This window comes from Colwellia meonggei (assembly GCF_057537295.1).
This window is the reverse complement of sequence record NZ_BAAJLZ010000003.1, coordinates 1-57,671: the sequence shown is the minus strand read 5'-3', so window position 1 is coordinate 57,671 and position 57,671 is coordinate 1. Positions and strand designations below refer to the sequence as shown.

Sequence of the window (57,671 nt, the reverse complement as noted above, 5' to 3'; positions counted from 1 at the left end):
ACATTTGATAAGTTGTTCGCTTCTACTGTCATACTAAACATGGAGTAATTGTATCTCTGCCACTTTGGCTGTATATAGTCTTCTCTTTGAATATCGATGATACTATTTAGATAATCACTATAACTGCTAATACCTGGATAACCGGACGCTATAATATCCATTGTTATAGTATCTATTCTTGTGCTTAGTTCATCGTCAGAAATAAAGCTACTTAAGTCAAGGTTATCAAGGCTAGGGGCTTGTCCGGAAGTAGGCGCAAAAATAAACCAGTCAAGCATAAGCCCTCCATACCCAACCGCTCTCATACCTATGTTAATGTAATCAAAATCAGTGCTATTAGACAAAGAGTAACTGCCAGAGTCACTGGTAAGTATCTCAAATAATTCGTTGTAATCAACTACTGTTAGAGGTAAGTCGAATGTCTGGTTTATATCAGTTGTACGCTGACGAGATAATGTATAGGAGTATGCTTCGTTTACATCAGGAATGTCATTTAAAAAATCAAAATTAAAAGCGTCAATGACATGAAAATCTATTTGCTCGAACGGGTAATTATATACGTTTTGGTCACCTGAGGTGGCCAGACTTCTAAAGTAATACTCACCATCAATAAAAGCTGCAACTCGTCGACCCGAGCCATTGGTGTTAATACTAACAACTTGCCCCTGGCTCAAAGTATCAATAGATGAAACTTGCGTAAAATTCGGAATTAAGACCCCATACGATTCTTCTGGGGAAGAATATCGCATTTGCGCCGACATTAAATTTACATTTTCATTTATTTTCGTACATTCTCTAAGCCCTAATACCTGTGATGAACCAACTGAATTGTTAACAGTATTATAATAAAATATACTCGTAGTTAAGCTTCCTACATCTTGAGGGCGAGCTGGAGAGTTCACTATCAGATCACTTTCTTGACAGCTACATTGGCTTGTATCAAAAGTCCTTATTTTCAATGTTCCCATATTACCAACAGGATGATCTATATAACTAGTCAGTGTAACAGGGGTTTCTCCCTCGATATCTCTCACTCCTCGTGTAACAATTGATAATGTCTCAGTAGGACTAATTGAAGAGTAATTCATCTCGCCGCTGGCATTCGCTGAAATCACTTCCTTATTAGAGAAATCATTATTATGAATTAATAACTTAGCATCTGAGGCCCTAGTTTCATTTCCACATTCGTCGACATAAACAGCTTTAACGGTAATTATGCTTGGTGTAGGAGGGATAGGTGTTGGTTGTGTAGTGTCCGACGAACCACCCGAACCTCCACATGCAGATAAAATAGCAGCACAGGAAAGTGCGCCAATTGAGGCATTTAATTTCATTACAGCTTAATCCTTTAATTTATTGTTATTGTTAATTGACGTAACAACTTTATGAGTTCCATCATAACAATAAAAGAATAAAATCAAAACCTTATAAAAATACTATCTATGTTAAACGTGAATTAGGTGCCTGAAAGGTAATTATTCTTAACTCGCGATTTTATTTCGCTCTGAATTTTTTTGCTATATATTGCATTATCTGCATCTTAATAGAAGGGTTTAGCAAATACTGAGTATGTTTCATATGTACACAATTTTAAAAAATTTTCTATATAAGGGCTATTAATCAACAATAGCTTCATATATTTCACGAAACTTATCTTTTACCTTTTCAAAAGCCTGGCATATTTCAGGATCAAAATGACCACCAGCATTCTCTGCAATAAACTTACTTGCTTCATCAAACGACCAAGCTTTTTTATAAGCACGCTTGCATGTTAGTGCATCAAACACATCAGCCACCGCAACAATACGTCCAGATAGTGGTATATTTTCTCCTATTAAGCCTCCTGGGTAGCCACTGCCATCCCATTTCTCATGATGAGACAATGCCACTTCACGTGCTATTGATAAAACTTCAGATTTGTCAGTACCAAGAATTTGTGCCCCAATAATGGGGTGACTTTTCATTAACTCCCATTCATTTGCATCAAGTTTTCCAGGTTTTAGCAATACATCATCGGGAATACCTATTTTGCCAACATCATGCATAGGTGCAGCTAAATAAAGTAAATTAACCCAATGTTTATTATCAGTAATGTAATCAGCAAGAATACGAGAATATTCACTCATTCGCATTACGTGTTTACCCGTTTCATTATCTTTATACTCCGCAGCACGCCCTAAACACTGTAAAATTTCCAGCTGGGTTTCCTGCAGTTTTTTCGTGCGCTGTTCAACTAAGTGCTCTAAATGTTTTTGCTGATTTAATAGCAACATCTGTGTCTTAACACGCGCAATAACAATATCGGGCTGAATTGGTTTACCTATATAATCAACCGCACCTAGCTCTAGCCCTTGCTTTTCATCTGATATCGACGACTTAGCGGTAATAAAAATAATCGGTATATGTTGCGTTAAGACATCAGCTTTCAAAATATTGCAAACCTGATAACCATCCATTTCTGGCATCATTACATCAAGTAGGATCATAGATATATCATTATTCTTTCTTGCGATTTCAATAGCTTTAGGACCGTTTAATGCGACTTTTATCCGGTATTTGCCCTGTAAAACCCCTTTTAATACATCGATATTTGTCGGCGTATCATCAACAACCAGTATTGTAGGTTTATCCATAAAAAATTACTCCAATACGCATTATATAAGTTCTCTAATACAATTAATGATTTGCTGGGCATCGTCAAATTCATAAGCATTCACGTTGTCTATTAACTGCGTAAGTAATGCATTAACTTTACTACTGATATGAACACCTTTAATGCGCTCAGCTACTTCAAGAGCACTGGTATCATCTTCTAATACAAACGCTTCTAATTCATCTAATAGCGCTGAAAAACTCTCAAGTTCAATGCTTTTGCTAACCTGGTTTGAATTACGGTCCAGCCTTTTGACAGCAATGCTAATTTCACAAATATCTTTAGTAATTAACTGACAGACATTTTCAATATTTTCATACTGCAGCAACTCTTGCCTAAGTAATGTCTCCAATTCAACAGTCTGTCTTTGAATAGATTCTGCGCCAATATTCCCCGCAACTCCTTTTAAAGTATGAGCCTTTAATTTGCATTCAGAAATATTCCCTTCGTGTAATAGTGTCAATATAGACTGCGAAAAATTTGCTTCACTCGCGACAAACTTAGCTAATAGTTTCAAGTAAAGTGATTCATTGCCTTGACATATCGCTAACCCCTTTTCAGCATTTAATGTCGCTATATTTAACTTAGTTATCAATGGCGACACTCCATACATTCTGTCTAACGAATCTCCCTTTGGAGTTTTAACTAACTCGCTAGCATTTTGATTTACGACTATCCAATTAGCCATTTTCGCAAACATATCTTTGATATCGATTGGTTTAGCAATATGATCATCCATACCAACTGCTAACGCTTTTTCTTTGTCTCCTACCAGAACATTAGCTGTCATGGCAATAATTGGTGTAGTCGTGTTTTTTCCATGGACTCTAATTGTTTTTGTTGCTTGATAGCCATCCATAACAGGCATTTGACAGTCCATTAAAATACCATCAAAACTCTTATTTTCGGCCAAATCAACCGCTTCTTGGCCATTTACTGCAGTCGTAACACGTATATCTCGGCTTGTAAGTATTTCTTGCGCCAGCTCTAAGTTAATTTCATTGTCTTCAACCAGTAAAATATTTGCTCCGCGAAGTGGTTCAACGGTGTCGGCAATTATTTCATCAACGGTTTCGGGTGTTAAATTCAACTCACTGCGATAGCCTACGGCGAACTCAATACCTTTAATCAACGCCGAATAGGTAATAGGTTTGCTCAAGTATGCTTGTATTAGGTTTTTGTCATATGCGTCAGACTTTTCTTGAGCATCTTCCCAGCTAAAAGCGGTCACAAGCATAAATTTAGGAGTTACTTTTGTACTTAAGTGTTTCTGATAATGTTCTTTTGCTTGAATTATAAAGTCAACACCGTCAATGTTTGGCATACACCAATCACTAATAACAATATCAAAATGGTACTCATTATCCGCAATGATACTAAGCGCTTGCATTGCACTGCCTGCCTGAACAACTTCTAAACCTAATGCCTTCAGCATAGTAGACAGTATTGCTAATGCCGTTTTATTGTCATCAACAACTAACACTTTTTTTACATTAGAAGATACTAGTACCGCGAGATCATGCGATTTTTCTTCACCTTTTTTCAACGAAATTTTAAATGAAAACGTTGTGCCCTGACTTACCTCACTTTTTACCCAAATATCGCCATTCATTAGTGATACTAAGTTTTTACAAATCACAAGGCCTAAACCTGTACCGCCATATTGGCGTGTCGTAGAAGAATCAGCTTGACTAAACGACTGAAATAATTGGCCTAATTGCTGTTCGGTCATGCCTATACCTGTATCTGTAACATCAAACTGCAATTGCACATCCGTATCTGACTCGGTAATTGGCTTAACAGCAACCAATATTTCTCCTTGATGAGTAAACTTAACTGCATTGTTACATAAGTTCATCAATATTTGATTTAACCGCAAGGAATCACCAATAACGGTTAACGGTAACTCAGCTGCCAACGAGAAAATAATCTCCAAGCCTTTCTCTTCTGCCTTCATACCTATTGTACTGGCAAGCTCTGATAACATGTCATCTATTTTGAATTTACGCTCTTCCATCTTAAGCTTACCGGCTTCAATTTTAGAAAAATCAAGGATATCGTTAATAATGCCTAATAATGACTGTGCGGAATTACTCACTTTTTGAATGTAATTACGCTGTTTGTTATCTAGTGATGTTTGCAACGCCAAATGAGACATACCAATAATGGCATTCATCGGTGTTCTGATTTCATGACTCATGTTTGCCAAAAATTCACTTTTTGCATGTGAAGCTTGCTCAGCATCTAATTTTGCTTGTTTAAGTTCATTTTGCATCTTAAGGCGATTAGTTATATCACTGAAAACTACAACACAACCTTTAATAACACCATTGTTAACTATTGCGCGACTGGTATACTCCACAGGAATAATGTGCCCATCTTGATGGTAAAAATGTTCTTTGTCTGAGTTATAAACGCCACCAGAAGTAATGGTTTGATGAAATAAGTGATTTTCGTCAATGGCGCGATTAGAGTCTCCAGTAACAACCAGCGATAAGACATTTACCGCATTTAAATGCTGATCTTGGTAGCCCAAAATAGCCGATGTACTGTCATTTACAAACAGTAACCTCCCTTTAATATCAACACCAAACAATCCTTGCCCTACAGATGAAAGAATTGAGCGCCCTTGCTCTTCTAGCGAAACAAGCTTTTTAGTGCGCTCATTTACTAGATGTTCTAACTCTATTTTTGAGGTCTCTAAACTATCTTTTGCTTCGTGTAAGCTTTCATTAGCCTTTCGACCAAGCTTGAGGGTTAGCAAAATTGACGGAACGGCAAATGACATAACAATAAGCACTAACAAAACTATGCTTCGTCTTAACAATTGAAAAGATCTATATGCTTCATCTGCGTCAGTTTCAATCACTAAACCGTAATTATAATCTGTATTCCAGTAATGCAAAGATAGAACATAACGGCCATTAAGTCCTTTAGACTCAGATACTTGATTAGCATACCTTGTGTTTTCATGGTCATTGTTATCAACCATATCAATATAAGGTCGGTCTTGATAAAAACCATGCCCCAATTCATCGGCAAACGTAATATTTCCCTGAACTTTAATTGAATCAACAATTGCTTGGTTAACAAGGTAATTGCCTTGCCAATTGGTAGCAAATAGCTGCCCTGTTTTTCCATATGAAATGTTATAAACTTGTTCAAAAAATAAGTCTTCAGCACTAATTTCATCTAATAATATTGCAATAATATTATGCTGCTTATCAATAATAGGCTCTAACGCTAAAACACAACTATATAATGGTGCAACTTGCTGGCTATCAACACAAACATTGCTAGGGAAAAGTACACGATTACCTTTACTTACCTCGGAAAAATGTAAAGGGTATTGAGCCTTTAATTGCTCTGCAATTTCACTATTATTACCCAGTAACACATTCCCTGATTGGTCAACCAAACTACGTTTACTGGCACGGGTAAAGCGCGAATATTTCTCCCAAGATTTTCGTATTCGTTCAGCTGCATCTTGTTTTTCTACTTCGTTTTGTGCATTTACGAATAACTCAATATTATCAATAGCGGGCGTCTCATTTAACTCGTAATTTAAAGTGCCAATGTACAAGGCAAGGGTATCAGAAATTTTATCTTCGGCGAGCTCTAATGTTCTTTGCAGGCTTTGACGGGTATTGCTTTTAACCTCCTCTTTATATTGCTCCAATATCATCCAGCTGGCCATTATGACAAAGGTGGCAAACAGTGCGATAGCCAACAGCATAAATTTTTCAAAACCTTGAGAGCCAAAAATTAATATTGCTCGATCGGAATGTACAGCTTTGTTGAGAACATAAGCAATAATAAACAGCACGACTAACAAAGCAATTAGTAAGGTAATGGTCGAAGAGAATTGCTGAATGAAATCATCGGTTTTAAAGTCTTGCGATGTCTCTTTAGGTAGTAACAAATAATTAGCTACAATCGACTTTAAACTGATATCTTGATTGGTAGATTGTAGTTTAGTTAAAATTGAACTTAATTCAGGTAAGCTCTTATGAGTTAAAAAGTGAATATCTTGTGCCGGTAATTCATTGATTGGGATGCTTTTTAACCCAGTTATTGCATTTTTCTCTTGCACACGCGATACAAACAGTTGTGCATCCAGTAATGCGGAAACATCATTGTTCATTAGTAAGGTCATAGATTCCATCAAGTTATTTGTTGTCACTATGTTAACTTGCGGATATTGTTCTTTAATTAATTTTTCTGACAAGTAGCCTTTTACAATGGCTAGTTTCTTATCATTTAGATCTTCTAAACCACGCACATCGCTATTACTTTCGTTCACATAAAGAAAATCCCTAATTTTCATTATCGGTTCGCTATAGTAACCTAGTTGCTCACGACTGCGGTGATAATAGACTCCAGACACAACGTCAAGCTGTCCTGATTTAAATTTCTGTAATAATTCAGCAAAATTGCCAACAACATACTCTACTTCTATTGATGTAAGGGCAATCAGTTGTTGAAGATAATCAATGCTTATACCAGTAAGCTCCCCGTGCTCTCGAAACGATAATGGTTCGATATCTTCAACTCCAACCCTAATCACTCGTTGACTATCGAGAAGTTTGCGTTCCAGCGGATTAAAAAATACATCATTAGTACTGTTAAGCACTTCATTTGAATACAATTCAATGGTAGCGATACGCTGACCTTCATAAACAATATCTTGCTGGTACATCTTAAAATTAAGTAAAGGGGCAGGTATTGAACGGTTAAATACTCGTCTTTCGCTATCAAAATAATAACTAAAGATTATTTCACCTAATTCATGTTCTCTAATTTGTACTGCTTTAATCTGACTATTGTCAATAATGAGATGTTCAAGACTTCCTTTTAAGGCATGATTATCTAGTTTATATACGTGTACTTTGCTGATATTCGCTAATAATGATGTAAGTTCTGCCATAGAACGGCTTTCTGTTGAGTGACTATATAGAGATAACGTCATCAACATAATTACAGCGAACCTGATCCATTTTATAACGCTCAAATTAAACATAGTAAAATGCTCTTTTCATAATAAAGGGGGGAAATAAATATCTAAACGGCAATGACCTTACCCGTTATTTCGAATATCGTACTTTTTCAATAAACGTGATAACTCGCCACTCAACTTCATTTCAGTAATTGCACGATTAATTTGTGGCAATAGGTACTGACGCTTTTTACCAATACGAATACGGAGCTGATACTCTTTCTTAGCAGCAAGTGTTGTTAAATCACCATCGCTAAAGCTCTGATAATAATCGAGAATAGCGTTTGGAATTAAAGCAATATCACACCGTTTTCGTTTTAGCATCTCAAGCAGGTGTTGATCACTATTTCCTTGCACATCGTTGCCTGCTTTTTTCATGCTTTCTTCAATGTTGAATCCAAGTACAACACAGGGTACAGCCTCTTGTGGGACATCAATCCAATATTGCAGTTTATGCTTATTGTCGGAGGAAACAACCCAAGACTCACGCGACAACATAAACGGTTCGGAATAACTTGTAATATCAATTTCATTTTTTTCTTGCCGCCATAGTGGGTCAGTCCCCATCTCAATATCTAAGCGACCAGAAACCATCATTCTTCGAAGGCGAGCTTGAGGGTAGTAGCGGTAAATAAAATTAATATTTGTTTTACGTTCAATTGCCGACAAAATATCTCGATAGAGCCCTTGCTTCTTACTTTCTTTAGCAAAAAAATACGGCGCTCGCCCACCTTCAATTAAACCAACGACTAACTTTTCGGGTTTGCTTTCTAAAGAACTTGCAATAGCCTGCACTGAAAAAAGTAAATAAAGACTTAACCAATACGTTAATTTCAATTAATTTATTTCCTTACATCAATTACATTACTTAATATACATAGTAATGTAACCTAATTATCTTTTTAAATTTATATATCAGTAGTATAGCAACACTTCATTGTGACAATAATAAAGCTTTATTTTCAAAGCATACATAAATTACAGGCTTGATTTAACTGACTAACAAAAATTTCAATATATTTCAGGTTTTTAAACATCATTCTAATTTCAAGCTTTAAAGAAAGTGTGTTACTTTTTTTCTTTTATAGGCAATCAAACGCTTAACTATTCAATATGAAAATACCTGCTTATAGTGGCATTAAGGAAAGTTTCAACATCTGCGGGTTTTCACTAAATTTTAGCTACCTTTACTAAACCAAATAAACTTATAGTTCATAATGCATTGTAATTTATAGAATTTAATAAGTGGCACTCGCTTTGCTTTATAATTAGGTAATAATATACTTATAAATAAAATAAACATATCAGCAACGGAGTGACAAATGACGGTAATTTTAGAAGATCGCCCTATTGAACAAGTTCGTGAAGAAACTATAGATCAACTAATTTTTAACTATAGCCACGGCATCATTTCATCGGAAGCTTTTGAGCGCCGCTTAGACCAAGCAATGAATAGTGAATCACATCAAGAGATTGTCGACCTCGTTGCTGACTTAACACTAAAAACCGACACCCATTATAATGATAAAAAAGAGTATCAATTCACTCCTAATTACTCAAGCGCTGATAATGAGAATGAAACATTAAATTTAAAAAGTATATTAGGTAATGTCGAGCGTAGTGGTCAGTGGTACGTACCAAAAACAATTACACTACGTAACGTTTTGGGCGAATCAACTTTAGACTTTACTGATGCTGTATTTCAGCATCAAAATGTCACCATTAGAGTCAATTGTATCCTAGGTAATGCTACCGTTTACGTACCTGAAAACATCAACGTGATATGTAAAACCTATGGCATTGCTAGCAGTATTGAAAATAAAGCACCATCGTTAGCCCCCCGCCAAGCACCATGTATAACCATTGAAGGTAAAGTAGTGCTAGGCGCTCTAAATGTTTCGGTAAAAAGAACCATTAAAGAAAAATTTATAACTTTTGCTAACAATTTAAAAGCCGCATTTGATAGCAACAAGTAATAATATTAATACCAAACTTATAAACTCTCTAGAGGAGTGTTAGTTCTATAAACTAACGCTCCGAATTCTTTTTTGCAAAGGTAATTAAATTAAACCAAACGCAGATAACAAGCTACGAGCGCTCAACATACAGGCAATGAATATTACGCTAACAGCAATAGTATTTTGCCAAATATTATTACGAAACTGACCAAGCTTTTCTGTATTTACAATCCATAGCAAAAAAATGCTAATAATTGGCAAAAGCAGACCGTTAGCAACTTGTGCAAACCAAATTATTGCCACTGGCTTAAAACCAAGACAACTGACCGAAACACCAATAATTAAAATAACGCCCCAAGTCAATTTAAAGCCAAAACCATTTAGGCTTTTATCTAAATTTAAGACTCCACTTAAAGCGAATGCTGCCGCTAACGGCGCTGTAATAGCCGATGAAATACCAGCAAAGAAAAGCCCAAAACCTAAAAACACACTCGCCCAATCACCAAAAAGTGGTTGTAATGCAGGAGCTAAATCTGCAGCACTACGTAAACTCAACTGTTGACCAAAAAACGCAGAGGCCGCTGTTGATAATATAGCAACTGAAATTAACGCCCCTAAAGGCACAGAAATCAGTAAATCTTGCCTGGCCGAAGATAAGTCATCAGCCGATTGCCACTTTTTACTGGCGGTCGAGGCATGTAAAAATAAATTATATGGCACCACAGTTGTACCAATTAAGGCAATTACCGTCAACGTTGCGCCAGTAGGTACTTCAAACGCGATAAAGCTACGTCCTAATTCAAGCCAAGGTGGCTCAGTTAGAAAGAAGGTGGCAACAAAAGCAATACTCATCAAGCCTACAAGTAACACTAATGCTCGCTCAATAATTTTATAACTTCCCGTAGCAAGCAAGAAAAAGGCAACCAAGCCAATAACAATAGGGAAAATACTACTAGCGTGTTCGAGGGGCCAACCAAGTTGTGAGGATATGCTACCTAAACCTAAACTGGCACCGGATATATTGCCACTTTGATAGGCGCCATTACCGATAACAATTGCACTAACCACTAGGGCAATAACAACATTTTTAACCAATGGCTGAGTAATTGCGTTGCGTATATTTTCACCTAGGCCTTGTTGCGTAACAATTCCAAGACGCGCCGACATTTCTTGCAAAACAAGCGTTGCTATCATGGCAAATAACAGCGCCCAAACCAGACTTAAACCAAAATTTGCACCAGCCAATGAAGCCGTTATCACAGTACCTGGACCAATAAATGCCGCGGTTACTAAAAATGCAGGCCCAACCTGAGGTAATTTCATACGTACACCCTATTTTTTATTATTGTGGGAGAGAGTGTCATTACTTTATCATATCAAGTGCTATCGACAATTGCGGTATCGAAATATAATTTAGAGAAAACAAATTCTTAACTTATGTCAATTAGAAGCGAATAACGCTTTCTCGAAATAATTTATCTAGGCAGATTAAATAAACTTTATTAAACTAGCGGCACGTAAACCCATCAGTTAATCGTTATGGAAAAACATCAAGAATTATTAATTGCATTAAGAAAAGTGATCAGGGCAATTGATTTACATTCTAAACATTTAAGTAAAACCTCAGGTTTAACAAGTCCGCAATTACTTATCATGCTAGAAATAGAAAAAACCGCTGGTGTCAATTCAAGTCAAGTGGCAAAAAGTGTTAACTTAAGCCCTGCTACTGTTACTAACATAATAGATAGGCTTGAAAATAAAGCCCTTGTGTCAAGAGTAAGAGATACTCAAGACAAGCGCAAAATAGGATTATTTCTGACTAACGAGGGAAAAGCACTTTTACAAAATGCACCTCAAGCCTTGCAAGCACATTTCATTGAAAAGTTTTCTAATTTAGCGCCTTGGGAACAATCACAATTACTTTCATCAATGGAACGCCTATCTGAAATGATGAATGCCGATAAGATAGATGCCTCTCCGCTACTCGAGCTCAATGCGATGAGCGCCAGCAGTATAAACAAAACTGACGCTACATAGAGTTAACGTAGCAAATGTAAAAAGTGTAAATGCTTGTGGTATTGATCAATCACGTTATTGATCACCGCCGTTTTTGACCAACCCATAACGTCATAGTCTTGTCCACCTTCGCCTAAATGGACTTCTGCACGATAATAACTCTGCTCATCATCATCTTCACTTACAAAGTCCGGTTGAGAGTGTTTACCCGCCAATACTCGATAAACAAAAGGTTGCTCTTCACCATGGTCAACTGTTAGCGTTAATGCTTCCTCATTACTGATCTCAACACTAATTTGATTTTTTCGTAATTCTTCTGCAACTAATTCAAGTGCAGGTTCAACGGTTTGGCTTATAAAGCGATTCACGTTGTGCTTATTAGGAAAATCAACAATATTTTTTAAACGTGCCTGCCAGCTATCATTATTTTCGTTATTAGCATGAGGAATTGCAGCAATTAGCTGACTCTCTTGTTTTACCCCTTCTACTTTTAGCGCTTTAACCAAACCAACAATAGCAATTAATAAGACAATGGCAAATGGCAAGGCGCTGGCTATGGTCATGGTCTGTAACGCGTTAAGCCCTCCAACCAATAACAAAATAGCAGAAACAATACCAATGCCTACAGCCCAATATACGCGTTGCCATAACGGGGTATTATTGCTGCCATGAGAACATAGCATATCAACCACCATAGCCCCCGAATCGCACGAAGTTACGAAAAATATAACTATCATTAGAACACTGAAAAACGACAATACTGACGCCAGTGGGAAATTCTCAAGAAAAACAAACAGCGCTACAGACGAGTCTTTACTGACCATATCTCCAAGAGCTACAACACCTTGGTTATAGACCAAATCAATCGCACTATTTCCAAATATAGTCATCCACAATAATGTAAACACCGTAGGGATCAGCATAACTCCGAGAATAAACTCTCTAATGGTTCGTCCTCTGGAAATTCTAGCGATAAATAGGCCAACAAAAGGAGCCCATGCTAACCACCATCCCCAATAAAATATCGTCCAACCGCCTATCCAATTAGTCTTTTTATAGGCAAATAAATTAAAGGTGTTATGAACAATATCCGCTAAATAATCGCCAATATTTTGTAAATAAGCTTTAAGTAAAAATACCGTTGGCCCTAAAACAAAAATTAAGGTAAGTAAAATGACCGCTAAAATCATGTTTGCTTCAGATAACCTTCTGATTCCTTTATCTAATCCAGTGGCAACAGATATAACAGCAAGTGAAGTAATTCCCAACATAATGATAATTTGATTACTAACAGAAATATCGATATTAAATAAATAATTAAACCCAGAATTGACTTGTGATGCACCTAAACCAAGTGATGTAGCAACACCAAATACTGTACTAACCACAGCAAACACATCAACTAAATGACCAGGCCAACGATAAATGCGCTCACCAATAAGTGGAAACAATGCTGAACGTAAGGTTAAAGGAAGATTATGACGATAGCTAAAATAAGCCAACACTAGCGCAACAATGGCATAAATAGCCCATGCATGAAGCCCCCAATGGAAGAAGGTCATTTTCATTGCTTCTTGAACTGCGTCAACAGTGCCAACTTCAGCTGTTGGCGGTGACAAGTAGTGCATTAATGGTTCAGCAACACCAAAAAACATTAAACCAATGCCCATTCCAGCAGCAAATAACATTGAAAGCCAGGTAACTAACGAATAGTCGGGAGTTGCATGATCCGGTCCTAAGCGAATTTCACCATAACGAGACAACCCTAAAAACATAACAAAAAAGAAGATGAACGCCACCGTTAGCACGTAAAACCAACTGCCATTATCAACAATACTTGCTTGGATAAGTTCAAAAAAACTCTGTGCTTGTTTCGGCAGTACGGCAGTGAAAAGTAATAGCGCAATAATAATCGATGAAGCCGTAATAAAGACCTTGTTGTTTAACTGGCTCTTAGAAGCTAAAGACAAACCATTCCCCTAAATTTAATTCGAATTGATATTATATCTGGATAAGTTCCACTGTAAACAATCTTAAATAAAAGCGTAGAATTACCATAAGCATCCTCAGTTAAGTTTTTGAATAAAATACCATATGTTGCTAAACTTCAAACTAGGCTAAATATAGTTAGAACTCTAATAGTATTTAATCGACCATATAATAAAAATGCCAAGGGATAACCAATATGAAACTCACTAAGCTGCATTGTGCCGTATTAACGGCAATCGCGGCATCAAGCTCTCTGTATGCCGAAGAAATAAAAAAGCAAAATAAAGCAACAATTGAAGTTATTGAAGTTACCGCAACGAAACGCACCGAATCAATTCAAGAAGTTCCGGTTACGGTAAGTGCTTTGACAGGTGACAGTTTGGAAAAATTAGGTGTCGCGAATTTTGATCAATACGTGGAGTTTCTGCCAAATGTTGTTTTTCAGGGTACAGGTCCTGGCCAGAACGAAATCTACATTCGTGGCGCTGCAACTACACAAACCAGTATTGCAGTATCTTCAGTTCAGGCATTACAACCATCGGTGGCATTTTATTTAGATGAACAACCTGTTTCCATGCAAGGCCGTAATCTCGACATTTACGCGACAGATGTTGAACGTATAGAAGTATTACCAGGACCACAAGGCACACTATTTGGTGCTAGCTCACAGTCAGGTACGGTGCGTTTAATTACCAATAAGCCTAATCACGATGGTTTTTCCGCTGGTGTCGATACCAGCACAAGTTTTACTAAAGGCGGAGATATGAGTAACTCACTTGAAGCCTATTTTAATATGTCTTTAAGTGATTCATTAGCCGTGCGCGTTGCTGCTTACAATGATCATCAAGGTGGCTGGATTGACAACATACTCAATGTTCCAGGTGAAGGTGGTTACACTGGTAGTGCAGTTGTTATTAGTCGCGTTTCAGGTGGTGCTTTAACAAATCCTGAAAGTGTACCGGTTACACCACCTAAAAATGATACTTTGGTCGAAGATAACTTCAACACCGCAGACTATGCTGGAGCCCGATTCGGCTTATCTTATCTCATCAACGATGAATGGGAGCTTCTAGTTCAGCATACACAACAGTCCCTTGATACTGAAGGAGTTTTTGCTTACGACCCGAATTTGGAGGGAGAATCTTCAACTAATCGATTTGTTCCTGAAGATAACAATGATGATTTTGGCCTAACCACATGGACCCTTGAAGGTCGCCTTAAACACCTTGATATTGTTTATACGGGCGGTTATCTAGATAGAGATATTAACTCAACGGTTGATTACACCGGATACACTAACGGTGGTTCATTTGCAGCCTATTATGCCTGTAACTATGCTGGAACACCTGAAACTCAAGAATGTGTTGATCCAACTAAATTTTACAAAGAAGAAACCAGTACATCGCGTACAACTCACGAATTTCGTGTTAACACTTCATCTGAGAACCGCTGGCGTGTCACTGCTGGGGTATTTTACGACTCACAAGAGTTATCAACTGTAGGTCAATTTCAGTTAGGTAATACTGACCTACCATATTTTACTGACTTGCAAAGAACACTTGCTGGCAATGAGGGTATCAACAGCAATGGCGGTCCTTTCTCATCGGAAATAAGCTTTGTTAATGATATTACCCATACCATAGATCAAATAGCAGTATTTGGTCAGTTTGAATTTGATATTACCGACACAGTTACCGCAAGCCTTGGTGCTCGTTGGTATGAAATCGAAGATACCTTTAAAGGTGCAACAACAACGGTTGATGTTAGTGGCCGATTGCGAGCCTTCGGCGATGGCAGCGACGCAGCACTTACAGAGTTTTTTGGTGCCGAAGAAGCTGCCGCCATTCAGGCGGCTATTGCCAGCGGTCAACTAGACACAAGCTTACTCGATAGTGACGGAACATTAACCGTCGATGATACTATCATTAAAGCTTCACTTGATTGGAGAGTAACTGATAATCTAATGGTTTTCGCCTCATATTCTGAAGGCTTTAGACCTCCTGTAACTAATCGCGTTGGTGGTGGTTTAGCGAAAAATCAAGAAGGAGCCTTCGACGGTTTCCGTATTCCAGTATATTCAACGACCGATAGCTTAGACAACTTTGAATTAGGCTTTAAATCGACATTATTCGATCAAAGCTTACGTTTTAACGCGACCGCCTATTATTCAGAAATATCTGACTTACAAACATCACGATTTGATCCAACCAATATCAGTTTCTTAGTATTTACCGATAATGTTGGTGATGCTGAAATTAAAGGATTCGATGGTGACTTTACTTGGGTAGCTACCGACAATTTGGTTATCTCTGGTGCATTTAGTTTTATCGATACTGAATTGACTTCAATCAACCCAGAATTAGCAGGTATTGCCCCAGCAGTTGGCAGTCGCTTACCCTATTCAGCAGAGTTTTCAGGTAACCTGCAAGCAGAGTACTTTTACCCTATCGCCAAAGATATGACCGGCTATGTTAACGCCTCACTAAGCTATACCGGAGAAAGATTAGCCAGTATGACTATGGATGCATACGTATTAGAAGACGCGACAAATTTAGTTTATGGCACTGGCTCGGGGTTAAGTATAGAAAAGGAAGCTGAGGTATATTCTGGTGTTAATTATAAAGATAGCAATGGCAACACGTTTGCTGGTGGTCGTTATATACAAGACAGTTATGTGTTGGCAAACTTAAGTTTTGGTATTACTAACGATGAATGGAAAGCTGAACTATTTATTGATAATTTAACCGATAAAAGTGCAGTTTTATACATTGATACTCAGCAATTTACACCAAAAGTAGTCACCAATCGACCACGAACCATCGGCTTTAGGTTCTCATATGACTTTTATTAGCGTTAACTTGTAATCCGCTAAAAAGCCGTTTGATATCTGTATCAAACGGCTTTTTATTGATACAGTAACTTTGCTTTTACAATAATAATTATTCTCGGAGTTAATTCGTTGGAAAACCCAAGCCCTACTTCTATTGCGACACATTTAAAATCAATTCAACAATTAATTCAAACAGCAAAATTTGAACATGCAATTAGCCAAGCAAAACAATTACAAAGTCAGGTAACGCAAAGCCAACAACAAGTTGAGTTGTGGTATTTAATGGCCGTTGCACAACGCTATTTTGGCCAGTATTCCGAAGCTTTTGAAAGTATTCAAGCGTTGCTTACGCTAAATCCAAAACATAGTCGTGCATATCAAGAACAAGGCTACCTCAATCTTGCAGTTAAGAAAACTACGCAAGCAATATCGTCCTTTGAACAAGCAGTAAAGATGAATTCCAGTTTAGTCGCAAGTTGGCAGGAATTAATTAACCTATATCGAGACACAAGCCAAACTGAAAATGTACAAAAAGCAGCGAATCAATTAGCAAAGCTTAAAAATTTACCACCGGCATTGCTTGCTGTCACTGAGCTAATGCAAGAAGGACAATTACATAAAGCAGAACAAATATGTCGCCAGTTTTTGCAAAATAACAAGCGAAACATTGAGGGCATGTGCCTATTAGCGGAAATTGGTATCGAAATGAAAGTGTACGACGATGCCGAGTTTTTACTATCCAGTGCTTTAGAATTAGCACCTGAGCATGTTTATGCTCGTTCGCAATATTTAAATTTACTGATTCGTATCGGTAAATATAAAGCAGCGCAAACTCAAGTTGAAGCCTTATTGACCGAACAGCCCAATAACCTAAGTTATCAAGTTGCCAAAGCCACTATCTTACTTGGACTAGGTAACGTTGAACAAGCGGTGAGTATTTTTGGACAAGCAATTAAGAAAAGTAAAGCGGACGAACATCAAAGCGCTGCTTTTCATTTACAATTAGGCCATGCACTAAAAGCCAAAGGTGATATAAAAAAAGCAGTTGCCGCTTACCAACAAGCTTATCGCCTAAAACCAAGTTACGGAGATGCTTTTTGGAGTCTTGCCAATACCAAAACCTACCGTTTTAATGATGACGAAATTACCCATATACAAGCGCAAATAAGCCAATCATTACTAGCGCCAGCCGATAAAATTCAATTACATTTTGCTAATGGCAAAGCCCATGAAGACAGAAAAGACTACGACAAAGCGTTCCAAGCTTATCATCAAGGTAATAAATTGCAGCGTGACCACAATGGCTTTGACATCACAAAAATAGAACAGCAAGTAGCCGAACAAATACAATATTGTACACCAGAGCTTTTTGCTAACCGTGGGCAATTAGGCTTAAACACACCAGATCCTATTTTTATTGTTGGCTTACCACGTGCTGGCTCAACATTACTCGAACAAATACTGGCATCACACAGCCAAGTTGACGGCACTATGGAGTTGCATAATATTTTAGGTTTAGCTGCTAGATTGCGTGGTCGTCATCAAAACAGCAATACCAACCTTTACCCTAAAAATTTAAATGAAATAAAACCAGAACTATTCAAACGTTTTGGTCAGCAATTTATTGATGAAACCCAGGTATACCGAGAGCATGCGCCATTTTTTATCGACAAAATGCCAAATAACTTTCTCCATATTGGCTTAATTCGACTAATACTACCCAATGCTAAAATTATTGATGCCAGACGCGCGCCGATGGCGTGCTGTTTTAGCGGCTTTAAGCAGCTGTTTGCTGAAGGACAAGATTTTAGTTACGACTTAGAAGATATTGGTCGATATTACCAAGCATATCTAAAATTGATGACACATTGGCACTCAGTGCTCCCTGACTTTATATTAACAGTGAACCATGAAGACGTTGTTGATGATTTAGAAAAACAAGTGCGAAGAATACTGGACTTTTGTGGGTTGTCATTTGAGCAATCATGCGTTGATTTTCATAACACCAAGCGCACGATTAAAACACCTAGCTCAGAACAAGTGCGTCAACCTATTTATAAGAGTGCTACTGAACAATGGCGACACTTTGAGCATCACTTAACACCATTAAAAGCCGTATTAAATATCATGTAATTATTAAAATTTACTGTTGCTCTAGCCACTCTTTAGGTGACATATTGGTTTGCTTTCGAAATACTCGAGCAAGTGCAGATGCCGTTTCATAACCAACACTATTGGCTACAATGCTGACATTCTTACCTTGCTTTAATAGTGATTGCGCCACGCCAACTCGCCAGCTAATTAAGTAATCATTAGGCGTTTGACCAATAACATTTTTAAAAACTTCAGCAAACTTAGAGCGAGACATTAACGCCAACTCAGCCATTTTTGCTAATGACCATGACATTTCCGGATTGTTATGTAATTGCTGTAATACATTCTTTAATTGCGGGTGCATTAACCCAGCTAACATGCCTTGAGCAATGTCTCCGCTTGTAATCAATGAACGCATCATGTTGATGATAAAAATTTCCATCAACCTATTCATTACTGCTTGTCGGCCCTGCAATGTCTGCCCCGCTTCATCAATCATCCAATCAATATTTGTTTGCAAAAATGGCGACTGTGCTAGCGGTAAAATTAATAAATCAGGTAAAGCATCAGCCAATAGGTTCGAACGGTTGCCACCGTAGGTAACTGTTGCACAAATTAACTCAGCGTTATCAGTATCTCTTGCTTTTAAGCCATGTTTAACTGGCCGTGGTAGGAAAATAATTGAGGGTTTATCTAAAACAATCATCGATTTATCTAAGCCGAGAATTGACAGTGTGCCACTACGCAATAAGTGAATATGCCCTTCTAGGGCCTCCCCTTCATTAAAGTGGGATAAACCACAAAGCTTACCGGTGTAAAACACTCCTGCTTGTAAGCTAAATCGATCAATAATTTGAGAAAGATGGTCCATAAATAGCCAACTTGGACGATTTGGTTCAAAGTTCGGACGATTGTATCCCACTCATTAATCATTCGACACTATTATTTCTCCTGTCTTCAACAATTAAACAATTTAGGAAATAACATGTTTAAAACAACTTTAAAAACATTATTAGCCGGTTCAATTTTAGTAGCGAGCAGTCTTACATTTGCTGCAGATATAGATATGAATGCAGATGCTAACGACTTAGCTATCAAAGGCTATGACCCTGTAAGTTACTTCACTATGTCGACACCTAAAATGGGTAACGCAAGTTACACCGCAACCTATAAAGGTGGTATTTACCGCTTTAGCAATGAAGAAAATCGCGACATGTTTAAAGCTGACCCAGCTAAATATGCTCCACAATATGGCGGTTTTTGTGCATTCGGTGTAGCGATGGAGAAAAAATTTGATACCGACCCATTAGCGTGGAAAATTGTCGATAACAAATTGTATTTGAATCTAAATAAAGATGTACAAAAGAAATGGTTAACTGATGTTCCTGGCTACTTAAACCAGTCAAATGACAACTGGGGCGATATTAAAGGTGTTGCTGCGGACAAATTGTAACCCAGCACTTCTGTAATGAATTAATTAACCTATCAAGTTAAAAATAGAGTAAGAAAGGAAAAGCGATGAATGTAGAAGAAATCAGAAGTGAACAGCACTTTAGCGATGTAATATCCTCAAACAATGAAGTGCTGATTGACTTCTGGGCACCATGGTGTGGCCCTTGTAAGGCGATGACGCCAATATTTGAACAAGTTGCTGATGAACAAGTAAGCCGTGTTAAAGCTGTTAAAATCAATATTGATGATATGCCAGCACTCGCACAGAAATATGGAATTCGAAGCATTCCATCGCTAGTACTTTTAAAAGATAAATTAGTTGCATCTGAGCATGTTGGCGCGGCTCCCAAACTTGATGTACTAAACTGGTTAAACGAGCATTAATAAGAAGGAAAATCATATGAAACACAATATTGCATTAACAACAGCATTTGCTGCAGCTTTATCATTAGGTGCGATTGCAGATGCAGAAGCTGCTGAAAAGCGAGCTAAGAAGGAAAAGTGCTACGGCATCTCGTTAGCGGGTCAAAATGACTGTAGTAACATAGCCGGAACACACTCATGTGCGGGTCAATCAAAAGTTGATAACGATCCAGGTGAGTGGCGTTTAGTCACCAAAGGTTTATGTAAGAGCCAAGGCGGACTTACTCGTAAAGAAGCACGTGAAAAATTAAAGCAAAAAACGTAACGCAAATATAACGGCAATTTACGTTCACCCTTTTCGATGTTACTGGAGAAAATTATGTTTTCCTTGAACAAAAAAACACCTGTTAACTTACCTTTAATTGGTGTTGGTTTAAGACATGATCATTATGATGATGCCTTAAAATCTCCAGCTAACATCGACTTTATTGAAGTACACGCTGAAAATTTCTTTGCTAATGGTGGTGCAGCTCATGCACTAATGAGTGATATAAGTCAGCATTATGAAATTAGCCTGCACGCAACATCGTTAGGTTTAGGTTCAGCATTACCAGCACCACAAGTTCAGCTTGATAAATTCAGTAACTTAGTTGAGCGTTATCAACCGATATTAGTATCAGATCATGCTTGCTTTAGTTGGGCAGAAAGTAACGAAAATCACATACACGCAGGTGATTTATTACCGGTACCGTTTAACGATGAAAGCTTATCGACAATGGTAGCTAATGTTAAACGTGCACAAGCAGTTTTAGGTCGACAAATTTTAGTGGAGAATTTATCAGCTTACATAGCTTTATCTGGTTCAACGTATAGCGAAGCTGAGTTTCTAGTGAAACTATGTCAGCTATCAGGTTGTAGGCTATTAATTGATTTAAACAATATTATTGTCAATGCGATAAATTCACCTTTATTAGATAAACAGAGCGTGCATAGCACACAGGTAAAGATTAAACCGCTGACTCAGGCGAAGAAATGGTTAGAGAATATTCCGCCATCGCTTGTTGGAGAAATTCACTTAGCAGGCTGTACACCTGTAGGTGAAGATCAATTGATGATAGATGATCATAGCCAACCGGTCTCCGATGATGTTTGGCAGTTATATCGTTACACGATAGCGAAATTTGGCGCGATTCCAACATTAATTGAATGGGATAATGACTTGCCGTCATGGCAAGCATTGGTACAGGAAGCCGAAAAGGCGAAATCTATCGCATTCCAGGCTTTAACTACTGCCACTTTAGAGCCAAGTAATGAGCCAGACATAGAGTCAAAGCATAGAGTTAGTACCAATGAATATTAAACAGCAACAATCAGCTATGTTAGCCGCTATATTTTCATTGGAAGAAAATGCATCCACATCAACACTAGAAAGTGCTGGCTATAGTGAAAGATATAATGAAGGTTTAAAAATTTATCAACGAAGTTTACTGGCTAACGCTAACCAAGCTTTAGCGATCACTTTTGCCACTGTGCATTCTTTTATCGGCGAAGCAGAATTTACCTTATTGGTCAAAAAGTACTTACAAATACATTTTAAGCCTCAATATGATTGGGGGGAATTAGGTGATAGTTTTGCTGAGTTTATTTGCCAACATTTAAGCAAAAACAATCAGCTATTATCCGCTATTGCTGAATTGGACTTTGCTTGTCATCAAGCTGAAAGGGCCGAAGATAAAGTAATAGATTTAACAAGTTTATCTTATCTAACAGAACATGATGCTTATGAACTAAAAATTAACTTTAGCGCAGGCTTTAAACCCTTAGCACTCAATTATCCGGTGGATTTAATCATTGATAGCATTAAAGCTGCCGTTGAAAATAACGTGACATTAACCTTAATCGACATTCATAAACAATTGTCTGATTTTGAGTCTAGTCAACATTATTACCTAATTTGGCGACCAAATTTTCAAGCTCAATACCAGCAAATATCACAGCAGGAATATCAGTGGTTACAGCTTTGGCAGTCTCAGCAAACAACGAACGAACAATCGCTCAGTATAGGAACAACGTTAGATAAAGTATCATCTGAAGGCTTTTCCATTGTCGATTGGTTACCAAAAGCTATCGAACAACAACAGATCAGCTCCATTTCAAAGTTACCTGAAATCTAGTTTTCACTGTATCTCTGCTGTGGCAGTTTTTCCAAACTTTTAACCTAAAATAGCACATATTAACGAGGAACAATTATTATGACTTTGCAAAAAGTTAGAGCTTTACACAACCAAATTTTAGATTATGCCGATTACTTACGTATTCCAGCATTACTTATTGTTAGGCTATATGTCGCCAGTATATTTTTCAAATCAGGACTGACAAAGCTGCGTGACTGGGAGTCAACATTAATGTTATTCGAATATGAATATGAAGTGCCATTGCTTTCTCCTGTTGCTGCCGCTTGGGCGGGCACCATAGGTGAATTAGTACTGCCGGTTTTACTAGCAATAGGATTATTTAGCCGACTTTCAGCCGCAGGATTATTCGTTGTGAATATCGTGGCAGTACTTAGTTTAGTTGATATCAGTGCTGCAGCAATGAATGAGCATATTTTGTGGGGCAGTTTACTTCTGGCGGTAATGTTGCTTGGCGGTGAAAGACTATCTGTTGACCGCAAATTAAAGCTTTCATAAATCAGAAGTCGTTAACAAATAAATTAAAGCCCTTAGTTACATAGTAGCTAAGGGCTTTATTAATCGATTGCAGTAAATTGTGATGTAATATATTGACTTCAATTTACTCACTGCAATCATTGGTACCTAGGGTATAAAAAACTAGGTAAATTTTTTGTCGCGATCATGTGCTATTAACCAATTTTGTTGGTGCCCTATTGGTACTATACCATGCGGGTTTATTGATAAATGGCTAGCGTAATAATGACGTTTTATATGTGCATGGTTCACCGTTTCAGCAATACCCGTCATTTGGTATAGCTCAAGCATAAAGTGATAAAGATTTTCATACTGTACAAGTAAATTAACATTGCATTTAAAATGCGTATGGTAAACCGAGTCAAACCTCACTAGCGTTGTCCATAACCGCCAATCTGCTTCAGTAAGTTCATTGCCGGTTAAATAACGATTGTTAGCTAAAATATTGTCCACTTCAGCTAGCGCTGAAAAAAGCTTACGACAATTTTCTTCATAAGCACTTTGTATGGTGGCAAAGCCAGTTTTATAAACACCGTTATTAATATTGTGATATATCAGTTCATTTACTTCATCAATATATTGCTGCAAATGTTCAGGATAAAAGTCCAAGTCATTGCCTGTTATATGATTAAATTCCGAGTTAAACATTCGAATAATATCGGCAGACTCATTGCTAACAATCACTTGCTTCTGCTTATCCCAAAGTACAGGAACAGTAATATTTCCCTGATAGTCTGCCGCACTTTTATGATAAATATCTCGCATAAAGCTTTGTTGATATAAGCTGTCGCCGGTTGTTTGATATTCAGCAGAAGTGTCATCATCATGAAGAAAGCTCCAGCCCTTTTCATGCATATCGGGGTGTACAACACTCACCGAAATATGTTCAACCAAGCCTTTAAGTTTACGAAAAACCAAAGTGCGATGGGCCCATGGGCAAGCTAGAGAGACGTATAAATGATAGCGACCTGATTCAGCTTTAAAGCCGGTGTCGCCATCAACACTTATCCATTGACGAAATTGAGAAGCTTTACGCTGATAGCTTCCTGCTTTAATGCTCGATTTCCAATTTGAAGTTACCTTGCTCATAACACCCTCACTTAATTTAAATTCTTCTTTATTATGCTAGCGCTAGCACACTAATTAGTTACTGGCGAATTCCTTCAATATGCAAAGTTAGATCAACCTGACCATAGTTTTTCTTAAAACCAAAATCGCCCATATTAATGGTGCTTTTTCCATTGAAGCCTAAACGATAACCGCCCCATGGATCTTGGCCCTCGCCAACTTTAATGGCATCAATGGTCATTGGCTTAGTTACGCCATGCATAGTGAAGTCACCTGTAATGGTTAATTTTCCATTACCTAAATCGACAACTTTAGTGCTAACAAATGTTGCTTGCGCATATTTCGCAACATCAAGAAAATCATCAGAACGAACATGTTTGTCACGCATAGCATGGTTTGAATCAAAACTGCTGGTATCTATAGTGACGTTTACTTTTGATTTAGAAATATCTTGCTCATCGTAAGAAAAATTGCCGCTAAAAGTATTAAAGCGTCCGGTTAAAACACTAAAACCTAAATGGCTTGCGCTGATGTTAATTGATGCATGCGCACCTTCATGGTCAATAATATAGTTAGCTGCCATTGCAGGAATAAAGGCGCTAGCCGCTAAAAGTGATGTTGCTAGAAGTATCTTTTTCATTTTAATTCCTTACGCCATATCGGCGATTTGTTGATGCTTGCCAGTTACAGCAAGCTTATGTATTTGTATATGTTGGATATAAACTTTAAAATCTAAATCCGCGTTTAAGAGCAAAGCCTTATTTGATCATCCTTGTTAGCGTTTTGTCTTTATCGACATAGTGATGTTTCAGTGCCGCACCACCATGAACTAATGCTAATCCGACAAGAAAATAAGCGAGGTATTCATGAATTAAACCGGCGAGATCAGCTTGGTTCTCAATTAATTCACCAAAGCCTGCAACACTAAACCAGCTAAAAACATCAATTGCGCGCTCATCAGCAGTAGAAATAAAGTAGCCACTTAACATCAAGACAAAAAGCAAAGCATAGAGCACTGCGTGAGTTAGCTTTGATGCTTGTTGTTCCAGCTTAGAATGGCTGTGAATAGCGTTAGGGGCTTGGCTAATAAAGCGCCAAACTAAGCGAAAAGCCGTAGCAATAAGCAATAAAATACCGACACTTTCATGCCAATGCGGTGCAGTTTGGTACCACTGACTGTAATAAGTTAAATCAACCATCCAGTAGCCTAAAGCAAACATTGAAAATACAGTAATCGCACTTATCCAATGCAATAATTTACTGACTAAACCAAATTTATCTTCTGAGTTTTTCCACATAGCGAATATCTAATCTTGTAAACAATAGCGATATTTTATGGAAGAAATTGAATGTAATAAATATGGCTAGAAGCAAATGATAATTGCAAAAAACGTAACAATGATAACGATAGATAATAGATTCAATAAACGACAGAAATAATAATGTCGGGCGAGGAGTGAGTAATATGGCTGCACGATCTAAAAAGGCGAATAGTAAACTATTCGCCTTTTTCATGGATGGCTAACTTACATCAAGCTGCAGAAAATACCTTAGTTAAAGGCACTTTTATCAACCTTAATTTTGTAAAAAACACTATAAAGTACTGGTACCGCGACCATAGTCAAAATAGTTGCGAATGCTAAACCGCCCATAATAGTCACCGACATATCGGCAAAGAAAGGGTCAAATATTAATGGCATCACCCCAAGAATAGTTGTTATTGCTGCTAATGAAACCGGACGTAAACGGCTTAAACTCGCTTCAACAATGGCTAAGGCTTTTTCCTTACCTTCTTGAATTTGCAAGTCAATCTCCTCTAATAAAACAATAGCATTCTTTATTAGCATGCCAAATAAACTTAAAAAGCCTAGTAACGACATAAAGCCAAATGGTAAATCAGCTAAGAGTAAGCCGGCAACAACACCAACTACCGCCATAGGAACAATTAACCAAATAATAATAGGCTGTCTTGCGCGACCAAATAGCAAGACACTAATAATAAACATAATTAAAAAACCTAATGGCAACCCTTGACCTAAAGCGGCTTGCGCGTCGCGTGATGATTCATATTCGCCACCCCACTCTAGGTTATATCCAACTGGCAATTCAATGGCTTCAATTTTGGCTTGTGTGCGACCAAAAGCTTCGCCGGTAGTTTCATCGTATCCCGCTTCCGCTTTAACGGTAATAGTTCGAACTCGGTCACGGCGGTTAATCAGCAACTCCTCGCTGCTATAAGTCATTTTTCCACTTACTTGTTTAAATGGAATATAAGTACGTTGGCTGCTACTCCACACTAAGCTATTTTCTAAACTGACAAGTTGATCAGGGTTAGTATTACTATTGCGAGCAATAATTGGGTATAGGTAATCACCATCTTGCAATTGGCCAATTTGTAAACCATCGGTATAAAATTCAATTGCTTGGCTAAAATCAGAACGTGACACCCCCGCAATACCTGCGGCAATATCATCATATTCAGGAGCTAAAACAATACCTTTGTCTCGCCAATCATCACGGATATCACGAATTTTGCCATCATCAAAGTAAATGGCTTTCGCTTGTGCTGCTAAATCTCGCAATATTGCAGGATCTTCACCGGAAAAACGTGCTTGAATTTTAGCGCCAGCGCCTGGACCAAACTGCATAATTTCTGCGTAGAAGTTCACCTTCGGATTTTCTTGTCTTAACTTGTTTGAGATTTCCTGCGCTAAACGTGGAATTTCCGCAGCATCATGTGCCCGTACCAAGAATAAACCATAACTTTCGTTTGGTAATTCTGGTGCGAATACTAAGGTAAAGCGTTCTGAGCTTTCACCGATAAAAGTTGATAATGATTCAATACCTTCAGTCTCAAGGATCAATTTCTCACCTTGCTTCATATATTTTTCTGTCGCGCGTATATCAGAGTCTTGTGGCCCCCAGTAATGAACAAAAAATACCGGTGTATTCGACGGTGGGAAAAAACCTTGTTTTATTAAACCGAAGCTCGCATATGCACCAATAGTTATCGCAATTAATAAACCTAAGGTAATGCCACGCCAATGCAATGCACTGTGCAGTATGACTAAATAAGCTTTATGGAATAATGAATGACTTTCCTCTTGACTAGATTGACTGCCAACTTGGTAGAAATACTTACCTAATAACGGCGTTAAGGTTACCGCTAAAATCCAACTTAGCATCAGTGAAATTAATACCACGGCAAACAGTGAAAATAAGAATTCACCCGTAGCATCATCAGATAAACCAATACCTGAAAATGCGGCAATACCGATAACAGTTGCACCAAGCAGTGGCCATTGAGTACGTTTAACAATGAAGCTTGCTGACTCCATTGCTGATTTGCCTTTTTCCATGCGCAACATCATGCCCTCTGCCACAACAATGGCATTATCAACCAGCATTCCCATGGCGATAACCATAGCGCCTAACGAGATCCGCTGTAATTGCAAATCGTAAAGCCACATAATTAACACGGTACCTAACACTGTGATTAATAACGTACCGCCAACCACAATACCTGAGCGCCAGCCCATAAATAAACATAAAGCGAGTGTAACTACAGCAACAGAAATTTCTAGATTTAAAATAAAGCCGTCAACTGACTTATCAACAATTTTTGCTTGGTTATAAATAGACGAAACATCAATACCGGCAGGCAACTTAGTTAAAACATCAGCTAGTTTGGCTTCAATTTTTTCACCAACTTCAACAATGTTAATATCATTTTGTGCCGACACAGCTAAGGTAATCGCGCTTTCACCATTAAAGCGTTTTAGCCCATTTGGGATCTCAACCGGTTGAATACTTAATTCAGCAATATCTTTAATTTTTATAGAGGCATTTTTACCAGGAATAACAATAGAAAGGTTCTCTATTTCCTCAATTTTGTTAGTTGAGCTTTCAACCGGTATACGAATTTGTTTATCACCAACAAATAAACGACCGCCACTAAAAGGTTTTAGATTACTTGCGAGTACCTGTTGAATATCAGGAAAAGACAAACCTAAACCGGCGATTTGGTAACTATCAATTTTAGCAACAATTTCTTCTTCTAAAATGCCACCAACTTGCACTTTCGCTACACCATCAACCGTTAGTATTTCACGACGAATAATACGAGAGAATTCACGCATTTGATAAGCACTAAAATCTGGCGCTGACAATGCATAATAAATACCGTAAACGTCACCAAAATCATCAACTACAACTGGGGCACTAGCGCCTAATGGTAGGTCATTACGAATATCGCTTAAGCGTTTACGAAGTTCATCCCAGATTTGCGGTAACAAAGGGCCATCTATATGTGGCTGAATTTCCATCGTCACACGCGAAAATCCTGGCTTACTTACTGAGTCTAAAACATCTAACTGCCACATTTGCTGTAAGGCAATTTCAACTTGTTCAGTAACTTCCTTTTCGACTTTTTCTGCACTAGCACCAGGGTAATAAGTAAAGATAACCGCTTGTTTAATGGTAAAAGCAGGATCTTCCAACCGCCCTATTTTCCCCATGGCAACAATGCCGCCTATAATAAAGCAAATTGATAAAAGCCAAATATTGATTGGTTTAGTTAACGAATAGCGTGCGATATCCATATTAAAATGCCGCCTTATATTCTCTAACTTTTAGTCCTTCACGCATTTGGCTTACCGCAGCGGAAACTACTTTATCGCCAGCATTCAAGCCTGTTGAAATTAGTGCATACTCACCTTGCAATTGCGATATTTCAACAGTCACTTTCTTCAAAGTACTATTATCTTGGTCAAAGCGCCATACGCTAAAACCATCATCACTATTGCCCATTAATGCGTTTAACGGAATAACTAATGCTTGGGCGTGGCTGTTATTATCTTTAATATTAACAATCGCTCTTGAACCGGGATAAAATAACTTAGTAATTTCGCCATCAAGTGCAAATGTTACACCATAGGTTTGGGTAATCGGATCTGGCGTAGTTTTATGCTCAACATAATGAATATCAAACACTTTATCTTCTTGACCAATAATATGTGCGGTTGCTTTTACATCACGGTTGCCAGCATTTGCTGTCATAATTCGCTCAGGTACTTCAAAAGTAAAATAAAGCTCAGATCTATCCTGTAAATTGGCCAGTGTGTCGCCAGTGCGGATATAACTATTATTTTCAATGTATCGCGCACCAATAACAGCATCAAATGGCGCCCTAATGGTTGAGTAGCTTAAATCTTGTTCAGCATTTTCTAATGCTAGTTTAGTGATAGAAAACTGTGATTTAGCGTCATCGTAATCACGCTGCGATGCAACGTTTTTCTCAAAAATGTCTTTTACACGCTTTAGATCACGTTGTGCATCTTGATGACGAATTCGACTTTCTTCGACCTTACGTTGAAATGGTGCTGGATCTATTTTCGCTAAAACCTGCCCTTTTTTAACGTCACTGCCTTCAATAAGGCTTTCGAATATTAACCGCCCTGAAACCTCAAATTTGAGATCAACACTTTTCACTGCTGATACTGTGGCTGGAAATTCAAAATCGTTGGCTATATTGGTTATAGATGCAGCAGACAATTGCACAACAACTGGCGCAGTTTCTTTTACTGTTTCCACGGGCTCTGAGCACGCTTGCAACAAAAACACGATGGCGACGATAAAAATTTTATTCACATTAACCCCAATATGTATCTTAACTAATTAGTAATCCGACTGAAAAAACACAATCAATCGATATAAGTTACACAATTATAGCACAGGTTTACACATTAACAACCATTGTAAACCTGTTGTTTAATAATCAAATTCAAGTTAATATCACTAGGTCACCATTACTAATGAGAAAATGTTTTGCCAAGTACAACTGAAAAAATACTCGATACTGCGATGGATTGCTTTTTTCAATACGGCTACGGCGCTGCCAATATATCTATGGTTAGTCGACATGCGGGGGTTTCTCGTGTCACGATTCACAAGCAGTTTAAATCTAAAGAAGTGTTGTTTAGAGCGGTAGTTAATAAGCATTTTCAGCAATATAACACCTTAATTGACGATTATCGGATATCAGAAATTAACTTTTGGTCAGAAACACAAGCACTAATTATTCAGCGTTGCGAAGGTTTTTTTAATGATATTTCCAGTAACTTAGTGCGTGCAGATTTATTACACGCAGGCCAAGCCTACTGTAAAGATCTCATTCAAAATGAAGAGAATTTAGTTAAAGAAAGTATTCAACTTAGAATAGAAAAAGAAATAGTAGCGCAAAGGTTAACCTTGAAAAATGTTAACTTATCAGCAGGACAACTAGCAGAAGCTCTTCATTTTGCGCCATTTGGTATTACAGTTTCGGTATCAGATAAAGACGATGTAGCTTTTGTTGAAAGCTTAATGGCGGTATTTAAAGCCGCAACCTCAATCAATAATTAAACTATTGAAAGCTAGTATCTTTAAGAAGCTTGTTCAGCATAATAAGCCTTAAGGTAATCTATGAAGGCTGTTACTTTCGCCGACGTAAACTTCCGCGATAACTTTATCGCGTATAATCCATGCGGCGCCGATTTATAATCCGCTAAAATTTCGACTAGCTGCCCTTTTTCAATAGCATCATTAACAATAAAAGCAGGTGATTTAAGAATCCCAAGTCCCTCCACAGCTGCGTCCTTTAATGCATTACCATTGTTTGACGTTAAAGTGCCATTAACATCAATACTGCGCTCTTCACCATTCTCTTGAGCTACCCAGCCCAGCTTAGGGCTAATCAAACTGTAACGTAAGCAATTATGCTTAATTAAATCTTCGGGAATATTAGGTTCATCATGTTCAGCTAAATAACTAGGTGCGGCACAAAATATCACTGGCACAGTAGTAATAGGCAATGCCACTAAGGTTGAATCTTCTAGTCCACCAATTCGAATACCAACATCTATGCCTTCAGCAACAAAATCAGTACGATGATCTTCTAATTGTAAGTGAATTTTGAGTTCAGGATGCAGCTTCATAAAACCGCTTAAAATGGGTGTTAATGAGGTAATGCCGAAACTTAATGGTGCCGAAATACGTAAATTTCCCTTGATATTTTCACTACTAGTTTGAATACGCTCTTGCGCTTCATCTAATGATTGGAAAATATTCACAACATCTTGATAAAATTGTAACCCAGCCTCTGTTAGCTCAATTCGCCGCGTTGTACGATTAAGCAAACGAACATTGAGTGCTGCTTCTAGCCCAGAAACGCGACGACTAACCGCTGCAGTGCTAGCTTCTAGCATTTCTGCCGCTTGATTAAAACTACCGGTATCTACTACTGAAATAAAACTGCGTAATGCGACTAAATCATATTGTTGCATAAAGCTAAATAACTTAAGAAATAATACTCTAATTATTGCAACTAACAAAAATAACCACAAGAAAACGGCTGAATTATTGGCAATATTTCGTTTAACCACGCTATACTTGACCAATTAGTCAAGTAAATAACTAATTTACATTTTAATAGATCAATTAATTATTAGTCACCACACAATAATTAGTAAATAGTATGCCTAGTAATACTTTTATAGCCACAAATGCTTAAACTGGAGAAAAAATGCAAGATAGAACCTCATTACCGAGTTGGAAACAATTAACCACTCATGCCAGCGAAATGAAGTCTCAGCATATGAGTGAATTATTTACTCAACAACCAAATCGTTTCAACGAGTTTTCTATTAAATTACCACCTTTTCTTCTCGATTATTCAAAAAATTTAATCTCAAATTCCACTATGGAATTATTGATTAATCTTGCCAAAGAGTGTGATGTAGAAGGTTGGCGAGAAAAAATGTTTAGTGGTGAACGTATTAACCGTACCGAAGAGCGAGCAGTATTGCATACAGCATTGAGAAACCGCTCAAGCAAGCCAATATTGTTAGATGGCAAAGACATCAATAGTGATGTGCAACTTGCCTTAAATAAAATGAAAGCCTTTAGTGAAAAAGTGCGCCAAGGTCTATGGAAAGGTTATTCGGGAAAACGTATTACTGATGTTGTTAATATTGGTGTTGGTGGCTCAAATTTAGGGCCTCAAATGGTCACTGAAGCGTTAAAACAGTACAGCGATAATAGCGTAAATGTTCATTATGTTTCTAACGTTGATGGCACTCAAATAGCCAATGTTCTTAGGCCATTGAATCCAGAGAAAGTTTTATTTATTGTGTCGAGTAAAACCTTTACCACCACAGAAACCATGACTAATGCTAAAACAGCAATGAAATGGTTGGTATCTTCTTCATTTGATCAATCGGCTATTGCTAAGCATTTTGTTGCCGTGTCTTCAAATAAGAAAAATGCCACTGAATTTGGTATCGCTGAGGAAAACATTTTTGATATGTGGGATTGGGTTGGCGGGCGATTCTCGCTTTGGTCAGCCATTGGCCTACCGATTGCTATCGACTTAGGCTTTGAACGTTTTATCGAATTACTAGAAGGAGCGCATGAAATTGATCAACACTTTTGTAATGCACCTTTATCTGAAAATGCACCTGTAATTTTGGCTTTGCTGAGTGTGTGGAATTGCACATTTTTAGGTGCACAATCTCAAGCCATTTTACCTTATGATCAATCACTGCATATGTTGTCAGCTTATTTACAGCAAGCAGAAATGGAAAGTAACGGCAAATCGGTTACTTGGGATGGTCAGTCAATCGCTTACCCAACCGTGCCTTCGATTTGGGGTGAATTAGGTATTAATGGTCAACACGCTTTTTATCAGTACCTACATCAAAGTAATAATGTGGTGCCAGCAGATTTTATTGGTTCAGTGGAAAGTGTGACACCAGTACAAGGCCATCATGAAACGTTAATGGCAAATTTTTTCGCACAAACCCAGGCGTTAATGCAAGGGGTTGATGAAGCTCAAGTTCGTGCCGATTTAAAAGCAAAAGGTCGTACTCAAGACTATATAAATAAAGTCGCGCCACACAAAGTGCATAAAGGTAACCGCCCAACAAATACTATTTTAATGAAACGGATTTCACCACGTTCTTTAGGTAGCTTAATTGCTTTATATGAACATAAAATTTTCGTACAAGGAATTATTTTGCAAATATGCTCTTTTGATCAATGGGGAGTTGAGCTAGGTAAAGGTTTAGCAAATAACATTCAACAAGAGCTAGCTTCAGGAAAAATAAGCGAACAACACGACAGCTCAACCTCTGGGCTAATGAATTTTTATCAAAACCATACCAAGTAGTATCTAAGCTAATATTAACGACACTTTCAATTTATTATGAAAGTGTCGTTACTAACGTTATTCACTTATCTAAGCTTATAAATGTGCTTGTAAAAAACTCAAATATTTATTCGATGCACTGATACGATTGGCTTTTTTACTAAAACCATGGCCTTCGTCATCAAAAACTAAATAATCAACGTAAGTGCCACCAGAACGAATAGACTCGACCATATCATCACTTTCAATTTTTAGTACTCTAGGGTCATTTTTACCTTGCACTACTAATACTGGTTTTTTAACATTCTGGCCAAAAAATACTGGCGAAATATTATGTAAACGCTCTTTATCAGTACTTGGGTCACCAAGTTCATCATAAAGCGATTTACGAAATGCTTCCCAGTATGGCGGAATACTTTCTAATGTTCTCACCCAATTGGTAACACCAAAAATATTAATACCAACTTCAAATTCTTCAGTAAACGCCATTGCTGCCATGGTCAAGTAACCGCCATAACTACCACCAATTACCCCAATTCTGTCAGTATCAACCCAGTCTAACGACTGCAAGTAATACTTGTTATAAACCACGTCTTTCAAATCATGATCGCCGTGTTTTTTGTCATCAAGATGGAAGAATGTTTTGCCATAGCCGCTAGAACCACGATTATTAATACGGAAAATAGCATAGCCATTATTTACAAGATGCTGAATTAAGGCAGAATAACCTTTACGACTTTGTCCACCTGGGCCACCATGGATCCACACCAACGCAGGCACTTTTTTTGTTGCTGCTTGTTTAGGCTTATATAAAATCCCGGGAATTTCTAAACCATCAAAACTCTTAAAGCGAACAACCTCACCTACTACTAAATTTTCTTCAAGAATGTTTGGATTACCCGTATCCGTTAAACGCTCAATGCTATCACTACCTAATTGGTGCACATACAAGTTTGATGGTGAGGTATCTGAGTTTACATAAAATACCATTTGTTTACCGTCGCGAGAAAAGTTCACACCTCGTAAATCGCCGCTTGGCATATTGGGTAAGGTTAATGTTTTATCCGCAGCTATATCTTTAATGGTTATTTTAGTTTGTGCGTCAGCGTTAATGCCTGTCACTTGATAACGGCCATCTTTTGAGAAATAACTAAAGCTAACATCCCAATCATCGGCGAAATCTAGGGACTTAGCTTTTGTTGCTAAATCATATGACCAAGCCTGCCTAAACTCGCCAAATTCATCAGTTGAATAAATTAAAGCACTATTATCTCGTGTAAACGTATAAGCGCTGTGCTCTACAGCTCCCTCATGCTCAGTAATTAATTCAGCAAGAGACGCTTCACTGGCTAAGTCCACCATATATAAATTTGAGTCAGCATTTGAATTAGTTTTACTTAACGCTATATATTGCCCATTAGGACTTATAGCTTCCGGCGAATAACCTGAGTCATTTTGAAAAACTAGTTCTCTTGAATAATCAGTTACTTGATAACGATAAATATCAAAAAACTTTGCATCTCGCTCATTGGTTGCAACATAAAATTGTTTGTTATCTTGATGCCAACTGACAAAATATGCCTTTAAGCCGTCACCTGGCGTTAAATCTTTTTCTTCTCCATTAAGTTCTTGAACAAACAAATGATCTAATTCATCGCCACCTTTATCAGCACTAAATAAAAACCTATCATCTTCAGGGAACCATCCAACAACATAGATAGACTCCTTTGTAGAGTTAGTCAATTGAGTTGGCTTTGTACCATTTAGCGGCACTTTGTAAGCATTATAAATACCGCTAGCATCATCGCTAACCAATACAGCGCTAGCGTCAGCATTTATTGAAGAACCAAAGACTGAACGAGTTTTAAAAAACTCTTCAGCACTATAAGTTTCAAACATTGAAACTTTTTCTTTTACTTTTGTAACCTCTTCAGTTGGCTCTTGCTTTGAACAAGCAAATAGTAATGACAAGCCAGCGGTTAAGGCTATGACTTTGGCATGTTTGGCTATATTTCGCATCTTAACTCCCTTTGTATTGTTTTTATTTTAGTTATCAAGTACTTCTTAATTGAAATCCAGTATAGAGCAATTAATGAACAATTAAAGTGATATTCTTAGCTTGTAAAGTTTCATGAAGAAATAATTGAAAAGTAATTGGTGATATATCAGTTATAATTGCGTTCAGTTAATAAATACAACATAAAAGCGAATGACGACATCATTAAAATATCTTGGCTATTACTCTACTGAAATCCAGCAACAAGTAATGGCAATGTACAAGGAAAATAAGCTAAAAGGTTATTTATTAAAGCAGTTTCCAGAACCACACGAAATCACTTCTGATAAAGCTTTACGACAATATACTCTAGCAATGAAACAGCAGTTTCTTAAGAAGTCAGCACCTTTAAGCCAAGTCAAATATGACGATAAAATACATATTGTTAATAACGCGTTAGGTTTACATACCTATGTTTCGCGAGTTCAAGGCAGTAAACTAAAAAGTAAAAATGAAATACGCATTGGCAGTACCTTTAAACACGCACCAGAAGCTCTATTAAATATGATAGTAGTGCATGAACTTGCCCACCTAAAAGAAAAAGAGCACAACAAGGCCTTTTATAAGTTGTGCCAACATATGTTACCTAATTATCATCAACTTGAGTTAATGACTCGTATATACCTCACTGAACTAGAAAATAATGGCAATATTTATCGTTAACTTCGCCAGCAACTTTATTGGTGACAGTTATAGTCAACCAGTACCAAAGCATTAAATATCATCAAACCTATTTATTTTTAACATATTGTATGTAACTCAATACAACACTTAATTTGTAACTCTTGCTGTTACAAGATGTATGAAATTACACCGAAGTAAATGCAAAGTAACAAAAGCAAGTAATTAAAAAGTAATTCTTTGATATCACCCCACCTGCATACGTATGCACGAGATTTTTTTGAACTTTTATAAAAGTTAACATGCCCGCGCTGAAACACTGCTGTTTCATTACAGCCCAACTTTCAAAAAATTATAGAGCCACAAAATGTTTTATAATCGAGGAATCATTATGCTTTCGTTTAAACCTAGTGCGATTTCAATTGCGTTACTTGGAACTGGTCTTTGTTCATTTTCACTCTTTGCACAAGACAACGCTGTGCAAGCATCACCTGAAATTGACGAATCTAAAACAGAAATTATTGAAGTTCGCGGAATTCGCCGCAGCTTACAAGCATCACAATCAATAAAAATGGATTCAAGCTCCATTGTTGAAGCAATATCTGCTGAAGATATTGGTAAATTACCCGATGTTAGTATTGCCGAATCACTAGCTCGTTTACCGGGCGTAACAGCACAGCGATTAAACGGTCGAGCACAAAACATCAGTATTCGTGGTATGTCTGCTGATTTTTCGACGGCACTTTTTAACGGTCGAGAAGTAGTTTCAACCGGCGATAACCGTGGTGTTGAATTTGACCAATTCCCATCAGACTTACTCAATGGTGTTTTGGTTTACAAAACTCCTGATGCAGCGCTCATTGGTCAAGGTTTAGCAGGTACTGTTGATATGCAAACGGTCAAACCGTTAGCACACGGTGAGCAAACATTTTCCATTGGTGGCCGTTATGAAACGAGCCAAGATGATGCTGTTAACCCATTAGGCGAGGATAAAGGCGAGCGCTTCAATGCTACTTATATTGATCAATTTGCCGATGATACTATTGGTATAGCATTGGGCTTTTCACACTCTTCAACACCTAACCAAATACAGCGTTTCGAATCTTGGGGCTATAAAGATCTCGATAATGGCGAAAAAGAATTTGGCGGCGCAAAAATGTCGAACAATTCAAATTTGCTTGAGCGTGATTCAGTAATGGCTATTGTCGAGTTCGCGCCGAATGAAAACTTACACTCAACTCTAGATATTTTCTACTCGGAATTTGAAGAAAAACAAAACATTAGTATGGTTGAAATGGGTTTAGGTTGGGCCGATGCAACATTACGCCCTGGTTATGAGGTAGATGAAAATGGCAACATCATCTCTGGTACATACGATAACGTTAAACCAATAATTCGCAGTGATTTAAATAGGCGTGACAGTGATCTGTTCGCTATTGGTTGGAACACTCAATACAACATTAATGATGATTGGACAATGGAGTTAGATCTTGCCCACTCTAGTGTTGACCGTACCGACATGAATTTAGAAACTTATGCGGGCACCGATGGTGAGTTTGACACTATGTCATACGAAATGACCAATGAAGGCCCTAAGTTTACTCATGAAATTGATTATAGCGATGCTAGCAAAGTAGGCTTAACAGATTCAGCTGGTTGGGGACAAGTTGGCTTTAATAAATTTAGCTACATTGACGATGAAATTAACCAAGTTCGCCTCACATTTTCTCGCTATATTGATAGTGATATATACAATAACTTAACGTTTGGCGTGCACTATATTGAACGTACTAAAGAAAAGTCGGCTGATGAATATGTCATTAAAGGCTTAGCCAATGGCGATAGCATCTATTATGGCGCAGCAAATGCCGGCACAGTTGATTACAGTAAATTTGGCTTAGGCGATGTTATTACTTATGACGCTTGGCAATTATGGAATAGCGGTGTTTATGAAATTGAAGACTTTGTTCATCCAGATGTAACCGAAAAAGCTTGGATGGTTGAAGAAAAAGTAACCACCATTTACAGCAAATTAGATATCGATACTGAGCTAGGTGATTACGTATTAAAAGGTAATTTTGGCTTACAAGCTGTTTATACTGACCAATTTTCAGAAGCAATTAGCTCAGACAGTAACAATAACGATGTTAGTAAAACAGGTGGCGATAAATACTGGGAATTTTTACCTAGCATAAACCTTAACTTAAATATTACTGATGAAGATGTATTACGTTTAGGTATTGCTAGAACATTATCACGCGCGCGTATGGATGACTTGCGTGCCAGTGGCCAGTATAGCTTTGATAACAAATATGAAGACAGTACTGACTTAGATAAATCGCCATGGAGCGCTTCTGACGGTAACCCTGAACTTAAACCTTGGATTGCCAACTCTATCGATTTATCTTATGAACACTACTTTACCGATAGCAATGGTTATTACGCGTTAGCATTATTTTATAAGGATTTAGAAAACTACATCTATAACGAACAGGTTGTGGAAGACTTTACTGGTTACCCTGTACCTGATGATTGTAAAAATGATGCTGGTGATGAAGTAACCTGTTCGCCTGATTATTTCTTGGGCTATAGTTCATCACCACAGAACGGCGAAGGTGGTGATATTAGTGGTATTGAATTTAGCATGTCATTAACTGGTGAAATGTTTACACCAATGCTGGAAGGTTACGGTGTATTAGTTAATGCATCACACACCACGAGTAATGTAAAACCTGATCCTAATAACAGCTCTACACCTCTGCCGGGGCTATCTGAGAATGTTGTTAACGTAACAACCTACTATGCTCAAGAAGGCTTTGAAGCACGTGTAAGTGCACGTTACCGTAGTGAGTTCTTAGGTGAAGTATCAGGCTTTGGTGGCAGTCGTGACTTACAAATGATTCAAGCTGAAACTATTATTGACGCGCAAGTAAGTTATTCATTCGATGAAAGCTCACAGTTTGATGGCTTAACTTTGTTGTTGCAAGCAAACAACCTAACCAATGAAGCGTTTAAAGTATTAGAAAACGGTGATGCAGCGCGTATTAAAGACTATCAAGAATACGGTCGTACCTTTATGTTAGGCGCGAGCTACAAGTTTTAATTAAACTTAAATAATAAACAGGTAAAAATTATTTACCAACTTTAAAGGCCAATTTTATTGCTAAAATTGGCCTTTTATCTACTCGCTGAACGATGCAACCTTACCGTTACATTTCAATACTCGAATGTATTAGTTATTTTTACGGTAACGATTCACAAAATATTAACATCAGGTATACTGCCAGTAACTGAATTAATGCCAACTACCAGTAAAATAATAAATGTTGTCATCACTTAGTAGGCCGTAGTTTTGCAAATAACAAGTAGAAATTTATTTATAACGTTAGGCTTTGCCTTGGCGTTAATACCTTACAGTTTTATAAGCCAACTTTTATCACTCAATAATGAAATAGTGCAAGCTAGTGCTCTACTACTCTTGCAAGTTTTCAGTGTTTATTTTGTTGTTGTTAGCTATTTAAGAATATCTATTAAACCACTTAAACTATTTTGGCAGTTTCTTTCTTTAGCGCTACTATTTGCTTTAGTTTCACACCTGCTGTTTAGCTTCAACTTAATAACTCAAAACTTGTTATTACAGGAGTTCTTTAGTCTCTTTAGTTACTTCTTTATTTTGCTAGCGATTGAAACTAATCCACACATAAGTGAAACTCGCTTAAACCGCAATATTAGTAGCCGTGTTCCGGCAATATTTTTCACACTAATTTGCTTTAGCTACCTTGTACTATTGCCTTTTGAATTTGCGAGTAGTGATACGGCAAAAAAAGCGTCTGCGCAATTGTTTCATTTATTGATCACCTGTCTTATTTTTATTCGTCTCGCGGTTACTAGCTATCAGTGTCATGGTAAATTTTGGTGTCGCATTTATACAATGTTAGCGATTGCTGCTGGTGCTATTCTTATTGATAACGCTTTTATTTATGCTAACTCTATTGAGCAAGCTAAAGAGCTATCAAACCAAACTTTCCCAATAACCTACATCGCTAACCTATTAACATTAATACCGTACTGTGCATTAATCATTGCGGCAAATAATTCGTTAACATCGACAGTATCGCCTGAAGAATCTAGCGCGCCAGAACTACCGGAGCTATATATTACTGTACTTGTTTTAGCGCTAGCTTTTATTCATTTTGCTGGTATTGAATTTAACCTTCACTATAAAATCAATTCTTATTTACAGTCCTTATTAATTATTATTTGGTTAGTTATTGCTTTTTCACTACTCATCATTATTGCCTATCGTAAAAATAGGCTAAGTATAAAAAGCCAAAAAAAACTACTAGTACAGCACTCTGCACAAGACGAATTAGTAAAATTAAACTTGTCACTTACCAATTCGATACTCAATAGTGAAGATAAAGCCATTGTGAATGTTTCAAGTAATGCGATTCTCACAACGAAAATCGACGGAACTATACTTTCAGCGAACCCTGCAGCAGTACAGATGTTTCAGTGCTTAGAACGAGAGATTGTCGGTTCGAAAGTAAATAACTTTTTTTCCAGCGACGATCAAATGCACTATTTTTTCGATTTCAAAAGCAACGTTTATACGTTACAGCGTAAAGAATCAGGTATTTCTAGAGAGTGTGTTGCAACGAGAAAAGATAATACGCATTTTCCAGTGCAGGCTGAATTACAATGGGCAGATAGAGATGACAATCCGCTTGTAGTTATCACTTTTATCAACCTCACAGCAAGAAAGCTAGCCGAACAACAAGCGTTAGATTTGAAAGATAAGTTTATAGCTAATATTTCACATGAATTTAGAACCCCATTAACTATCATAAATGGTATCTTAGACCGAAATTTAACAAAGCAGCATACTCACGAAGAAGGTAAAGAGCTACACACAGCAAAACGTAACGGCTTGCGACTGGTGAGAATGGTTGAACAATTACTAGAACTTTCCCGCTTAGCAGACAACCCTAAATTGACATTAGCAACCTATCGCCTGAAAACATTAATGGCAATGCCTGCAGATTCATTTTCCCGCTTGGCAAAACAAAACGAACTTACACTTCGGTGCGAAATTCCAAACGATATTTGGCTGGAATGTGACGCACAAGCTTTTGAGAAAATAATTTTTAATTTAATTGCCAACGCCATCAAATATACCCCCGCAGGCGGTAATATTGAGGTTATCGCCCGCAGCGACAATAATAACTTTATGCTTGATGTTATTGACACAGGCATAGGTATTACTAGCGAGTCACAGGCAAAAATATTTGAACGATTTCAGCGTGCTGATGATGAAAAAAACCAAGGTGTTTTCGGTGTTGGTATTGGCTTATCTTTAGTACATGAACTTGTCAAAGCACATCAATGGCAAGTCGCTGTAGTAAGTGAATATAACAAAGGCAGTAAGTTTACGCTGACAATTCCTTGTGCTACTGCAGTTGCTGAGGAGCAATTAGCACCGAACAGCATTTCTCAAGCAGAAGTATCATCATTATTGGTTGAACAGCATAAGTCTCAAAACAATAGTAAACCTAAACAGCAAAAAGTGATCTTAGTCATTGAGGATAACTTAGATATGCAATTGCATATCAAACAGGTTATAGAGCAGCAGCATCACTGTTTGTTAGCGGATAGCGGTGAACAAGGCCTCACTTTAGCTCAAGAATACATTCCAGACCTTATTGTTTGCGACATTATGCTAACGGGAATTGATGGTTTTGCGGTATTAAAACAATTAAAAGTCCACGAATTAACCTCACATATTCCAGTCATTTTATTAACGGCACGATCGGATTTAGATAGTCGTTTACATGGCCTTAACTTGCAAGCCGATGAATATTTAAGCAAACCGTTTAATCATCAAGAATTATTGACTCGTATTAGTAACTTAATTTTGGGACGCCAGCAATTACAACAGAGTTATTTTGATAATTTTAATAAAGATGTACAAAAAAATAGAAAAGACCATAGTTTTAATAATGTTGCAGAGTTAACTCAAGTAAGTAGTGAGGAATTAACTCTTGATAATAAGTTCCTCGAAAAATTAGAGGAAGTTACGGCTAAGGTTTATATGAATACCGATTTAGATATTGTGCAACTAGCCAATGCAATTGCGATGAGTGACCGCCAATTACAACGAAAAATAAAAGTACTATTGGGCATTACACCCAACAACTTCATTAAAGAGTTTCGCCTTAAAAAAGCAAAAGCATTACTGCAAAATGGCTCTCAAATAGGTCGAATAGCGCTCGATGTAGGCTTTTCTTCGCAAACCTATTTTGGCCGCTGTTTTAAGGAAGTATATAAGTGCACGCCGAAGCAATACCAGCAGAACTACATTGAAGAACAACGTTCATCAAGCTAATCCTGATTTAATATTAACTTGCTCCTTCAAGCTACTAACATTTTTCTGCTGAATTAGTTGTAAATAATCAAAGTTGCTTGATTTAGGACCACATAACCCAAGCCAGGCAATCTGGCTATCATTACGGGTAAATAGCAATGCTTGTTCTATTAGAACGCTAATTTGATCCCAATTAAGCTCTAATGGATTTTCTCTATTAAATGGATAAAAAGAATAAGCCATACTCATATCAGCGTCATCACCAACAACTCCTGAAAATCGACCTGCTAAACGAGAGGCCAATTCACTGGCATTATTATCTTTCTCATAACCAATTATCGCAAATGTATCATCGGACCAACGAATAACAAGATCTTCATTATTTCGTGTATATAACAATAAATCTGTTAAATTCATCAGTTGGCTATTATTTACTGTAGCAGCGTCATTTATTTGTACCATTAAAATATATAAACGCGGCAATGTATCACGCTGTACGGGTAGTAAATTTTGGTGCATTTGATTCATTAATTGACTAGTTTGCTCGATATAAATATCTAAATAGCGTCGACTTTTAACTCCAGTAACTTTGTCAACAATAGCCGCTTTTTCAAGCTGCTTATTTGCTTGTGCTAACTCAATATTTTTAGATTTAAACTTTTCTGTTTTCTCTCTAACTTGTTGCTCCAAGTAGAGCTTTTGCTGTTGCTCAATCACAAGTTTACGATTAAGCAATCGCGAATAAATCAATAACATTAAAGCAATGGCTAAAGTATATAGAATATATGCCCACCAGGTATTCCATGGTGCGGGCTTAACAATAATATCTAATGAACGACCTGGTTCACTCCAAACATCATCACTGTTTCCCGCTTTTATTTGTAATTGATAAGTTCCTGCAGGTAAATTTGTATATGTAGCCCGCTGAGACTTTCCAGCATCTATCCATGCCTGCTCAAACCCTAGCAATCGATATTTATATCTTGTTGATTCTGGACTTGAATAGTTAAGTCCGACATATTCAAAAGAGACGAGTTGATCATCGTAATCCAACGTAAGCTCTTTTAATTCAGATAAAGTTGCACCGATTGCAATTGATTCATTTAGATTCAAAATATTGGTTAAATGAACATTAGGAGCTACTTTATTAACGTCAATTTTTTCAGGATTAACACTACTGAGCCCCTTGCCCGCACCAAAATAAAGAGTATTATCAATGCCCTCAAATACTGAGGAATGGGTATACTCCAAATCAACTAAACCATGGGTTAAATCAAAATGTTTAAAACCGTTATCTTCTAAAGTGAAACGAGATATACCTTTGCTGGTGCTAAACCAAATATTATCGTTTATATCCTGTAAAATTCCATACACTGCCATGCTTTTCATGCCATGGCGACCATTTAGCTGCCTAAATTGATAATTTCCTTTATCAATATTATCCTTAGTTAAAATGTTCATTCCTGATGCTTGTGTACCAACCCACAAGTTATTATCTTTATCTTCAAATATATTCCAAGCAAGATCACTCGAAATGCTGAGCGGATCAGCATCATCATGCTTAATATGAATAAAGGTATTTTCAGGTTTATTAAAACGGCTAATCCCCCCTCCATAGGTTGCCAGCCAGATATGTCCGCTAGAAGACTCAAGTAATTGCAATACGTGGTTACTACTGGGGCCATTTGAAGGAATACTTTTATCCAGCTCAAATCGATGAATTTCCCCATCGGGAGCTATTTTATTAAGCCCTCGATGAAAAGTAGAAACCCATATATTACCTTCAGTATCTTTAATAATATCTGTCACGCTATTGGCAGAAAGTGAAGATAAATTATCGGCATCATGCTGATAACTTTTTATAGTGTTATCTTTAATATTTACAGCAAAAGCACCAGAAGCTCTCGTTCCAACCCATAATAAATCGCCATCAGCAAATAATGACATGACTCTATATTCACTAAAATAAGCATTAAAGGGCACCGGTGTTATTTTATTGCTTAATGTGGACATTTTATAAATACCACCACTATAGGTGCTAAAATATATTTCATCTCTATTAAACTGTGCAAAACTAGTAATATTGTTATTTTTTAACTCTGGATTAGTTTGCGTACTATATTGTTGGAACGTTGCCATATTTGGATCCCAACGATTAACCCCAGTAAAAGTACCCACCCACATGATATTATTACTATCTTCAAAAAATGTAATTACAAAATCATTACTTAAACTAAACGGGTTACTCGAAGAGTGGGTATAACGCTGAAATTGCTTTTTTTGGCTATTGTAAATTAATAACCCTTTGTCTGTGCCTATCCAAATATTCTTTTGTTTATCTTGATATATTGACTCAATTGTATTACTTAAAATTGAATATTGGTTTTTTTCATCAAACTTAAAGTGCTCATATTCTTCGTTTTTAGGATCATATTTAAGTAAGCCATTCTCAACTGTACCAATCCAGATATAACCAAAGCTGTCATAAAAAAGTGAATTAATAAACTGTAATGCATTAGATTTAACGTTACTTTTGATACCTGTAATTGAGCGTATAAATTTACCATCTAGATCAAAGATAGAAATACCGCCACCATTCGTGCCAACCCATATATTTCCATCTTCAACTTCCATAATGCTATGAACAGTATTATGGGTTAGGCTAGGAACTATTCCTGCTTCTTGCTTTATATGTTTAACTGTCCAATTATTTTTACCTATGTTCCCAGCGCTAATTTCAGAGATAATATTTAAACCATTTTCAGTCCCGATCCATATTTTTCCTTGACTGTCTTCAAATAAAGCATTAATAGTATCATTTGTTAGTAAAGCCTCACTTTGCTTAGTAGAAAATTGCACGAAATCTTGACTACTTTCTCGGTAAAGATTTAATCCGCCACCAAACGTAGCTACCCATAAGCGCTCTTTTTTATCAATAATTATCCGGCTAACAACATCAGAACTTAATGAATTGGGAATTGAATTATCATGGTGAAAGCTCAAAAATTTATGGCCATCAAACCGTGCTAACCCCTCAGATGAACCAAACCACATGAAGCCATTCTTATCTTGAGCAATTGTTCGAACAAACTTATAAGACATTGGATTATCAATACCAAAGCTTTTGAACAACCTAACTTCTTTAGATACGCTAGAAAAACATACCAGAGTTAAAATGATAAAAAGAAGTTTAGTTTTCACAGGCAATTTTCTCTCAAATTTATAAATACTTAAGTACTTTAATACAATAAAAAAACCACTGCATCAAACGCTAATTACGTTATAAATGCAGTGGTTGTATAAATGTAAAAGTTTTAAGTTATTACTCAGGTTGAACCCAGTTATTCACGCTTATGCTAGTATTATGACCTTCATCAAAGTTCATTTTCCATATTAACGCATTTGTTCCTACGTTCATTTTCCAAATTAGAGCATCTGCTTCTACATTCATTTTCCAAATTAAAGCAGAAGTTTCAAAATCCATTTTCCAAATCAATGCATCTGTTGAAGCATTATCTTGTGCTGACATTGTCGGATCATTAAAGCCCATTTTCCAAATCAATGCATCACCATTTAACTGACTTTCATCTATTTTCCAAACATATTCATCGCCTAAACCTTCAACATAGAAATTTCCGTCTGAGTTTATATTTGCAGGACCATAAAAGTGCTCTTCATCATTTAAATCTTTGGCGATATCCAACATTTTATTCGCACAGTTATCAGCAGAACTTTCAATGGCAAAATATGCACTTACTAAACCAGCTCCTTGTTGAAAGACACTGTAACGTTTAGTTTCATCTTCATTATCAGCACTATAAGCACTGTCCATTAAACGACATTTCACCTGATCAGGTGACAATGTAGGATCATCAGTTAATATTAACGCTACAACCCCAGAAACAACCGCTGCAGCCTGTGATGTACCCGACATTTCAAAATAGCGACCACCATCATGAAATTCCGGATGCTCTGATACTATCTGAGAATCAAACGACATCAATCCAGAAATATGACCGCCTGGTGCTATTAAGTCAGGTTTAACAAAACCTTCTGGTGTAGGCCCTGAAGCACTAAAGCTTGCAACTTTATCATCATTATATGCAAATGGAGTGTAATCATCTGTCATGGCCCCGACTGTAATAATGTAAGGTACATTACCAGGTACACCTATTGTCATTGGATCCGGTCCACTATTGCCAGCAGAAGCAACTACAACAATTCCTGCTTGCCAAGCTTTCATTACTGCTCTATTTAGCGGGTCATCCCAATAGTTTGATCGAACAGGGCCACTAAATGACATATTTAATACGCGTAAGTTAATTTGATCTTTAACTTGTAAAGCCCAATCAATTCCACGTATAACATCGGCATAAGTGGCTTTGCCTTCTTCATCAAATGCTTTTATACCAACATGTGCGGCATTTGGCGCAACACCATATATTTGACCGCCGCTATCATAATCACTATTGGTGGCAATACTCGCGACATGTGTACCATGACCATTAGCTTCGTCGTCATAATTACTTACGGTATCGTTAATTGCATCATAAGTGCCCCAAGCTTTATCACGCCCCTTGAGATCAACAGACAAACCAGGTAACTGATCTAAACCAGTATCAAGAAAGCCAATCGTAACACCTTCACCATAATTACCTGTACGATGAACATAAGTTGCATCTACTTGCTCTGTTACAACCGATTTAGGTTGCCAGCGACGTTGACCAAACCCTAAACCACTTAACTCAACTTTATGATTAGTCGATACTTTAATTTTTTGTTTCTCTTGCAAAGACTTCAATTGCTCAGCAGTTAATTCAACTGCAAAAGAATCAATAATTTTTAATTCATGCGTTGGGGTTGCACCTAACGCCTTTAAGTTACTCTTAAGTAGTAAGACGTTTTTTGCACTAATAATATAAGACTGTGTTTTACTATTATTTTCTGCGGAAGATTTAAAGCCTATTAATAACGCTATAGCAAATACTCCCCCGATAATTGATATAAGCTTTACCTTGCTTTTATTCGAAGTGAACAACATTTTTATCCCCTTTTGCCCATTACATTTTCTAATTATTTTTAAAAACATTAGGGTGAGTAACTTCATATGTTTTACAACAATTAGCAAAGACTAACCTCTCGCTAATAACACTTTTTAAAAGCAATAAACTTTTAAAACTACAAGTAAACACTATCACACCGCTGAACGACTTTTAACTCTCGATTTACGTTTTTTTAACAAACAAAAAAAACAAAAATATCCAGCTCAATAAAAGCTGGATATTTTAATGACTTACATTTATTTAGTTAGAATGACACACTTGATTCATCAGAACAGTTATCAGTCCCCTGATCACAAACTTTATAAGTAAATGAACCAGACGTTCTAAAACTATCAGTATAAGCACCGTCATTTGAAGTGGTAGTTCTCAACGTACCGTTTCGGAATATATCAACACTACTAGTCGACGCGCCAGACCAAGATAAGTCTACCTTGTTTTTACCCTTAGCACGGTACCCGTTAGTTGTTAAACTAATATCCCCACTTGGTGGCGGCGTAACACCACCATCACAGCCATTTGCTGTTAAGTAATCATTGGCGGCTTTCGCTTGTGCAATACCGTGACCAAAGTAAACATCATGACCCGCAGTGCCACTATCCATCGCAGTAGCTTTTAATGCGTCTCGAATTTCGGTACCTGTACAGTTATTGTGATTTGACCATACTAATGCAGCAATACCTGATACAGCAGGTGTTGCCATTGACGTACCAGTCATTAAGCCGTAATCACTTGTACCAATTGTTACATTAGCTGTCGAAGCTGCCAATAATGCAGAGCGATCTTCAAAAGCAGCGCCAGCGGCAGGAATAGACGTAGTATTAGTATCACCTAATGTCGCATATAACATGCCTGTTTCATTATTAATGATAATTGCACCAATACCGCCAGAATTTTCACAATTTTGCACTTTATCGTGAAATGAAATGTTACCACGGTCAATTAAACAAACATTACCATTGGCACCACTATCAGTCGCTTCAGCAGTCCCCATATAATAAATGCTACCGTTTGCATTTCCTGCATTTTCCATCGCAGAAGAAGCAAATGCTTGACCATCTGCACTTACAATAGAATTTGTTGCCATATCAGCAGGGTAAGTTGATAGTACATCAACACCACCAGCCGTTATCTCAACACAAATAGTTTCATCAGTCGTTGTTGTTTGTCTTTTCCCTTTACCTGTAGTTACCGTACAACTTGGAAACTGAGACTCAGTATAACGACCATTATTGTTATCATTACCACCAACCATCATCACTGATGAATAACCTGCAGGGTACGAGCGTACATTGTTGCCGTCATTACCTGCTGCAGCAACCACTAAACCACCTGCTTCGGTGAAGGCTTTAAAGGCATTCTCTTCAGTGCTATTGGCACCACCGCCACCTAAACTCATGCTAATAATGTTTGCACCTGCTTGCGTACATTTGTTTGCGGCGTGTGCTAAGTCAGAAGAGTAACCCCAACCATCAGCATTAAAGACTTTAACAATATGCATATCAACACCTGGAGCCATACCTACAATACCAATATTGTTATCTGCTGCACCTATAGTTCCAGCAACATGCGTTCCGTGTGGTCCACCATGCTCATCCCAATTACCAGTGCCGGAATCATTATCACCAGTAATATTATTCCAAACAAAATCAGGATTTGAACGGTCTAAACCAGAATCAATAACACAAACTTTCATACCAGCATTGGCATTGAACGTTACTTGATCAGCTTGAGATTGATATACTGAATAAGGCGTTAATTGTTCTAACATCGGATTGCCTGCGTCATCACTAAACGCCGACATTAATTCACGTTTTTGATCGGCTTCAATAAGTTGAATATGTGGGTTATTCATTAGGCCTTTAACTTCTTCTAAAGATTTTCCTTTAAAAGATGCTGCGATAAAACCATTTCCATCTACTTTCAATTCAGCGTTCAACTTTTTAGCTAACGCTTTAACAATTCCTTTTTTACTTTCATCGACTTTGATGATGTACCTATCATCAGCTGCTTGTGCAGAAAATGCAGATGTTACTGCGATTGCAATTATAGAATTCGTAAATTTAGAAATTTTCATAGATGCTCCAGGTGTCTCTATATTATTTTCGAATATAAACATTCGATTTTTATTATGTAGTTTCAGGGCTTAACTCCTGAACGTTTTTTGATACTAACAGTTAAGAAAAAACCCCCTAGTAAATATGCGACATTTTTTAATAGAAAAACGACAAGCAACAAAAATAACCATAAAATACAAGCAATTAAAATAAATCAATTTTATTTATTTGTCGGGATATTACTAATTACCGTCTTATTATTGCTATTACATTTGAGGTTAAAAGGTCATGATGAATGAGGTGATTAAATCGCCAACCAATAAAAATAATGCGTCCGATGCTTCAAATTTAAAAAGCATTCAGCGCAATAACCGGAGAGACTCTTAAATGAGAAACATACAAAAAATAAGCTTAAGCGCAGTAGCACTTTCTGTTCTTACTGCAACAGCTAACGCTCAAACATTTGAAGCAGCAGAATTACAAGCTATACCAGTAAATACCGGCTCAATGACAGCTGTGAATACAGACTTTAGCCAATGGCGTGAAAGTCAAAAGTTTCAAAGTCATGACTTTACTGACCGTATTATCGTTAAATACAAAAGTGGCTTTGAAGCGCAAGCACTAAGTAATTTTTCTTCAGAAAAAGCAATGCCTGCGGGTTTAGCTAAAAAAGCAGGTCATAGCCTGAAACACGTGAAAAAGTTAAAAAATGGTCGTCACGTTATTTCTTTAGGTAAACAAAAACATATCAACGATGTTAAAGCCATGGTACTTGAACTTAACAGCCATGTTGACGTTGAATTTGCAGAACCTGATTACAAACGTTATTTAATGGCGCAAAACCAGCCTTGGGGTATTGCAGACACCCAGTCAGATCTTATTTCTGATAATGACGCTGCCAATATGACCGTATGTATTATTGATTCAGGTTATGAGCGTGCTAACCCAGATTTAAATGCTAACAATGCATCAGGTACAAATAACTCAGGTACTGGTAACTGGTACCAAAATGGTGGCTCTCACGGTACTCACGTTGCAGGTACCATTGCCGCTGTTAATAACTCAGAAGGTGTTGTTGGTATTTTGCCAAACACTAATGTTAACTTACACATTGTTAAAGTATTTAACGAAGCAGGTTGGGGTTATACTGGTGAACTAGTTGATGCTGTTGATACTTGTGTAAATAACGGTGCAAAAGTAGTTAACATGAGTTTAGGTGGTTCAGGTTCAAGCAACACAGAACGTAACTCATTACAAGCTGCTGCTGATGCAGGTGTTTTACTTATTGCTGCATCAGGTAACGATGGTGATGCTACACTTTCTTACCCTGCCTCTTACGATTCAGTTATGGCAGTAGGCGCACTTGATCAAGGTCGCCAACATGCAGAATTCTCTCAATATACATCACAAGTTGAAATTTCAGCACCAGGTGAAGCAATTCTATCGACTGTTGCCGGCGATGGCCGTTTAGGTTACATCACTTTAGGCTCAACAACTTACGGTAACGATGAAGTTGTGCCACAAACTCACTACATTCAAAGTGGCGGTAGCTTTACTGTTAGCAATGTAGACAGTTCTGCAAATGGTGTATTAGCCGCTTGTACTATATCAGGAAGCAGTTATAGCTGTTCAAATGTTTCAGGAAACATTTGTTTAGCTGAACGTAATGATAACCAAAAAGGTAGCAACTACCCTGAAATCAATCCAGCTAAAGCGTGTGCCGATGCCGGTGCATCAGGCGTGATTGTTTATAGTAATAGCGCTCGTCCAGGCCTTCAAAATCCTTTTTTAGTTGATGCTAACTCTGATGTAACAGTACCAACCGTTTCTGTAAACCGTGAGCTAGGTTTGCAACTTATGGGTCAACTTGGTACGAATGCTAATTTAAATGTTGTTGGTGGCCAAGATTACGCATACTACAACGGTACTTCAATGGCGACTCCTCATGTAGCTGGTGTTGCAGCATTGGTATGGAGTAATAACCCTGATTGTTCTGCGACTCAAGTTCGAAATGCGTTAAAATCTACAGCAATTGACTTAGATGTAGCAGGTCGTGATGACAAAACAGGATACGGTTTAGTACAAGCGAAAGCCGCATCTGATGCTCTTGCAGCTAGTTGTAGTACTGTAACTCCGCCTCCTACAGGTGGCAATGTATTAGAAAATGGTGTTGCTAAAACAAGTTTAGCTGGTGCTAAATCTGAAGAGTTAAGCTTTACGATGGAAGTTCCTGCTGGAGCAACTGGCCTGAGTTTCGATATGACAGGTGGCACAGGTGATGCTGACCTTTATGTTAAGTTTGGTTCAGCCCCTACAACATCTAGCTACGACTGTCGCTCATGGGCAGGTGGTAATACTGAGTCATGCCCTATTTCAACGGCACAAGCAGGAACATATCATGTTAAAGTAGTTGGTTACACAGCATTTACAGGTGTTAACTTAACAGGCAGCTTTACGGAAGGATCAACAGGTGGCGGTGCTACAGGAGGCAGTGCTTCAGTTAATGATATTAGCGTTAGTCGTCGTGCATGGACTTACTACACTATTGACATTCCAGCAGGCATGGCAACTTTTGATGTAGTGACTAGTGGTGGCACTGGGGATGCAGATTTATATATTCGTCAAGGAAGCAACCCAACAACATCAAACTATAGCTGTAAGTCAGAAAACAGCAATAATAGTGAGTCGTGTACTATTACTAATCCTGCTGCGGCAACTTGGCACATAGGTATTTACGGGTATAGAGCATCAAGCGGTGTTAACATGAATGTAACATACAACCCATAGAGTTAAACTAGACTCCCAACTAGTGTTGTAATTAGGGGAAGTACAAATTGTGCTTCCCCTTTTTTTAACTAAAAATCAAATAAAACGACTCTCTCGATATTAATTTTCTTTCGATAACACCATCAAGCGTTATGTAAACTTTTCCTCTAAATGTTATAGTGCGGGAAAATTTTAGGTGCTCAAATTTACTTTTAATAAAGTGCGGCTGAGAGAATAGGGAAATTGGTGTAAATCCAATACGTGCCCAACGCTGTTATGACGTTTATGTTTGATAATAAACCACTGGTAATTTTACTGGGAAGGTATCAAACATAATTTATATTTACTTTAGTAGTTATAAAGCCCGTCTGAGTCAGAAGACCTGCCTAAAATATCAATTGCACGAAAGGCCGATCGTTGCTTAATCCAATAAGGGGAATATTTTGGGTATCAATAACCACGCTAATAACCAAACAAAAGACTCAACGAATCAGTCTTTGTACCAATTCAGCCAACAAGCACAACATGGTTTATACCAAGCTATTTTTAATCGCCGTGATGTACGCGGACAATTTCTATCGACAGCAATTCCTAATGAAGTGCTCAGTAAAATAATTTATGCCGCACATCATGCCCCATCAGTTGGCTTTATGCAGCCTTGGGATTTTATCGTTATTCAGTCACCTGAAATAAAAAAACAAATCCACCAAGACTTCACGCTAGCACATCATGAAGCACAAGCGATGTTTGAAGAAAAAAAGCAAACACAATACAAAAATCTAAAACTCGAAGGCATTATTGAATCGCCAATTAATATTTGTATTACATGTGATCGAGAAAGAACAGGGAAAACTGTTATCGGACGAACACATATGAAAGAGATGGATCTATACAGTTCAGTATGCGCAGTACAAAATTTATGGTTAGCTGCTAGGGCTGAAGGTGTTGGTGTTGGCTGGGTATCAATATTGCACCATGGCGCACTAAAAAGCGCTCTTTCGCTGCCGGATAATGTAGTACCCATTGCCTACTTATGCTTAGGTTATGTTAGTCACTTTAAGGAAAAGCCAGAGTTGGAGTCAGCTAATTGGTTATCAAGACGCCCGGTAGATGAATTAGTCAGTTTCGACACTTACGGTCAAGAAGCAAGAACGCCAGAAGAACAAGGATTTATCAACCAGTTAAAGACAGATAAAACATTCCCACACTCATTTAAAGAATAATATCGTTTTCTAAATACAGATAAATAAAAGCGTTTACAAACAAACGCTTTTATTTCTGCCACTGTTCTTTGCTTGATATAAAGCTGTATCTGCTTGCTCAAATAAAGCTTTCCAATTAAGCTCCTCTTTTCGCTCAGCAATGCCAATAGAGACGGAAATTTTTGGTAAGTACGCTTTAGAATCTCTTTGCATTAATTTAAGACTTGCAATTGCTAACCTTATTTTCTCTGCAATTTCATGCGCTTGCCCCATAGTTTTATTTACCATAACAACCACAAACTCTTCACCGCCGAACCTTACCGCAATATCATTATCTGAAATGGTATCTTTAATAACCTTAGCAATACGCTGAATAACTTTGTCGCCGATGAAGTGACCAAATTGATCATTAATATTCTTAAAATGATCAATATCAATCGCTAAAGAAGAGTGAACTTGTTCGATATCAATATCTTGTAACTTAATATCACAGCCACGGCGGTTAAATAATCCGGTTAATGAATCAACAATAGCTTCATGGCGAGCTGCTTCAAGTTTTGACTTTAAAAAGCTCACTTCACCACATGCATGGGTTAATTCTAAAGAAAGCTCGCTATGTTGTTGCTGTGACGTTGTTATACTGCTCATTAAAAAGGCAACGATATTTTGCATCGACTTATGATATTCATTCTTCGACAACGCTTTTTCAGCCTTTTTCAAATTTGACGCAACAACTTTATCACTATCAACTTGCGAGTTAATTTTTTCTAAAGTTGAAGTTAACGACTTTTCGATGGGATCCAAAATTTGTTTATCAATAGCATGTGAGTTAGAGATATACTTTTCAAAAAGCTCTTCAATAAAGGTTAAATCGACTTCTTGGTATGTGTCGACATGTCGCTCTAGTTCTGCAGATAGTTTTTCATTTCGTTTGCTAGCGTGAAGGTAAACAACAGAATAATTTACTGGGCTGGGGGGAATTTGGTAATGAGACAAAAACTCATTAGTTGATTCGCTGATCTTTAATGCCTCATCAAAATTATCTTTAATAAGCACAAAACCTCCTCAAGAATCTCTTTATTTTTATTATCAACAACAAACAATTAGTTAACGTCCACTAAAATGTAAACATTTTGTTACCTAATGATTTTAGAATATATAAACAATCGTCATTCAACAAGTATTAAACAGCTAATTTTGAATTAAAATTAGGCTTTAGTTCAATAATCGTTAAGTTTTAGTACGCTTTCGTCACATTTATTTGCGCTACGAAGTAATTCGCACAGTCTACAACAAACAATATCTAATGGCTTGATATAAAACAGCTAAATGAGCACTTTTTTTGACTAATACCAGCTGATAAAGCAAACTTGTGCAAACTTTAAACTTCAATTTTTAGAGAATAAAAATAATGAGAAAATTTGCTTCGCTATGCTTTGCATTAGCTTCTACTGCAACCTTAGCCGATGAAGGCATGTGGCAACCACATCAACTACCTAGCATTGCAAACAAGCTTGTTGACGCTGGGCTTAAACTTGACCCAAATAGTCTGACTAATTTGACTAGCTTTCCTATGGGGGCCATTGTTAGTTTAGGTGGCTGTACAGCTTCGTTTGTGTCAGATAAAGGTCTAGTTGCTACCAATCATCACTGTGTTTATGGTTCGATTCAGTACAATTCAACAGAAGAAAATAACCTACTTAAGAACGGTTTTTTAGCAAAATCATTTAAAGAAGAATTACCTGCCACTCCTGGCAGTCGTATATATGTCACTGAAAAAATAACACCAGTAACCGAGATTGTTAATGCTGCATTAAGTGACAATATGTCAGGTGCTGAGCGTTTTAAAAGTATTGATAAAACATCAAAATCATTAGTTGCAGAATGTGAAAGCGATGCTAAGTACCGATGTAGTGTCGTTAACTTCCATGGCGGCTTAGAATATTACCTATTTAAACAATTAACCATTCGCGATGTACGTTTGGTTCATGCCCCAGCCAGTAGTGTCGGCAAGTACGGTGGCGATATTGATAACTGGATGTGGCCACGCCATACTGGCGATTACGGCTTCTATCGTGCTTATGTAGGCAAAGACGGCCAACCAGCTGACTACAGTGAAGATAATGTTCCTTACGAACCTAAGCATCACCTAAAAGTAAATAAAAGTAGTGTCGATGAAGATGACTACATTATGGTGTTAGGTTACCCTGGGCGTACAAACCGTTATCGCACCGCATTAGAAGTAGAAAATCAATTTACTTGGGTTTACCCACAAGCAAAAGCTTACCGCGAAGAAATTATTAACTTAATTCATGATAATTCAGCACCAGGTAGCGATGCCCGCATAAAGTACGAAAGCACTCTTGCTAGTCTTGCCAATTATGCAAAAAACTATGGCAGCATGATCGAAAGCTACAATAAAGGCACAACCCTTGTGCGTAAAAAGTCTTTAGAAAAAGAACTTAGTACATGGATTAGCGCCACAAGTGAGCGAAAAAATAAATACGGCGATGCTTTAAATGGCCTCAACGACTTGATTAAGCAAGACCAAACAACTCAAGCACGTGATCTTATTCTAGGCTATTTAAATTACGGTAAAATGCTTAGTACCGCTAATCGCCTTTACCGTTTAGCACAAGAAAATACTAAGCCAAACATTGAACGAAAGCGTGGTTATCAAGAGCGAGATATTGCACGTTTCGAACAAAGTATGAAAGCAGTCAACCGCCGTTATGACGCCGAAATAGATCAAAAAATTGTTCTCGCTATGTTTAAGCACTATGCACATTTACCAGAGACACAAAGACTTAAATCACTAGACAAATTTTTTGGTGTAGATAAAAACTTTGACCAGCAGCAGTTTAAAAATAAACTTGATAAAATGTATGCTAATACTAAATTAAACGATCAGGCAACTCGTCTTGAATGGATGAGTAAATCAGTCGGAGACTTTAAGAATAGTAATGATCCATTTATTCAATTAGCGGTTGCAACTTCTAAAGAACGTAAAGCATTAGAAGAAGCGGGAGAAGAGCTATCAGGTAATATTCAATCATATCGTCCTAAATATATGGAGGCATTAATAGCCTACTTTAACTCGAAAAACTTACCTGTTTATGCTGATGCCAATAGTACATTACGTGTAACTTATGGCAATGTAAAAGGTTACTCGCCCCAAGATGGCTTAGTAGCAACACCATTTACAACGCTTGAGGGCATAACTAGAAAAGACACAGGTATTGCACCTTTTGATGCTCCTAAGAAGCAGCTCAAATTGATTAAAGAAAAAAACTATGGTGAGTACGCTAAGAAAGAGCTTAACAGTGTACCTGTTAACTATTTAGGAACGCTGGATATCACAGGAGGTAATTCAGGCTCTCCTACTCTAAATGACAAGGCAGAGTTTGTTGGTTTAGTGTTTGATGGTGTTTATGAAAGTATTATCGGTGATTGGGATTACGATACTAAATTAAATCGTTCAATACATGTAGATATTAAATATATGCTTTGGGTAATGGAGCATATCGATGGCGCCACAAACCTTATTGAAGAAATGGATATTGTTGAATAAACAATAATTCAGTAAAAATTAAAAAAACCAGCTTCGGCTGGTTTTTTTATTCATGAATTTATAGATACTTAATATTAATCCCACCTCTTTCTAATTAAACGACATTCAGTTGCTAAAAACTATTTCTATTCAGTATACACCGCCATTAATACGAAAATCATCGTAAATAAAACTTGAAACTACGTAGGTCCTCGTACATATTAAATATGAATAGTTTTCAATCAAATAATAAAAGGAGAGCTAAATGACACGTAGAAAAAATTTGAATGAGGAGCGTGAAGCTGAAGTCGATATGACACCAATGCTAGATATTGTTTTTATCTTACTAATATTCTTTATTGTCACCACCTCGTTTATTAAAGAAGAAGGCTTATTAGTAAATAGGCCTAAAGCTAAAAACACTCCCTCAGAAAACAATACACCAACTGTTGTTGTACAAATCGCGGAAACAGGTCAACTGAAGTTTAATGGCCGGTTAGTTGATATAGAGAGGCTATCAGCGCGTATAGAAAGCTTCTTATCAGAGAATCAAACTAATAGTGCTGTCGTTATTCCACATTATGATGCAACCCATGAAATGGTCGTGAATGTTATTGATAGGATTAAACCCTTTGAACAATTAACTATATCAATTGGGAAATAGATAGTACTGGTAATGCACGA

At 37.4% G+C, this 57,671-nt stretch carries 37 protein-coding genes and 1 riboswitch (1 of these 38 running past the window's edge); of the genes, 19 read left to right on the top strand and 18 right to left on the bottom strand.

The window, feature by feature from the left end; genetic code table 11:
• From AC27E9_RS08745 to AC27E9_RS08730, 4 genes are all read right to left on the bottom strand, one after another.
• Positions 1–1,334: the 5' portion of a hypothetical protein gene (locus AC27E9_RS08745; RefSeq protein WP_487129273.1), read on the bottom strand. The gene continues 115 nt to the left of window position 1, outside the view; 1,334 of the gene's 1,449 nt are visible here — the first part of the coding sequence; its start codon is at positions 1,332–1,334; its stop codon lies beyond the left edge, outside the window.
• A 282-nt stretch (positions 1,335–1,616) separates the two neighbouring features.
• Entirely contained in the window at positions 1,617–2,633 is a 1,017-nt protein-coding gene (locus AC27E9_RS08740; protein ID WP_487129271.1) for an HD-GYP domain-containing protein, read from the bottom strand.
• A gap of 21 nt (positions 2,634–2,654) precedes the next feature.
• On the bottom strand, positions 2,655–7,628 hold the full coding sequence (locus tag AC27E9_RS08735; protein WP_487129269.1) for a response regulator: 4,974 nt from the start codon (positions 7,626–7,628) through the stop codon (positions 2,655–2,657).
• Between the two features lie 102 nt (positions 7,629–7,730).
• Positions 7,731–8,486, bottom strand: coding sequence for a substrate-binding periplasmic protein (locus AC27E9_RS08730; RefSeq protein ID WP_487129267.1), 756 nt, complete (start codon positions 8,484–8,486; stop codon positions 7,731–7,733).
• Between the two features lie 485 nt (positions 8,487–8,971).
• Here AC27E9_RS08730 and AC27E9_RS08725 point away from each other — a divergent pair, with 485 nt between their 5' ends.
• Positions 8,972–9,625: a LiaF domain-containing protein gene (locus AC27E9_RS08725; protein ID WP_487129265.1), complete on the top strand. Its 654-nt coding sequence runs from the start codon at positions 8,972–8,974 to the stop codon at positions 9,623–9,625.
• Between the two features lie 84 nt (positions 9,626–9,709).
• Here the strand turns inward: AC27E9_RS08725 and AC27E9_RS08720 are convergent, their stop codons facing one another.
• On the bottom strand, positions 9,710–10,930 hold the full coding sequence (locus tag AC27E9_RS08720) for an Nramp family divalent metal transporter (RefSeq protein ID WP_487129263.1): 1,221 nt from the start codon (positions 10,928–10,930) through the stop codon (positions 9,710–9,712).
• A 216-nt stretch (positions 10,931–11,146) separates the two neighbouring features.
• On the opposite strand from AC27E9_RS08720, the gene AC27E9_RS08715 reads away from it, so the two are divergent.
• Complete coding sequence (locus AC27E9_RS08715; protein WP_487129261.1) at positions 11,147–11,644, top strand: MarR family winged helix-turn-helix transcriptional regulator; 498 nt, start codon at positions 11,147–11,149, stop codon at positions 11,642–11,644.
• A 2-nt stretch (positions 11,645–11,646) separates the two neighbouring features.
• Here the strand turns inward: AC27E9_RS08715 and AC27E9_RS08710 are convergent, their stop codons facing one another.
• Positions 11,647–13,593, bottom strand: a complete 1,947-nt coding sequence (locus AC27E9_RS08710) for a BCCT family transporter (protein ID WP_487129259.1) — start codon at positions 13,591–13,593, stop codon at positions 11,647–11,649.
• A gap of 215 nt (positions 13,594–13,808) precedes the next feature.
• Between AC27E9_RS08710 and AC27E9_RS08705 the strand changes: the two genes are divergently transcribed.
• Together AC27E9_RS08705 and AC27E9_RS08700 are read left to right on the top strand one after the other, a co-directional pair.
• On the top strand, positions 13,809–16,463 hold the full coding sequence (locus AC27E9_RS08705; protein WP_487129257.1) for a TonB-dependent receptor: 2,655 nt from the start codon (positions 13,809–13,811) through the stop codon (positions 16,461–16,463).
• Positions 16,464–16,571: 108 nt separating this feature from the next.
• Complete coding sequence (locus tag AC27E9_RS08700) at positions 16,572–18,575, top strand: tetratricopeptide repeat-containing sulfotransferase family protein (RefSeq protein ID WP_487129255.1); 2,004 nt, start codon at positions 16,572–16,574, stop codon at positions 18,573–18,575.
• Between the two features lie 10 nt (positions 18,576–18,585).
• Here the strand turns inward: AC27E9_RS08700 and AC27E9_RS08695 are convergent, their stop codons facing one another.
• On the bottom strand, positions 18,586–19,458 hold the full coding sequence (locus AC27E9_RS08695) for a cupin domain-containing protein (protein ID WP_487129253.1): 873 nt from the start codon (positions 19,456–19,458) through the stop codon (positions 18,586–18,588).
• A 63-nt stretch (positions 19,459–19,521) separates the two neighbouring features.
• Here AC27E9_RS08695 and AC27E9_RS08690 point away from each other — a divergent pair, with 63 nt between their 5' ends.
• The 6 genes from AC27E9_RS08690 (at position 19,522) to AC27E9_RS08665 (ending at position 23,041) form a co-directional block, all read left to right on the top strand.
• Positions 19,522–19,989: a YHS domain-containing (seleno)protein gene (locus AC27E9_RS08690; protein WP_487129251.1), complete on the top strand. Its 468-nt coding sequence runs from the start codon at positions 19,522–19,524 to the stop codon at positions 19,987–19,989.
• A gap of 65 nt (positions 19,990–20,054) precedes the next feature.
• Positions 20,055–20,372, top strand: a complete 318-nt coding sequence (gene trxA / locus AC27E9_RS08685; protein WP_487129249.1) for a thioredoxin — start codon at positions 20,055–20,057, stop codon at positions 20,370–20,372.
• A 16-nt stretch (positions 20,373–20,388) separates the two neighbouring features.
• On the top strand, positions 20,389–20,676 hold the full coding sequence (locus AC27E9_RS08680) for a BufA1 family periplasmic bufferin-type metallophore (protein WP_487129247.1): 288 nt from the start codon (positions 20,389–20,391) through the stop codon (positions 20,674–20,676).
• Positions 20,677–20,730: 54 nt separating this feature from the next.
• Positions 20,731–21,711, top strand: coding sequence for an MbnB/TglH/ChrH family RiPP precursor modification enzyme (locus tag AC27E9_RS08675; protein ID WP_487129245.1), 981 nt, complete (start codon positions 20,731–20,733; stop codon positions 21,709–21,711).
• The gene (locus AC27E9_RS08670; protein WP_487129243.1) at positions 21,701–22,525 is read left to right on the top strand and encodes an HvfC/BufC family peptide modification chaperone; all 825 of its coding nucleotides are present in this window, start codon (positions 21,701–21,703) and stop codon (positions 22,523–22,525) included. Before AC27E9_RS08675 ends, AC27E9_RS08670 begins: the two co-directional genes overlap by 11 nt.
• A gap of 78 nt (positions 22,526–22,603) precedes the next feature.
• Positions 22,604–23,041: a DoxX family protein gene (locus AC27E9_RS08665; RefSeq protein ID WP_487129241.1), complete on the top strand. Its 438-nt coding sequence runs from the start codon at positions 22,604–22,606 to the stop codon at positions 23,039–23,041.
• Positions 23,042–23,182: 141 nt separating this feature from the next.
• Here AC27E9_RS08665 and AC27E9_RS08660 read toward each other — a convergent pair whose 3' ends face one another.
• From AC27E9_RS08660 to AC27E9_RS08640, 5 genes are all read right to left on the bottom strand, one after another.
• Positions 23,183–24,148, bottom strand: coding sequence for a glutathione S-transferase family protein (locus tag AC27E9_RS08660; RefSeq protein WP_487129239.1), 966 nt, complete (start codon positions 24,146–24,148; stop codon positions 23,183–23,185).
• A gap of 58 nt (positions 24,149–24,206) precedes the next feature.
• The gene (locus tag AC27E9_RS08655; protein WP_487129237.1) at positions 24,207–24,767 is read right to left on the bottom strand and encodes a YceI family protein; all 561 of its coding nucleotides are present in this window, start codon (positions 24,765–24,767) and stop codon (positions 24,207–24,209) included.
• Between the two features lie 118 nt (positions 24,768–24,885).
• Positions 24,886–25,425, bottom strand: coding sequence for a cytochrome b (locus tag AC27E9_RS08650; RefSeq protein WP_487129235.1), 540 nt, complete (start codon positions 25,423–25,425; stop codon positions 24,886–24,888).
• Positions 25,426–25,677: 252 nt separating this feature from the next.
• On the bottom strand, positions 25,678–28,728 hold the full coding sequence (locus AC27E9_RS08645) for an efflux RND transporter permease subunit (protein ID WP_487129233.1): 3,051 nt from the start codon (positions 28,726–28,728) through the stop codon (positions 25,678–25,680).
• A gap of 1 nt (position 28,729) precedes the next feature.
• The gene (locus AC27E9_RS08640) at positions 28,730–29,776 is read right to left on the bottom strand and encodes an efflux RND transporter periplasmic adaptor subunit (RefSeq protein ID WP_487129231.1); all 1,047 of its coding nucleotides are present in this window, start codon (positions 29,774–29,776) and stop codon (positions 28,730–28,732) included.
• Between the two features lie 177 nt (positions 29,777–29,953).
• Between AC27E9_RS08640 and AC27E9_RS08635 the strand changes: the two genes are divergently transcribed.
• Positions 29,954–30,529 (top strand): TetR/AcrR family transcriptional regulator, encoded by a 576-nt coding sequence (locus tag AC27E9_RS08635; RefSeq protein ID WP_487129229.1) that lies wholly within the window; start codon positions 29,954–29,956, stop codon positions 30,527–30,529.
• 20 nt (positions 30,530–30,549) lie between these two features.
• On the opposite strand, the gene AC27E9_RS08630 is transcribed toward AC27E9_RS08635, so the two are convergent.
• Positions 30,550–31,548, bottom strand: coding sequence for a LysR family transcriptional regulator (locus AC27E9_RS08630; RefSeq protein ID WP_487129227.1), 999 nt, complete (start codon positions 31,546–31,548; stop codon positions 30,550–30,552).
• A gap of 140 nt (positions 31,549–31,688) precedes the next feature.
• On the opposite strand from AC27E9_RS08630, the gene pgi reads away from it, so the two are divergent.
• Positions 31,689–33,332, top strand: coding sequence for a glucose-6-phosphate isomerase (gene pgi, locus AC27E9_RS08625; protein ID WP_487129225.1), 1,644 nt, complete (start codon positions 31,689–31,691; stop codon positions 33,330–33,332).
• A gap of 75 nt (positions 33,333–33,407) precedes the next feature.
• On the opposite strand, the gene AC27E9_RS08620 is transcribed toward pgi, so the two are convergent.
• On the bottom strand, positions 33,408–35,330 hold the full coding sequence (locus AC27E9_RS08620; RefSeq protein WP_487129224.1) for a S9 family peptidase: 1,923 nt from the start codon (positions 35,328–35,330) through the stop codon (positions 33,408–33,410).
• A 190-nt stretch (positions 35,331–35,520) separates the two neighbouring features.
• Here AC27E9_RS08620 and AC27E9_RS08615 point away from each other — a divergent pair, with 190 nt between their 5' ends.
• The 3 genes from AC27E9_RS08615 to AC27E9_RS08605 all read left to right on the top strand — a co-directional run bounded on the left by AC27E9_RS08615 (position 35,521) and on the right by AC27E9_RS08605 (position 42,373).
• A complete protein-coding gene (locus AC27E9_RS08615) occupies positions 35,521–36,030 on the top strand; it encodes a YgjP-like metallopeptidase domain-containing protein (RefSeq protein WP_487129222.1) in 510 nt (169 codons plus the stop codon).
• A 349-nt stretch (positions 36,031–36,379) separates the two neighbouring features.
• Positions 36,380–39,091 (top strand): TonB-dependent receptor, encoded by a 2,712-nt coding sequence (locus AC27E9_RS08610; RefSeq protein ID WP_487129220.1) that lies wholly within the window; start codon positions 36,380–36,382, stop codon positions 39,089–39,091.
• Positions 39,092–39,340: 249 nt separating this feature from the next.
• Complete coding sequence (locus AC27E9_RS08605; protein WP_487129218.1) at positions 39,341–42,373, top strand: ATP-binding protein; 3,033 nt, start codon at positions 39,341–39,343, stop codon at positions 42,371–42,373.
• On the opposite strand, the gene AC27E9_RS08600 is transcribed toward AC27E9_RS08605, so the two are convergent.
• From AC27E9_RS08600 to AC27E9_RS08590, 3 genes are all read right to left on the bottom strand, one after another.
• On the bottom strand, positions 42,365–45,484 hold the full coding sequence (locus tag AC27E9_RS08600; RefSeq protein WP_487129216.1) for a two-component regulator propeller domain-containing protein: 3,120 nt from the start codon (positions 45,482–45,484) through the stop codon (positions 42,365–42,367). The genes AC27E9_RS08605 and AC27E9_RS08600 overlap by 9 nt on opposite strands.
• Before the next feature lie 190 nt (positions 45,485–45,674).
• A complete protein-coding gene (locus AC27E9_RS08595) occupies positions 45,675–47,393 on the bottom strand; it encodes a S8 family peptidase (protein WP_487129214.1) in 1,719 nt (572 codons plus the stop codon).
• A 266-nt stretch (positions 47,394–47,659) separates the two neighbouring features.
• Positions 47,660–49,489, bottom strand: coding sequence for a S8 family serine peptidase (locus AC27E9_RS08590; RefSeq protein ID WP_487129212.1), 1,830 nt, complete (start codon positions 49,487–49,489; stop codon positions 47,660–47,662).
• A 367-nt stretch (positions 49,490–49,856) separates the two neighbouring features.
• On the opposite strand from AC27E9_RS08590, the gene AC27E9_RS08585 reads away from it, so the two are divergent.
• Positions 49,857–52,256, top strand: a complete 2,400-nt coding sequence (locus AC27E9_RS08585; RefSeq protein ID WP_487129210.1) for a S8 family serine peptidase — start codon at positions 49,857–49,859, stop codon at positions 52,254–52,256.
• Positions 52,257–52,412: 156 nt separating this feature from the next.
• Positions 52,413–52,639: riboswitch (cobalamin riboswitch) on the top strand.
• Between the two features lie 39 nt (positions 52,640–52,678).
• A complete protein-coding gene (gene bluB / locus AC27E9_RS08580; RefSeq protein ID WP_487129208.1) occupies positions 52,679–53,458 on the top strand; it encodes a 5,6-dimethylbenzimidazole synthase in 780 nt (259 codons plus the stop codon).
• A gap of 33 nt (positions 53,459–53,491) precedes the next feature.
• Here bluB and AC27E9_RS08575 read toward each other — a convergent pair whose 3' ends face one another.
• Positions 53,492–54,493 (bottom strand): GGDEF domain-containing protein, encoded by a 1,002-nt coding sequence (locus AC27E9_RS08575; protein WP_487129207.1) that lies wholly within the window; start codon positions 54,491–54,493, stop codon positions 53,492–53,494.
• A gap of 355 nt (positions 54,494–54,848) precedes the next feature.
• Between AC27E9_RS08575 and AC27E9_RS08570 the strand changes: the two genes are divergently transcribed.
• A complete protein-coding gene (locus AC27E9_RS08570) occupies positions 54,849–57,008 on the top strand; it encodes a S46 family peptidase (RefSeq protein WP_487129205.1) in 2,160 nt (719 codons plus the stop codon).
• A gap of 244 nt (positions 57,009–57,252) precedes the next feature.
• Positions 57,253–57,651, top strand: a complete 399-nt coding sequence (locus AC27E9_RS08565) for an ExbD/TolR family protein (RefSeq protein WP_487129203.1) — start codon at positions 57,253–57,255, stop codon at positions 57,649–57,651.
• The last annotated feature ends 20 nt before the right edge of the window (positions 57,652–57,671 follow it).

Excerpts from the sequence above, each read along its gene's own strand:
- AC27E9_RS08740 (WP_487129271.1), bottom strand. The coding sequence starts at position 2,633 with ATGGATAAACCTACAATACTGGTTGTTGATGATACGCCGACAAATATC.
- AC27E9_RS08735 (WP_487129269.1), bottom strand. The coding sequence starts at position 7,628 with ATGTTGATGACGTTATCTCTATATAGTCACTCAACAGAAAGCCGTTCT.
- AC27E9_RS08725 (WP_487129265.1), top strand. The coding sequence starts at position 8,972 with ATGACGGTAATTTTAGAAGATCGCCCTATTGAACAAGTTCGTGAAGAA.
- AC27E9_RS08720 (WP_487129263.1), bottom strand. The coding sequence starts at position 10,930 with ATGAAATTACCTCAGGTTGGGCCTGCATTTTTAGTAACCGCGGCATTT.
- AC27E9_RS08715 (WP_487129261.1), top strand. The coding sequence starts at position 11,147 with ATGGAAAAACATCAAGAATTATTAATTGCATTAAGAAAAGTGATCAGG.
- AC27E9_RS08705 (WP_487129257.1), top strand. The coding sequence starts at position 13,809 with ATGAAACTCACTAAGCTGCATTGTGCCGTATTAACGGCAATCGCGGCA.
- AC27E9_RS08690 (WP_487129251.1), top strand. The coding sequence starts at position 19,522 with ATGTTTAAAACAACTTTAAAAACATTATTAGCCGGTTCAATTTTAGTA.
- trxA (WP_487129249.1), top strand. The coding sequence starts at position 20,055 with ATGAATGTAGAAGAAATCAGAAGTGAACAGCACTTTAGCGATGTAATA.
- AC27E9_RS08680 (WP_487129247.1), top strand. The coding sequence starts at position 20,389 with ATGAAACACAATATTGCATTAACAACAGCATTTGCTGCAGCTTTATCA.
- AC27E9_RS08675 (WP_487129245.1), top strand. The coding sequence starts at position 20,731 with ATGTTTTCCTTGAACAAAAAAACACCTGTTAACTTACCTTTAATTGGT.
- AC27E9_RS08670 (WP_487129243.1), top strand. The coding sequence starts at position 21,701 with ATGAATATTAAACAGCAACAATCAGCTATGTTAGCCGCTATATTTTCA.
- AC27E9_RS08665 (WP_487129241.1), top strand. The coding sequence starts at position 22,604 with ATGACTTTGCAAAAAGTTAGAGCTTTACACAACCAAATTTTAGATTAT.
- AC27E9_RS08660 (WP_487129239.1), bottom strand. The coding sequence starts at position 24,148 with ATGAGCAAGGTAACTTCAAATTGGAAATCGAGCATTAAAGCAGGAAGC.
- AC27E9_RS08655 (WP_487129237.1), bottom strand. The coding sequence starts at position 24,767 with ATGAAAAAGATACTTCTAGCAACATCACTTTTAGCGGCTAGCGCCTTT.
- AC27E9_RS08650 (WP_487129235.1), bottom strand. The coding sequence starts at position 25,425 with ATGTGGAAAAACTCAGAAGATAAATTTGGTTTAGTCAGTAAATTATTG.
- AC27E9_RS08645 (WP_487129233.1), bottom strand. The coding sequence starts at position 28,728 with ATGGATATCGCACGCTATTCGTTAACTAAACCAATCAATATTTGGCTT.
- pgi (WP_487129225.1), top strand. The coding sequence starts at position 31,689 with ATGCAAGATAGAACCTCATTACCGAGTTGGAAACAATTAACCACTCAT.
- AC27E9_RS08620 (WP_487129224.1), bottom strand. The coding sequence starts at position 35,330 with ATGCGAAATATAGCCAAACATGCCAAAGTCATAGCCTTAACCGCTGGC.
- AC27E9_RS08615 (WP_487129222.1), top strand. The coding sequence starts at position 35,521 with ATGACGACATCATTAAAATATCTTGGCTATTACTCTACTGAAATCCAG.
- AC27E9_RS08610 (WP_487129220.1), top strand. The coding sequence starts at position 36,380 with ATGCTTTCGTTTAAACCTAGTGCGATTTCAATTGCGTTACTTGGAACT.
- AC27E9_RS08595 (WP_487129214.1), bottom strand. The coding sequence starts at position 47,393 with ATGTTGTTCACTTCGAATAAAAGCAAGGTAAAGCTTATATCAATTATC.
- AC27E9_RS08590 (WP_487129212.1), bottom strand. The coding sequence starts at position 49,489 with ATGAAAATTTCTAAATTTACGAATTCTATAATTGCAATCGCAGTAACA.
- AC27E9_RS08585 (WP_487129210.1), top strand. The coding sequence starts at position 49,857 with ATGAGAAACATACAAAAAATAAGCTTAAGCGCAGTAGCACTTTCTGTT.
- AC27E9_RS08570 (WP_487129205.1), top strand. The coding sequence starts at position 54,849 with ATGAGAAAATTTGCTTCGCTATGCTTTGCATTAGCTTCTACTGCAACC.
- AC27E9_RS08565 (WP_487129203.1), top strand. The coding sequence starts at position 57,253 with ATGACACGTAGAAAAAATTTGAATGAGGAGCGTGAAGCTGAAGTCGAT.